The following is a 57,671-nucleotide window of genomic DNA, read 5'->3' on the forward strand; positions in this document are numbered from 1 at the left end:
CTTTGCTTACTTTCTTTGCAGCAGCAAAGAAAGTGAGTGCCGCCCCGCACAGGGGCAACGCTAATAGACCGACGCGAATACGGGATCCGGCGACCAACGCAAAACAAAAAACCAAAAACCAAAAACCAAATCAAACCGCAACGCCAACAGTCTCCGTCAACACATCTTCAAGAATACCGAGCGCCTCATCAAAAACCGCATCCTGAATGGTGAGCGGAAACAGGAACCGAACCACGTTCGAATAAACGCCACAAACCAACAGCAGCAACCCGCGCTCCAGCGCCCGCGTCTGCACGAGCTTTGCAAAAGCAGCATCCGCATCATGCGAACCGGGCTCGCAGAACTCGACCGCGATCATCCCCCCCGGCCCGCGCACGTCGGCGATCTGCGGCACATCGCCCTTCAGCGCTTCGAGTTTCGCCTTCAGCTTGTCGCCGAGCACAACCGCGCGCTCGCAGAGCTCTTCATCGTCGATGATGTCGAGCACCGCATGCGCCGCCGCCACCGCCAGCGGATTGCCCGCATACGTGCCGCCGAGCCCGCCCGGCGCCGCCGCATCCATGATCTCCGCGCGCCCGACGACGCCCGACAGCGGCATCCCGCCCGCCAGCGACTTCGCGATCGTCATCAGATCCGGCACGACGCCGTGATGCTCCATCGCGAACAGCTTGCCGGTGCGCGCAAAGCCCGTCTGCACTTCATCGGCGATCAGCAGAATGCCGTGGTCATCGCAAATCTTGCGCAGGCCGCGCACGAATTCCGTCGGCGCCGGAACGAAACCGCCTTCGCCCTGCACCGGCTCGAAGATGATCGCGGCAACACGCGTCGCTTCGATATCCGCCTTGAAAAGATGCTCGATCGCGCGCAGCGAATCCTCGACGGACACGCCATGCAGCGAATTCGGGAACGGCGCATGGAACACGTCCGACGGGAACGGCCCGAAGCCGATCTTGTACGGCGCGACTTTGCCCGTGAGCGCCATGCCCATCAGCGTGCGGCCGTGAAAGCCGCCCGTGAACGCGATCACGCCCGGCCTGCCCGTCGCGGCGCGCGCGATCTTCACCGCGTTCTCGACAGCCTCCGCGCCCGTCGTGAAAAACGCCGTCTTCTTCGCGTGCGAGCCCGGCGCGCGGGCGCTGATCTTCTCGGCGAGCGACACATACGACTCGTACGGCACGATCTGATACGCCGTGTGCGTGAAGCAGTCGAGCTGCGCGCGAATCGCCTCGACGATCTTCGGATGGCGATGCCCCGTATTGCACACCGCGATGCCCGCCGCGAAGTCGATGAAGCGGCGGCCCTCGACATCCCACAGTTCCGCGTTCTCGGCGCGCGCCGCGTAGAAATCGCACATCACGCCGACACCGCGCGGCGTCGCAGCGTTCTTGCGGGCGTGCAGATCGGCGTTCTTGAGGTTGGTGCTCACGGAAATCTCCTGGATCGTTGGTGGCCGCATCGGCCGACTGAATATAGAGACGACTATAGTAAGATTTGGCCCTCAAGTTCAGAGCCATTTCAATAAATCTATAGGAGCCAATTCGATGTCGACGCGCGCAAGCGTGCTGTCCGACTGGCTGGCGCAGCGCATCGATCGCACGAACGGCCAGCCGATCTACCGGCAATTGCATCGGCTGCTACAGCAGGCCATCCTCACGCGCGAGCTCGCGGCGGGCGCGAAAGTGCCGTCGTCGCGCTTGCTTGCCGCCGAGCTCGGCGTCGGGCGCAACACGGTGACGCAGGTCTACGAGCAACTCGCGCTCGAGGGCTACGTGTCGTCGGCGACGGGGCGCGGCACCTTCGTCGCGGACAGCACGCCCGACGACATCGTGTTCGACGACGCGCCGCCCGCGGCGATCGCGCCATCCGATGCACAATCGACGCTCTCCACGCGCGGCGCGCGGCTGATTTCGGGCGCGGGCGTGTCGAAGCGTCAGGGCGGCGCGTTCATGCCGGGCGTGCCGGACGTATCGCGGTTTCCGTCGCGCGTGTGGAACCGGCTGCACGCGAAATACTGGCGCAAGCCGCTGCCCGATCTGCTTACCTACGCGCCGGGCGGCGGCCACGCGGGACTGCGCCACGCGCTCGCGCACTATCTGCGCACGTCGCGCTCGGTGCGTTGCACGCCGGAGCAGATCGTCGTGACGACGGGCATCCATCAATCCATCGATCTCGCCGCGCGCCTGCTCGCCGATCCGGGCGACACGATCTGGACGGAGGATCCGTGCTACTGGGGCGTGCGCAGCGTTCTGCAGGTTTCGGGGCTCGATCTGAAGGCGATTCCCGTCGACGCGGAAGGCATCGCGCCGACATCCGCCGATCTCGCGTCGCCGCCGAAGCTGATGCTCGTCACGCCGTCGCATCAATATCCGCTCGGCATGGTGATGAGCCTCGCGCGCCGCCGCATGCTGCTCGAATATGCGCGCCAGCACCGCTGCTGGATCATCGAGGACGATTACGACAGCGAATTCCGCTACGGCAGCCGGCCGCTCGCGTCGCTGCAGGGCATGGACACGGCGGGGCAGGTGATTTACGTCGGCAGTTTCGGCAAGACGCTGTTTCCGGGGCTGCGCATCGGTTATGTGGTCGTGCCGGAAGCGCTCGCGGAGAGCTTCGCGATGGCGAGCGCCGAGCTGTATCGCGAAGGGCAGTTGCTGCAGCAGGCCGTGCTCGCGGAATTCATCGAGCAGGGGCATTTCACGTCTCATATCCGGCGGATGCGCGCGCTCTACGGCCAGCGCCGCGACGCGATGCTCGCGACCATCGCCGCGCGCTACGGCGACACGCTTTCGATCGCCGGGGGCGATGCCGGGCTGCATCTCGTGCTGAAACTGCCGCGCCACGTCGATGATCGCGCGCTCGCCGCCGCCGCGCTCGCGCAGAACATCGTCGTGCGGCCGCTGTCGGGGTATTACGCGCATCGGCCGGACGCGGAATCCGGCTTGCTGATCGGATATGCATGCGTGCCGGACGACGACATCGCGCCGGCTTTCGCCACGCTCGCCGACGTGATCGACCGGTTTCTGCGCTAAAAGCGGTCGAAATTTCACGATTCGCTTACGGTCAGCGAAAAAAACGCGCGCGGAACTGGCAAGCGCGGCGCATGTGGAGGATCATGTGCGCCGTTTTCCGATCAACCGCAAGGGCTTCTCCATGACGATCTCGTCCGACCACCACTTCACCGTCATCGCCGATCTCTCCGACGACGCGCCTTCGCTGCGCGAAATTCGCCACGATATCCATCGTCATCCGGAGTTGTCGTATGAGGAGACGCGCACTGCGGCGCTCGTCGCGGAGCGGCTCGAAGAGTGGGGCTGGACGGTGACGCGCGGCGTCGGCGGGACGGGCGTCGTCGGCACGTTGAAGGCGGGCGACGGCACGAAGAGCATCGGACTGCGCGCGGACATGGACGCGCTGCCGATCATCGAGCAGAGCGGCAAGCCCTGGGCGAGCGAGACGCACGGCAAGATGCACGCGTGCGGCCACGACGGCCACACGACGATGCTTCTCGGCGCGGCGCGCCATCTCGCGCGCACGCGCAATTTCAACGGCACGGTGCATCTGTATTTTCAGCCGGCGGAAGAGCACGGCGTGCCGAGCGGCGCGCAGAAGATGATCGAGGAAGGTCTTTTCGAGCGCTTTCATTGCGACGCCGTGTTCGGCGTGCACAACCATCCCGGCGCGCAGCCCGGCACGTTCCTGTTCCGCAAGGGGCCGTTCATGGCGGCGGGCGATCAGGTGTCGATCGTGGTCGAAGGCGTCGGCGGGCACGCGGCGCGGCCGCATCTGTCGGTCGATCCGGTCGTCGTGACGGCGAGCATCGTCATGGCGCTGCAGACGATCGTCGCGCGCAACGTCGATCCGGCGCAGCCGGCCGTCGTCACTGTCGGCTCGATGCACGCCGGGACGGTCAACAACGTCATCCCGAATCGCGCGACGCTCGAACTGTCCGTGCGCTCCTTCGACCCGCAAGTGCGCGAACTGCTCAGGCGCCGCATCAAGGAACTGGTGGAATCGCAGGCGGCGAGCTACGGCGCGAGCGCGACGGTGAAGTATCTGGAAGGCTATCCGGTCGTCGTGAATTCGGACGCGGAAACGGAGTTCGCTATGGAGGTCGCGCGCGAACTGGTCGGCGCAGAGAACGTTGTCGCGCACGCCGATCTGCTGATGGGCAGCGAGGACTTCGCGTTCATGCTGCAGCAGCGGCCGGGCTCGTTCCTGCGCCTCGGCAACGGTGCGGGCGAGGACGGCTGCATGGTCCACAACCCGCACTACGATTTCAACGACAAGAATCTGCCGGTCGGCGCGGCTTACTGGGCGCGCCTCGTCGAACGATTCCTGGCGTGACCGAAATCACGCCGGCAGCCTGAAACTTCCGATCGCCTCGCGCAGCACATCGACCTGATCCTTCAGCGAATGCGCGGCGGCGGCGGCTTCCTCGACGAGCGCGGCGTTCTGCTGCGTCACCTGATCCATCTCGACGACCGCGCGGTTCACCTGCTCGATGCCCGCGCTCTGCTCGCGCGACGCGTGGCTGATCTCGTCGAGAATCTCGTTCACGCGGCGCACCGATTGCACGATTTCCGTCATCGTCGCGCCCGCGTTCGTCACGAGCGACGCGCCTTGCTCGACCGTCTGCGTCGACGTTTCGATGAGCGCCTTGATTTCCTTCGCCGCCGTCGCCGAGCGCTGCGCGAGACTGCGCACTTCCGCCGCCACGACCGCGAAGCCGCGTCCCTGTTCGCCCGCGCGCGCCGCTTCGACCGCCGCATTCAGCGCGAGGATGTTCGTCTGGAACGCGATGCCGTCGATCACGCCGATGATGTCGCCGATCTGCTGCGAGCTCGCGGTGATGCGCGTCATCGTGTCGATGACGTCGTCGACCACGCCGCTGCCGCGCGTCGCCACGTCCGCCGCCTGCTCCGCGAGACGCGCCGCCTGCGCGGCGCTCTCCGCGTTGTTCTTCACGTTCGCGGTCATCTGGTCCATGCTCGACGCGGTCTGCACGAGCGCCGCGGCCTGTTCCTCGGTGCGCTGCGACAGATCGGTGTTGCCCGCCGCGATCTCCGACGCGCCCACGTTGATGTTGTCCGTGCCGCTGCGCACGCGCGACACGGTATCGACGAGACCGCTCTGCATCACGCTGAGCGCGTGCAACAGACTTGACGTGTCGTTCGGACGGACGTCGACGCTGCTCGTCAGATCGCCACGCGCGATGCGATGCGCCGCGTCGACCGCCAGTTCGAGCTCGCCGCCGAGATTGCGTTTGATGCTGCGCAGAACGATGAGCATCGCGGCCGTCGCGAAGCCGCCGAGCACGGCCGTGATCGCGAGCCAGCGCAGCGCGCTTGCCCAGAACGCGCTCTGCACGTCGTCCATGTACATGCCGGTGACGATGTACCAGTCCCACTGCCCGAAGCGCTGCGAGTAGGAGAGCTTGCCGACTGGCTTGTCGCTGCCGGGCTTCGGCCACAGATAGCTGATGAAGCCGCCGCCGGGCTGATCGCCCGCCTTGACGATATCGACGAACAGGCGAGTGCCCGCCGGATCGGCATAACTCGACAGATCCTGCCCGTTCATCGCGGACTTGATCGGGTGCATCACCATCCTCGGATGCGAGTCGTTGATCGAGAGATAGCCGTCCGTGCCGTAGCGGATCGCGCCGACCACTTCCAGCGCCCGCTTTTTCGCTTCGTCTTCGGTGAGCGTCTTGTTCGCGGCGAGCGCCGCGTAGTGCGCGGTGATCGAGTGCGCCTCGTTGACGAGCGTCTTCAACTGCTCCTTGCGGTCGTCGATCATCGACGTCCGGTTTTGCCATGCCCCGATGATCCCGATCGCGATCAAGCCGATCCACAGCACGGCGATCAACGAGCCGAGCTTCTTGTTCAACGTCATTCTGTTCATGTTGCGCCCGTCGCCTGTTTGCGTTGTATTCGCGTTGTCGTTTGCGATGGCGCACGCCGCCGCATGCCCGCTTTACGGCAGGCATGGGCGGCGAGTGTAGGGCGGGAATTCCCGTAGGGAAGCGTCGGATCAGAGACGCCGGATCGGATCCTTGTCGGGCGGCGCGTCGGGATGCTGCGGCTCCTCCGGCCGATGACCGGGCGAAGGCGGCGTGAGCGGATCGGCTTCCGGATCGCGGTTCGGGTCCGCGACGGGATCCGGAACGGGATTGGTCTGCATGTCGAATTTCATGATGTCCCCCGAAAGGTGGCTCTTCGTCTATGCCGATTCGTGCGCCGCCGGCATGTGCAGCGTGAACGGCTCGCCCGGATGCGCGCCGCCGGTGTGCGAGAGCGCGTCGCGGGCGTGTGCGGCGATCGCGTCGCTGCCGGTGTCGCGCGGATGTTCGTCGAGCACGATATGCGGCGTGCCGAGCGCGCGGGCGGCGGCGACGGGCGAGGACGCTTCGGCGTCGTCGGACAGGAGCAGCCGCGCATTGGCGATCAGGCGCGGCAGCGTCGCCGGCGCGACGGCGCCCGCGAGAAAGAGCGCGGCCGTCTGCATCGCGCCGAGCACGCCGGCGGTGCGCTCGGGATCGGGCGAATCGCCGACGATCGCGATCTGCCAGCCATCGGCGGCGAGCTGGTCGGCGACATCGGCATATCGTTCGGCGGGCCAGGCGGGCGCGGCGTGATGGCTGCCCGGATGGATCAGCACCAGGCGCTCGCGCTCGATGCCGTGGAACGCGGCGAGCGTGTCGTAATCGTCGCTCCCGTCACGCGCGGCGGCGGGCGGGGCGCTCGGCGCGTCGGGGACGAGCGTTGTCGTGAGGTCGTCGCTCAACGTGGAAAGGGGATTGGCTCGCATCTTGGCTCCTGCAAGTGGCGTGGCCTCGCTCGATTCGGCGCAACTCGCGGGGCCGCGCGCTTGGCAAGCACCCGCCATGCCCGGCGCGTTTGCGGCACGTTCCGCCTGAAAATGCCCGCGTTGGACACAGATTGCGTTCCGAAGCGTGACAGTTTGAGCGTCGATTGCGGCATCTGTCACGTATTGAAGGAGGCGCGGCGGCGCTCGTCAAGGCGCGAAGTTTTCAGCGTCGATGTAAAAAAGCCGCCACCTCGCGATGGCGAGGCGGCGGCTTGGATGCGGCGTCGAGCGGCGCTCAGGTTTCCGTGTTGCCGTCGGCGGCGGGCAGCGTCTTCGGCGTGAACGCTTCGGCGCGGCGGCGGATGCCGTCGACTTCGCCAGTCACGAACGTGCGCTTGTCCGCGGCGAGCGCTTCCTGATACGACACGCCTTCCGGCACGCGATGCAGCAGCGCGCGCAATTCGCCTTGCGTCGTCTGCTCGACGGGCTCGTAGTCGTAAAGACCGAGCTCCAGTTCGGCGCGCTCGTGCAGGATGAACAGGCACGACGCGAACACCGCGACGCCGAGCACTTCCTGCACGCCGAAGCGGAATGCGTGCGGCACAGGCGAGAACGGCAGCCACGCGATGAGCGCGACGCCCGCGAGCGCCACCGCGATGGTCACGTTGAGCAGCAATTGCAGACGCGCGACGATGCGCTCGCGTTCGGTCTTCAGTTGCCCGGCCGATTTTGGCACGAGCGCGCGTGTGTGCAAGCCCTGCGATTGTTGACGGCGGAGTTCTTCGAGCGGGAGAGCGGCCATTTGGGTGTGATGTGGACCATCGGTGAGCGCCAGTCGGCGCGACACCGGTATAACGCGCGGCTTACAGGAACGTTGACGACGCTTTCGTCTTGTTGCGTCCTGTTTCGTCCTGTTTCGTCCTGTTGCATCTGCGGCTCGTTCAGCGCGTCGGGTCCTTCACCGGCGTGCGGATGGTCGCGGTGCCGTCGGCGATCTGCTGCGCGAAAACGAGCGCCTCGACGATCGTCCCGAAGACTTCCGCGCGCACTTTGTCGTCGGCGAGGCGCATCAGATACGACGGGTGATACGTCGGCACGATGATGTGCCCCTTATGCTCGATGGTCTTGCCGAGATACTCGGACAACGCCGTGCGATGCCCCGTGAGCGCCTTGAGCGCCGTCGCCCCGAGCGCGACGACGACTTTCGGCCCGATGCGCTTCAGTTCTTCGTCGAGCCAGTAGCGGCAGGCTTCGCGTTCGCGCTGCGCGGGCGCGAGATGCGCGCGCTCCTCGCCTTGCGCTTCCCATTTGAAATGCTTCACCGCGTTGGTCAGATAGAGCGATTCGCGCGCGATCTGCGCCTCGGCGAGCGCTTCGTCGAGCAGCTTGCCCGCCTGACCGACGAACGGCTTGCCCTCGCGGTCTTCTTGATCGCCCGGCTGCTCGCCGACCAGCATCACGCGGGCGTCGCCGGGACCGACGCCCGGCACCGCCTGCGTCGCGTTGCGCCACAGCGCGCAGCGCCTGCATGCATCGAGCGACGGCGGCTCGATCAGCATCGTGCCCTTGATCGGCTCCAGATCCGTGTTGATGGCGACTTCCATGTCGGGCGGCACATTACGCGGATGACGGTCGCGCCGCGAATAGGGATCGGCGCGGGAGATCAGCGCGGGATCGGTGCGCGCGTTCTCCGGGCTTTTCCAGTAGCGCACCGGCATATGCGACGCCATTTCGGCGGCGTTTTCCTGCGCCGGCGCGAACGTGCTCTCGTAATACGCGAGCCAGAGCGCCTCGATGGCGTCGCCGCTGATGGCTTCGCCGCTCATCGCGGTGTCGCCGAAATCCATCGGCTTTTCTTCCGGCTCGCTCGTGCGGTCCACGCGCAGGAGCGCGCCGTCCCAGAACGCGGCGCCGTGCGGCGTGGCGATCATCCACGTGGCGCTGCCCATGCGCGTGGCGAAGTGCATCGCGGCGTGCTCCAGCACATCGTGCACCGGCTCGAACCAGCTGATGAACTCGGGCGGCCCGAGCGACGAATCGCGATGCCGGAAACGCAGCACTCTGCGCATTTCGCTTTCTTCGGCCTCGACCGATTCGATCATGCGCCGCAGCCGATGCCCGTCCGGATCTTCCGGCGAGGCGATCGCGCGGTCGCCCTGCGTCCAGCGCCACAGCGCCTTGTAGAGAAACCGCCAGCGGTCGGGCGCGCGAAAGCACGCCGCCGTTTCGAGCATGGCGAGGAATTCGCGCGCGATCTTGACCGGCTTCTTCGCATTCGGATCCGACGGGCCGCGCGACGCAACGATGGAGCCGAACACCGTTGCCGATGCATCGGTTTCGAGCCATTCCACGTCTTCCGGGCGCGCGTCTTCCATGAGGAGATTGCGCGCCTCGGTACGCCAGGCAGCGAACGACGGATCGATGGTGACGCTTTTCATCGGCGAACGGAATCATAAAAGCACTGTATATCCATACAGTAATTCTAGCGATTCCCGCCGCTTTTCAGCAACTATTTAGAGACGATCGCGCCCTTATACGGCGGAGCGGCCCGCCATTCACGGGAACGGCCATTGCTGCAATTCATCCATCGCGCCGTCCGATTGCCAACGGAAAAAAACTCACACACGGAGCCGCCAATGCTTGCCATCGTCATTCCTGCTCACAACGAAGCCGCGCATATCGGCGCGTGCGTCGCGGCTGCACGTCGCGCGGCGGATCATCATCAACTGCTTGGCGAGGCGGCGCGCGTGATCGTCGTCGCCGACAGTTGCAGCGATGACACCGCCGCCATCGCGCGGGCGCTGGGCGCGGAAGTGACGTGCACCGAAGCGTGCAATGTCGGCGTCGCGCGCGCGCATGGCGCACAGCGGGCGCTGGCGCTGGGCGCGCGCTGGCTCGCGTTCACCGATGCCGATACGACCGTCGCCGCAGACTGGCTCGTGCGCCAGCTCGACTGCTGCGCGGACGCGGTGTGCGGCGTGATCGGCGTGCACGACTGGTCGCCGCATATCGGCGCGGTGCGCGAGCACTTCGGGCGCACTTATACCGATGCGGACGGGCATCGGCATATTCACGGCGCGAACATGGGCGTGTCGGCGAGCGCGTACGTGAAGGCGGGCGGATTTGCGCCGCTGGAGACGAGCGAGGACGTGGCGCTCGTCGAAGCGCTGATGGCGACCGGCGCACGGATCGAGTGGAGTGCGTCGCCGCGCGTGGTGACGAGCGCGCGGACGGATTTCCGGGCGAAGAAGGGATTCGGCGCGACGCTGCTCGACGTCAGCCGGCGCTATCTGCCGATCGGCGCCGACGCCGAAGATTCCGCGGAAACGGCGGCGATCGCGGCTTAAGTCGCGCTCAAGTCTGCCCGAGGTCGCTCGGCAAATCCACGTCGCGCAGCACGTTCGCATCGTCCACTTCGACGATGAACGGCTTGTGCGTCGTGAAGATGGCGCGTGCGCCCGCGTCGCCGTCGAGCGTGGCGAGCATCTCGCGATGCGCGATGCCGAAGCCCACCGGATGCCCGCGCTTGCCACGATGGAACGGCGCGACGAGCGCTTCGCCGCCGTCGAGCGCACGCGCGACCGCTTCATACGACGACGCTTCGATCCACGGCATGTCGCCGAGCGCGACGAGCCAGCCATCGGCTTCGGACGTCGCGCGCACGGCCGCGGCGAGCGTCGCGCCCATGCCGCGCTCGGCGTCGACGCTGAAGATGACGTTGCAGCCTGCTTCGTTGAGCACGTCGGCGAGCTTTTCGGCGCCGGGACGCACGACCGCGATCACTTCGGCGCACACGGCGAGCAGCCTGCGCGCCGACTGGAACACGATGGGCGTTCCGTCGGGCAGGGTGGCGAGCAGCTTGTTGTGGAGTCCGGACGGGTCGAAACGGGTGCCGAGACCCGCCGCCAGCAGAATGCCGGTCGCGTTCGACGAATAGGTCATCGCGGGTGCTCGTGTGGGGATGAATCGCGATTGTGCGGCGCATCGAACGGCGTCGCAAGCATAAAAAAACACACGGCGGCCGGGCGGACCGCCGTGTGCGTCGTTTCACTTCACGCCATCGTCGGCGGCAGGATTTTGTCGAGCGTAATCGGCAGATCGCGCACACGCACCCCCGTCGCGTGATACACCGCGTTGCCCAGCGCGCCTGCCACGCCCGTAATGCCGATCTCGCCGATGCCCCGCGCGCCGTGCGGATTGATATGCGGGTCCGGCTCGCCGACGAACGCGATATCCAGCATGCCGATATCCGCGTTCACCGGGACGTGATATTCCGCGAGATTCGCGTTCGTATAGCGCCCGTAGCGCGAATCCATCTCGCTCTTTTCCAGCAGCGCCGAGCCGACGCCCCACACGATGCCGCCCATCAACTGGCTATGCGCGGTCTTTTCGTTGAAGAGCGTGCCGACGTCGTACACGCCGACGATGCGCGGCACGCGGATGATCCCGAGGTCCGCATCGACATGGACTTCCGCGAACACCGCGCCGAACGAGTGAAACGAATACTGCTTTTTCTCGTCGCCGGGCCGGGTCGTGGCGATCGCCTCGATCGGCTTGCCGCCGTTGCGCGCGATGATCGCCGCCGCGGGATCGCGCTTGTCAGGATTCGACAGGCTCACGACCCAGCCGTTGGACACGGTCACGTCCTCGCGCGCGAGACCGGCGACGGGCGATCCGCGATCCGCGAGCGCCATCGCGATGAGTTGATCGCGCGCCTCCATCGACGCCGCCCGCACCGCCGGCGACACGCTCGCCGCCGATTGCGAGCCGCCCGAGACCGGCGCCTTCGGCAAGGACGAATCGCCGAGCGCGAAGCGCACGTAATCGAGCGGAAAGCCGAGCGCGTCGGCGGCGACCTGCGTCATGATCGTGTACGTGCCGGTGCCGAGATCCTGCGTGCCGGACGCGACCATCGCTGTGCCGTCGGGCAGGATGCGCGCCACTGCCGACGCCTCGCTGCGATTCGCCGGATACGTCGCCGTCGCCACGCCCCAGCCGATGAGCGTATTGCCTTCGCGCATCGACTTCGGCGCGTGGTTGCGCTTGGACCAGCCGAAGGTATCCGCGCCGCGCCGATAGCATTCGAGCAGCGCCTTCTCCGACCACGGCTTCTTCTCCTGCGGCTCCATGTTCGCGTGATTCTTGATGCGAAACGCGAGCGGATCCATGTTCAGTCGATACGCCATTTCGTCCATCGCCGATTCGAGCGCGAACGAGCCGCTCGTCTCGCCGGGCGCGCGCATGAAGGTCGGCGTGCCGATGTCGAGCTTGACCAGCTTGTGCGACGTCGACTGGTTCGGCACCGCGTACAGCATGCGCGTGACGATCGCGGAGCTTTCGGTCCAGTCCTCGAACGTCGATGTCGTCGAAACGACGTCGTGACGCATGCCGGTCATGATGCCGTCGTCGCGCGCGCTCACCTGAAAGCGCTGCTCGGTGAATGGCCGGTTGCCGACCATGCCGAACATCTGCGGCCGTTCGAGCACGAGCTTGACGGGGCGGCCGGTCTGCTTCGACGCCATCGCCGCCAGCACGACGTGCGACCACACCGACCCCTTGCAGCCGAAGCCGCCGCCGACGAACGGGCAGATCACGCGCACGTTCTCATCGGAGATGCCGAAGAACTTCGCGACCGCGCTTTTCGCGCCGGACACGCCTTGCGTCGCGTCGTAGAGCGTGAGATTCGGGCCGTCCCAGCGCGCGACGGTCGCGTGCGGCTCCATCGGATTGTGATGTTCGTACGGCGTCGTGTAGACGGCGTCGAGGCGCGTCGGGCCTTGTTTCAAACCGGCGTCGACGTCGCCGCGTTTCGTCGTGATCGCGCGGCCCATCATCTTTTCCGGCTGATACGCCGAGGCCTTCGCGCGCGTGAAATCCGCGTTGGGCATCGCGGCTTCGTAGCGCACGTCGACGTAACGCGCCGCGCCTTGCGCGTGCTCCAGCGAGTCCGCGACGACGACCGCGACCGGCTCGTTGCTGTAGCGCACCTCGTTGGTCTGCAAGAGCGTCAGCTTGCGCACGGCGGGCGGCTGCGCGTCAGGGACGCCGTTGTTCGGCAGGCGCATCGCGTTCCGATACGTCATCACAAGAAGCACGCCAGGCATCGATTGCGCGCGGCTCGTGTCGATCGACGCGATACGGCCGTGCGCGACCGTGCTCGTGACGATGACCGCGTGCGCGAGCTTGGCGTCGGTGTTGTCGGCGGAATAGCGTGCCTGGCCGGTGACTTTCAGCACGCCGTCGGTGCGATCGAGCGGTTTTCCGATGACAGTCATGCGACACCTCCGGCCTGTTGAACCGCGCGCACGATCGCGCGCTGCGCGAGCACGATCTTGAACGCGTTGTCGCGCTGCGGCTGGGCGCCCTGTACGGCGAGCGCGGCGGCGTTCTGCAGCGTGGCTTTATCGAGCGATTGGCCGACGAGCGCGCGTTCGGTCGCGTTCGCGCGCCACGGCTTGTGGGCGACGCCGCCGAGCGCGATGCGCGCGCTCTTCACCGTGTTGCCGTCCATCTGCAACGCGGCCGCGACCGATACCAGCGCGAACGCATAACTCGCGCGGTCGCGCACTTTCAGATACTTCGAGTGCGCGGCGAAGAGCGGCGGCGGCAGATCGACCGACGTGATGAGCTCGCCTGCGTGCAAGGTCGTGTCGAGCTCGGGCCTGTCGCCCGGCAGCCGATGAAACTCCGCGAACGGAATCGTCCGCTCGCCGTTCGGGCCCGCGACGCGCACGACGGCATCGAGCGCCGCGAGCGCGACGCTCATGTCGGACGGATTCGTCGCGATGCACTGACGGCTCGCGCCGAGAATCGCGTGCATGCGATTGTTGCCGTCGATGGCCGCGCAGCCGCTGCCCGGCGAGCGCTTGTTGCATTGAGGAAAGCCGGTGTCGTAGAAGTACGCGCAACGCGTGCGCTGCATCAGATTGCCCCCGACGGTCGCCATGTTGCGCAGTTGCGCCGATGCGCCCGCGAGCAGCGCCTGCGACAGAAGCGGATAGCGTTCGCGCACCCACGCATGATTGGCGGCGTCGCTGTTGCGCACGAGCGCGCCCAGGCGCAGACCGCCATCGGGCAGGGCGATGATGCCATTCAGGCCGTCGATGTGCGTGATGTCGACGAGCCTCATCGGCCGCATGACGCCGCCTTTCATCAGGTCGAGCAGATTCGTGCCGCCGCCGATGAACATCGTGCCCGGCTGGCTCGCGGCCGCGAGCGCCGCGCCAATATCCGGCGCGCGCTGATAGGAGATCGCGTCCATGTGCGTCTCCTTATGCGTTGCCCGACGCGACGGCTTTTACCGCCGCGACGATGTTCGGATACGCGCCGCATCGACAGATGTTGCCGCTCATGCGCTCGCGAATTTCGTCGTCGGAGAGTTGCGCGGGGCGAAAGCGCACGTCGGCCGTGACCGCGCTCGCGTCGCCGTTGCGATATTCGGCGATGAGCGCCGTCGCCGAGCACAATTGCCCCGGCGTGCAGTAGCCGCACTGAAAGGCGTCCTTCTCGATGAACGCGCGCTGGATCGGCGCGAGCGTGTCGCCGTCGGGCGCGAGGCCTTCGACGGTCGTGACGGATTCGCCGTCGTGCATCACCGCGAGCGTCAGGCACGAGTTGATGCGCCGGCCCGACACGATCACCGTACACGCGCCGCACTGGCCGCGGTCGCAGCCTTTCTTCGTGCCGGTGAGGTTGGCGTATTCGCGCAGCGCGTCGAGGAGCGTCGTGCGCGCCTCGACCTGCAGTTCATACGGATGGCCGTTGATGGTGAGCTTCACGGGCAACATCGGCGTGGCGGCGGGCGGCGGCGCCAAGGCAGGCGTCGCAGCCGGTTGCTGCGCGTGCGCGTGCGGCGCGGCGGTCACTGCTGCGGCCGCGGCGGCGGATTGCAGGAAACGACGGCGCGACGGCTTTTGCGCCGCGTCGCTGGCGTCGTCGTGAGGATGGGTATCGGCTGGGGACATGGCGATCGGTTGCTCCTCGCTCGTTCGGAAGGGCGTCGACGGGCTCAAGTCTTCACGGGGATTCGCTCGCAGCCGATTGCGACGGATCGGGCGGAGCGCCGATGCTCGAGTCCTCGGGGCGGCGCAAGAGGCGCGGTTCGCGATCGTTCGGCAACTGTAAGGGAACCGAACGTTCGTCGAGCCGCAATCGCAGACTATAGCAAGTGGGGTGCCATGCGCTCGGGACGGACGCTGGCTGGCTTATGAGCGGGCCGTGCGGGTAAATGCTGCATGCGCGCGTAAAACTAACGGTCTGGTTCGAAACCCACGTCACTTGATAAGCGCAAGCACGTCCCGAAAGCGCGGATGCCGGCAACTGCCCATCCATCCGAAGATCGTCGTTTCGACCGTCGTGAGCCGCGCGCCGTCCTGCCGCGCCCGTTCGATCGCGACGGCGCGATCCGCGGCTCGCCGCGACGCGACCGCGTCCGCCACGAATTCCACGCGATAGCCGAGCCGCAACACTCCGAGCACCGTCAGCAGCACGCACACATGCGCCTCCGCGCCGGCGACCCACAGCGTCGCGGGCGCGGGCGGCAGCGCATCGACGAACGCGGGTTCGAGCGTCGCATCGAATGTGTGCTTTTCGACGACTTTCGCCGACCGGAGATCGACGGGCAGGCTTTCGACCGTCCCGCCGAGCCCGCGCGGATTCTGCTCCGTAAAAAGCACCGGCACGTCGAGCAGGTTCGCCGCGCGCAAGAGCGTGCCGGCGCGCTCCGTCAGACGTTGCGCGCCATCCAGATGCGGCAGGAGCCGCGCCTGCATGTCGACGATGACGAGCATCGCGTCAGGCCTCGCTCTCCATGATCCGGTCGATGAGCCGCGCGTTCTCGCCCGCGGAGCCGATGCCCGCATGCTTGGCCATCGGCACGAAGAAGTGCGTGGCGATCGGCAGCTTCGAGCGTTCGAGCCAGTTGGTCAGATGCGCGGCGAGGCGCTTCGCCGGCGTCTTCAGTTCCTCGCGCAGCACGCCGGGCAGCTTCTCGAAGTGCCGCATGTCGGTCTGATACGGCTCGGGCGCGACGCACAGCGCGTTCGGCCGGCCATCGACATCGACGGGAAGGCGTTCCAGCGCCTGATGCAGCAGCGCGACGCCGAGGCCCTCGCCGCGCCACGGCTTTCTCACTTCCCACAGGCTGATGTAAATCACGCGATGCGCGTTGTAGACCTCGCACAGCTTCTCCGGACCGAGCGCTTCCGTCGATGCGAGCGCGAGCGAGAGCATTTCGCCCGAGTAAGTGTCGAGCGTGTAGACGAGATCGGCGCTGCTCGTGAGCGGCGGCACCTTGACGAGTTTCAGCCGCACCGCCGCCGCGACGATATCGCTGCCCGCCTCGTGGAAGACGGCGAACGCGGTGCCGAGCCGCTCGTCGTCGACCTGCGGGTATTCGTGGCGATAGGTCATCGTGAAGAGAAACGGCCCGATCTTCTCGCGATACGCGAGCGGCCTGTCGACGTCGTAATCGTCGACGCCGTCGAGACCGTACGGATCGTAATCGCGCTTTTCTCGCCGCTCGCCGTTTTGCGCGGCGGCGAGCGCCGCGAGCGGACGGCGCGATTCCGGCACGAGATCCTCCGGCAAACCTTCCCAGCTCAGACGCAAAAACTCCCGTCCGCCGCGATAGTGCGTCTCGAAGAGCGAAAGAACCGGCTCGCCCGCGACCGGATCGAGAATGCGCTGGGCGCACTCGTAGGCGCGGTCGAGCAGCTGATCGGCTTCGGCGGGATCGGGCGCGAGATGCGGCTCGCTGCCTTGCGGCTCGGCGGGCAAGCCTTTTGCAACGCGTTCCTTGTGCGCGAGCTCGAGCCATTCGTCGGCCGCGCGTTCGGCGATGAAACCCGCCGCGATGCGATAGCCCGTCAGCACGATCGACTGGCCGGTGCGGCCGAGCGGGAACACGTACTCGTCGTTCATGACGTCGTCGACGGTGACGCCGCGGAACGTTTCGCGCGGCGCGTTCGCATTCGCGACCGCATCGAAGCGATCATGCGACAGCACGTGGGCGACGAGGTCGGATGCGGCCGGACCGAACTCCGATCCGGCGCCGGGAAGCAGCTTCAGCAGGGACAAGGTACTCGCGGTATACGTGGTGCCGGTCGTGCTTGGTGTGCTCATGAGTGCCATCTCCGATCGTGAAGGGTTATCGTAACAAACCATCGTATTTACGGGAGAGATCGATGAGCGTTGAAAAGGACGAAACGCGGGCGGCTACGGTTCATGAAGGCGGATGCGCGTGCGGCGCGTTCCGCTTTCGCGCGACGGGCAAGCCCATTCGCGTCTGCATCTGCCACTGCACGACGTGCCGGCAAGTGCATGGCTCCGCCTTCGGAGCTTATGCGATTTACGCGCGCGGCAACGTGATGATGAGCGGCAGCCTTTCGACGTGGAAGAGTTCCGACGATGGCCGGCGGCACTTCTGCCCGGCGTGCGGCTCGGTCGCGTACATGGAATTCACGACGCGCGACGAAGTCGATCTGCCCATCGGCGCATTCGACGAAACCGGCGTCTTCGAGCCGACTTACGAGCTCTGGTGCAAGCATCGCGAGCCGTGGCTGCCGCAGGGCGCGCGGGCGGAATACGACGAAGGCCGTCCGCACTAGGCGCGCGATGACCGGGCGCATCCGCATCGGCATTTCGGGCTGGCGCTATGCCGGCTGGCGCGGCGTGTTCTATCCGAAAAAGCTCGCGCAGGCCCGCGAGCTCGATTTCGCGTCGCGCGCGGTCCAGACGGTCGAGATCAACGGATCGCATTATTCGCTGCAAAGCGTGACGAGCTATCGCGCGTGGCGCGACGCGACGCCCGATGGCTTCGTCTTCAGCGTGAAGGGGCCGCGCTATCTGACGCACATGCTGCGTTTTCGCGACGAAACGGCGATTCCGGCGATCTCGAACTTCTTCGCGTCCGGCGTGCTCGCGCTCGGCGACAAGCTCGGTCCGTTCCTCTGGCAGTTTCCGCCGAACTTTTCCTTCCGTCCCGAAGCCTTCGAACGCTTTCTCGAATTGCTGCCGAAGGATACGGTCGCCGCCGCGCGGCTCGCACAGGACCACGACACGCGCGTGAAAGACCCGTGGTTCGAGCCCGGAAGAAAGCGCGCGCTGCGGCACGCGATCGAGATCCGTCATCCGAGTTTCTGCACCGATGAATTCGTGCGGCTGCTGCGCAAACACGGCGCGGCGCTGGTCGTGTCGGATTCGGTGGCCGGCTGGCCCTATGCCGAAGATCTCACGTCCGACTTCACTTATTTGCGGCTTCACGGCAGCGAAACGCTTTATGGCGGCAGCTATAAGGACGAGGCGCTCGACGAATGGGCGCGCCGCATCGAATGCTGGGCGTCGGGCGGACAGATCGCCGACGCGCGGCTGATTTCATCGGCGAAAGCGCGGCCGCGCGCGGGCCGCGACGTCTTCTGCTACTTCGACAACGATCAGAAAGTGCGCGCCCCGTTCGACGCGCGACGCCTGATGGAGCGCCTCGGCATCGCGCTCCCCGCCGAGCCGCACATCGAGACGAAACGTTGAAGACCGGGACAGCTTTTGTCTCGCTGGAACTGCATGCTCTCGTCAACGGTCCGAGCAATTGCATTCGCGCCCGGAAAATAAGACGATAAGCGCGGGCAGCGGCAGGATCGAGAAACTTTGATTTTCATGGCCAACGAGGAGCATCGATACCATGACGAAGCAACCGGTCAGCGGCAGCGACAAGATTCATCCCGAAGGCGCGCAATGCATCGGCGACTGCGATCCGTCCGAACAGATCGAAGTCATCGTGATGCTGCGGCGCAAGGACGAGGCGGGCTTCAAGCAGATGATGGCGCGCATCGATTCCGGCGAAGCGCCCGCGCAAGCCGTATCGCGCGAGGAATTCGACAAACGTTTCACCGCCTCGGACGACGACATCGCCAAAGTGAAGGCGTTCGCGCAGCAGTACGGCCTGACGGTCGTGCGCGCGGAAACCGAAACGCGCAGCGTCGTGCTGAAAGGGACCATCGAACAATTCCAGAAGGCTTTCGACGTCAAGCTCGAACGCTTTCAACATCACAACATCGGCGAATATCGCGGACGCTCGGGGCCGGTGAAGGTGCCCGACGAAGTGCACGACGCCGTCACCGCCGTTCTCGGCCTCGACAGCAAGCCGCAGGCGCGTCCGCACTTTCGTTTCCGTCCGCCGTTCAAGCCGGCGCGCGGCGCGGCGAGCGCGTCGTTCACGCCGGTCGATCTCGCGCGTCTCTACGATTTCCCCGATGGCGACGGCGCGGGCCAATGCATCGCCATCATCGAGCTGGGCGGCGGCTATCGCGATGCCGATCTTTCCGCGTACTTCTCGAAGCTCGGCGTGAAGTCGCCGCAAGTCGTGTCGGTCGGCGTCGATGGCGGCAAGAACGCGCCCACGGGCAATCCGAACGGCCCGGACGGCGAGGTGACGCTCGATATCGAGGTCGCGGGCGCGGTGGCACCGGGCGCGCGCATCGCCGTGTACTTCGCGCCGAACAGCGACGCCGGTTTCGTCGATGCCGTCAATCGCGCGCTGCACGATTCCACCAACAAGCCTTCGGTCATATCCATCAGTTGGGGCGGGCCGGAGGCGAACTGGTCGTCGCAATCGATCGGCGCGTTCAACGACGTGCTGCAAAGCGCGGCCGCGCTCGGCGTGACGGTGTGCGCGGCATCGGGCGACAGCGGCTCGTCCGACGGCGCGGGCGACGGCGCGGATCACGTCGACTTTCCGGCGTCGAGCCCGTATGTGCTCGGCTGCGGCGGCACGAGCCTGAAGGCGTCGGCGACGGGCATCGCGAAGGAAGTCGTCTGGAACGACGGCGATCAGGGCGGCTCGGGCGGCGGCGGCGTGTCCGGCGTGTTCGCGCTGCCGGCGTGGCAGAAGGGTTTGTCGGTGATGCGTAACGGCAAGCAGACGGTGCTCGCGAAGCGCGGCGTGCCGGACGTTGCGGGCGACGCATCGCCGCTGACCGGCTATGAGGTGCTGATCGACGGCGAGGATACGGTCGTCGGCGGCACGAGCGCGGTCGCGCCGTTGTGGGCGGCGCTGATCGCGCGCATCAACGCGATCAACGGTTCGCCATCGGGCTTCGTCAATCCGAAGCTCTACACGGCGAAGACGGCGTTTCGCGACATCACGGAAGGCAACAACGGAAGTTTTTCCGCGGCGGCCGGCTGGGACGCGTGCACCGGCATGGGCAGTCCCGACGGCGCGAAGATCGCGGCCGCGTTGAAACCCGCGAAGTCTTTGAGCAAGGCGTAAGACAGTGAACAACAACCACGACGACGATTCTGGAGCGATCACGATGAACTCCGATCCACTGGCAGCGAGCGACAAACCTGCGAACGCGGAAGAACCGGCCTTGACCGCCGCCGCGAAGAAAGCGCCGAAGAAGACCACGACGGCGAAGAAGGATCAGCCGTATTTCGATCCGGTCGCGTACGGCAACGGTCCCGACGACGCCATCGCGGCGACCGAGGCCGACGAGAACGCGGCGATCACGCATCACAGCGTGACGATCGGCGGCGCGAAGATCGCTTATACGGCGACGGTCGGCCATCTCGTCACGGTCGATCCGAGCAGTTCGAAGCCGAGCGCGAAGATGTTCTACGTCGCGTTCACGAAAGACGGCGCGAAGGAAGAGGCGCGTCCGCTGACGTTCTTCTATAACGGCGGGCCGGGGTCGTCGTCGGTGTTCGTGTTGCTCGGCTCGTTCGCGCCGCGCCGCATCAAGACGGCGATGCCGGGCTTCACGCCGCCCGCGCCGTATCAGATGGAAGACAACCCGGACAGCCTGCTCGACCGCAGCGATCTCATCTTCATCAATCCGGTCGGCACGGGCTATTCGGCGGCGATCGCGCCGAACAAGAATCGCGATTTCTGGGGCGTCGATCAGGATGCGGGGTCGATCGCGCAGTTCATCAAGCGTTATCTGACGAAGAACAATCGCTGGAATTCGCCGAAGTTTCTGTTCGGCGAGTCGTACGGCACGGCGCGCAGTTGCGTGCTCGCGTACAAGCTGCATGAGGACGGCATCGATTTGAACGGCGTCACGCTGCAATCGTCGATTCTCGATTACGCGCAGGCGGGCAATCCTGTCGGCGCGTTGCCGACCGCCGCCGCCGACGCGTGGTATCACAAGAAACTCGGCGTGCATCCGACGCCGACCAACTTGCTGACGTTCGTGGAGGAAGTCGCGGAGTTCTCGCGCACGGATTATCTGAACGCGCTGCGCAAATTTCCGCAGACGGACGATGAAGTGGTCGAGAAGCTCTCCGAATACACGGGCATCGACCGCGCGACGTTGCTGGCGTGGAGTCTCGATATCGCGGCTTACGACAGCCGGGGGAATTCGCTTTTTCTCACGACGCTCTTGAAGTCGAAGGGCGAATCGCTCGGCTCCTACGATGGCCGCGTGACGGCGATATCGACGGGCATCGCGGGCAAGATCGATCCGAATTCGGGCGGCAACGATCCGACGATGACCGCGGTGAGCGGCGTCTACACGACGATGTGGAACAGCTATCTGAACGAGCAGTTGAAGTTCACGTCGACGTCGTCGTTCACGGACCTGAACGATCAGGCGTTCCTCAACTGGGACTTCAAGCATACGGACCCGACGGGCGAACAGAAGGGCCTGGATTCGAAGGGCAACATCATTCTCTACACGGCGGGCGATCTCGCCGCGGTGATGGCGCTGAACGTCGATCTGAAGGTGCTGGCCGCCAACGGGATGTACGACTTCGTGACGCCGTTCTATCAGACGATCATCGACTTGCAGCAGATGCCGCTGATCGACAAGACGGTGCGGCAGAATCTTTCGGCGACGTTTTATCCTTCCGGACACATGGTCTATCTCGATGGCGGATCGAGGACGCAGCTCAAGGCGGATCTCGCGAAGATGTACGACGAAGCGACCACGAATCATGCGGCTATGAGCCGGATCATTACGTTGCAGAAGACTACGGCGGATAAGTTGGGGGCGTTGTCGCCGGTGGGGTGATGGTTTGCTTTTACCGCGAGGCGGTGGGGTTCGGGGGTTTTTTGTTTTGTTGTCGCCGGATCCCGTATTCGTGTCGGCTCCGGTTTTTCGCCGGATCCCGTATTCGTGTCGGCTCCGGTTTTTCGCCGGATCCCGTTTTCTTAGTGGTCTATTAGCACTGCCCCTGTGCGGGGCGGCACTTACTTTCTTTGCTGCTGCAAAGAAAGTAAGCAAAGAAAGCAGCTTCCGATACGCCCGCGGTCACACGCAATTTGGGTAGTCCTCTCGTCGTTCGTGGGCTGCCTAAAGAGTGCCCTCATAGGCCCCATCGGGCTTGGCTCGCGCACGGTCTGCCACATCGCACCACACAACAAACTGGTTCAGCACCAAATAGCTCCAGCCCGCTTCGCGGCGGACCGGTCAATCGGGAATGCGCGTGCTTCGCTACTAACATCTTTATCGCACTGCGCGCGCAAACCGATGGTTTCCCTTGCACACCCCGCGGCAGCGCGTAGCGCTGTGCCGATGCTGTTTCGTGCTGAACCAGCGCCCTCGAAGTTATTGGTTGGCAGACCGTGTGCGAGCCAAGCCCGATTAGGTGTTTGAGGGCACTCTTTAGGCGAGTGCCGCCTGGGACGAGAGGACTACCCAAATTGCGTGTGACCGCGGGCCTGAAAAGCTGCTTTCTTTGCTTACTTTCTTTGCAGCAGCAAAGAAAGTGAGTGCCGCCCCGCACAGGGGCAGTGCTAATAGACCGCTAAGAAAACGGGATCCGGCGACTACAGCAAGGAAAGTGACTGCCGCCCCGCACAGGGGCAATGCTAATAGACCACAAAGAAAACGGGATCCGGCGAAAACAACCACGGCGAAAAGCACCCCCGCCCGGGAACATCAATTGCGATAGAGGACCGCAAGTCCTCACCCAAACCCCGGAGTCCGCAAAAAAATGGCAATGGAGAAGCAACCGCCCGAAGGCGGCGTAGCCCGCACCCCCTCGCAGAGCAACACCAACAAAAAAGTCGAATCCCTCGAAACGTTCCGCTCCGACGCGACCAACCAGGCCCTGACGACAAACCAGGGCGTCAAGATCGCCGATAACCAGAACACCCTGCGCGCCGGCGAACGCGGCCCTTCGTTGCTCGAAGACTTCATCATGCGTGAAAAAATCACGCACTTCGACCACGAGCGCATTCCGGAACGCATCGTCCACGCCCGAGGCTCGGCCGCTCACGGCGTCTTCAAGGTGTACGAATCGCAGGCCGAACTGACGAAGGCCGCCTTCCTGCAAGACCCGTCGAAGGAAACGCCCGTCTACGTGCGCTTCTCGACCGTGCAAGGCTCGCGCGGCTCAGCCGATACCGTTCGCGACGTGCGCGGCTTCGCCGTCAAGTTCTACACCGAAGAAGGCAATTTCGATCTCGTCGGCAACAACATGCCGGTATTCTTCATTCAGGACGCGATCAAGTTCCCCGACTTCGTCCACGCGGTCAAACCCGAGCCGCACAACGAAATGCCGCAAGGCGCATCCGCGCACGACACCTTCTGGGACTTCGTCTCGCTCGTGCCCGAATCGGCGCACATGGTGCTCTGGACCATGTCCGATCGCGCGATTCCCCGCAGCCTGCGCACGATGGAAGGCTTCGGCATCCACACCTTCCGCTTCATCAACGCGCAAGGCAAAGGACGCTTCGTCAAGTTCCACTGGCGGCCGACGATCGGCTCCGCATCGTTGCTCTGGGACGAAGCGCAGAAACTCGCGGGCAAGGATTCGGACTTCCATCGGCGGGATCTGTGGGAAGCGATCGACAACGGCGACTATCCCGAATGGGAACTTGGCGTGCAGATCGTCGAAGAAGAGGATGAACACAAGTTCGACTTCGATCTGCTCGATCCGACCAAGATCATTCCCGAAGAGCTCGTGCCGCTCAAGATGATCGGCAAGCTCACGCTGAATCGCAATCCCGACAACTTCTTCGCCGAAACCGAGCAGGTCGCGTTCTGCCCCGGGCACATCGTGCCGGGCATCGATTTCACCAACGATCCGCTGCTGCAAGGGCGTCTGTTCTCCTACACCGACACGCAGATCAGCCGGCTCGGCGGCCCGAACTTCCACGAAATTCCGATCAACCGGCCACTCGCGCCACTCGCCAACGGTCAGCGCGACGCGATGCATCGCCAGACGATCGACAAGGGACAGGCGTCCTACGAGCCGAATTCCATCGACGGCGGATGGCCGAAGGAAACCCCGCCCGCCGCATCGGGCGGCGGCTTCGAAAGCTACACGGAGCGCGTCGAAGGCTCGAAGATCCGCGTGCGCAGCCCGTCGTTCAAGGACCATTATTCGCAAGCCACGCTCTTCTGGAACAGCATGACCGATCCGGAAAAGGATCACATCGTCGGCGCGTATTCGTTCGAGTTGTCGAAGGTCGAGCGCAAGCACATCCGCGAGCGCCAGCTCGGCATTCTCGCGAACATCGATGAGACGCTCGCCGCGCGCGTCGCCGAGAATCTCGGCTTGCCCGCGCCGAAGAAGAACGCGAATGCCGACGAGCTCGGCAAGTCTTCGGTGACGGAATCGCCGGCGCTGTCGATCGTCGCGAAAACGAAGCCGTCAATCAAGACGCGCAAAGTCGCCATTCTCGCCGCGCCTGGCGCCGATGCCGCGAGCATCAAGGCCGTCCAGGACGCGCTGAAAGCCGAGGGCGCGCACGCAAAGGTCATCTCGCCGACGCTCGGCTCGCCCGCGCAAGGCATCGAGGCCGATGCGACCATCCTCGGCATGCCGTCGATCATGTTCGACGGCGTGATCGTCGCGGGCGGCAAGGACAGCGCGAAGACGCTGTCGGAATCCGGCGACGCGCGTCACTTCGTGCTCGAAGCGTTCAAGCATCTGAAGGCCATCGGCGCGATCGGCGACGGCGAGGACCTGCTCGCGGCCGCGCATCTGCCGGGCGGCGAGGAAGGCGTCGCCGTGGGCAGCGACGCGAATGCCGTGCTGAAGAGCTTCATCGAAGCGATGAGCAAGCATCGCGTGTGGTCGCGCGCGCAAAAGGCGGAGTCGGTGCCCGCCTGACGCGCGTTTCGCGCCGCGCAACGAAGCGCGGCTTCATGCGTCACGCCGTCGATATACGCGCCCGGGTGTTTTTGAGACACTAGCCGCACTCGGGTCCATCGGGGCGTGACGTGTTCAATCTAGCGCAGCATCGCGCCGGCGCCGGGCAGGGCGCGTGCGCTGTTCTCGCGTGTGTGCTCTGCATCGCGTGCGGGTTTGCGCATGCGAAGGAGTCCATCGTGATCGGCGCGGTGCCGGGCATGGCGCCGCCGCTCGACATGGCCGATTCGGTGAATCATTGTTCGGCGCGGCCGGGCTTGCCGCGCGGCATCTCGGCCGATTTTGCGAACGCCGTCGCGAGTGCGCTCGGAATCGATCCGGACTGGCGCTTCTTTCCCGACAGGCCGGCGATGATCGCGGCGCTCAGGCTCGGCGACATCGACATGGCGACGGGCGCGACAGGCGAAGACGCCGGCGAACCGCTCGCGTTCAGCCGCCCGTATCTGCCGACGAAGCTGATCTACGTCGAGCCGCTCCATTCCCATCCGCCGACGCATCGGCTTGCTTACGTGGCCGCGCAGACGTCGCCGGCGCGTCTGCGCGCGGCGTATCCATCGCTCGAACCCGTGGCTTATCCCGATCTGACCGGCGCGCTGCTCGCGGTGTCGCTCGGCGACGCGGACGCCTTCGTCGGCGACATGACCGTGGCCTCGTACACGATCGATCATTTCGATTTGCCGAACCTGACGATCACCGGTTTCGCGACCTTCGACGAAGGCGGCTACAGTTTCGCGTTCGCGCCCGGACGCGCCGACGCCGATGCGCTGCGCAAGCGCGTCGACGATGCGCTCGCCGCATTGCCGCCGAGCTTCGCGCTCGTGACGCACGAGCGCTGGCAGCCGGCGGCGTCCGCGATCACGCGCAACACGCCGATCCCGCTCACGCGCGAGGAAGCAGCGTGGATCGCGGCGCATCCCGTCGTGCATTATTCGATGCTCGCGCAGGCCGCGCCGCTGATGTTCCGCGATCAGCGCGGCAACGCGGCGGGCATCGCCGTCGATATCCTCGACGCGATCGCGCGCGTGACCGGCTTGCGCTTCGAGCCGCGCATACGCACGTCGATGGCGCAGTTGCGCGCCGATCTGAAGAGCGGCGCGTCCGCGATCGTGCCGTTCAGTCTCGGCGCGTTGTCGCCGTTGCCCGGCGGCGAGGCGACCACGCCGACGGGCGAAAGCATTTTTGCGATCGTGACCGCCGTGGGCCGTCCGCCCTTGCGCGACGCCGCCGCGCTCGCCGGCAAGCGCATCGCGATTCCGCACGATTGGCCGATCCTGAGCTTCGTGCGCGAGGATGCGCCGCAAGCGCGCATCGTCGATTCGAAACCGTTCGACGGTCCGTTTCGCGCCGTGGCCAACGGCGACGCCGATGCGGCCGTCGCCGATCTGCCTTTCGCCAATTACGCCGTGGGCAATCCGTTTCGCGGCACGCTCACGATCAGCGGCGTGCTGTCGACGAAGCCGATTCCGCACGGACTCATCGTCAGTGCGGGCGAGCCGGTGCTGCTCGGCATCCTGAATCGCGCGATCGCGAGCCTGCCGCCGCCGGAACTCGAATCGATCCGCACGCGCTGGAAGCTCGCCGAGCATCCCGAAATGATGTGGGAGCGCCGCCGTCCGCAAGTCGAGCTGGGCGCGCTGCTCGGCATTGCGCTTTTGCTCGCGCTCGCGGGCTGGGCGTTGACGCTGCGCGTGCAGATCGCGCGACGGATCGCCGCCGAACGCGCCATGCGCGCCGCGAAGGAAGAGGCGGAAACGGCGAATCGCGCGAAATCGACGTTCCTCGCGACGATGAGCCACGAAATCCGCACGCCGATGAACGCCGTGCTCGGCCTGCTGGAAATGGAGCTGCGTGCGCCCGGCGAGCGCGCCGCGACCAAGCGCGCGCTGTCGACCGCGCATCACGCCGCGCGCGATCTGCTCGGCATGATCGACGATCTGCTCGACGTCGCGAAGATCGAGGCCGAGCGCCTCGTGCTCGCGCCCGCGCCGCTCGAGCTCGAATCGTGGATCGCGGGCGTCGCGGCGATCTACGAGCCGGCCGCCCGCGCTAAGGGCATCGCGCTCGTCGTGAAGCGGCTTTCCGGCGACGGTCCCGTCTGGATTCTTGCCGATGGTCAGCGTTTACGGCAGATCGTCGGCAATCTGCTCTCGAATGCGATCAAGTTCACCGATACCGGCGCGGTCACGCTCGAACACGACGTCGCGCCGGCGCTGGACGGCAGGCGCGCGGTGACGCTCGCGGTGTCCGATACGGGCATCGGCATCGCGCCCGGGAAGCAGGCGCTGCTGTTCACGCCGTTCGTGCAGACGCACGATGGCCGTGCGCGCAGCGTCGGTGGCACCGGCCTCGGCCTCACGATCAGCAAGCGGCTCGTCGAGATGATGGGCGGCGCGATCGAGCTGGCGAGCGAGCCGGGGCGCGGCACGCGCTTCACCGTGCGGCTCGATTTGCCCGAGGCGGATGCCGTCGCGTGCGCCGCCGATGCGCCGGCCGTGGAGACGGGCGTATCGGCGGTATCGCTTGCGGGCTTGCGCGTGCTCGTCGTCGACGATCATCCGGCGAACCGCATCGTGCTCGACGGACAAATCCGGCTGCTCGGCGGCGTCGCGCAACTGGCCGTAGACGGCAAGAGCGCGCTCGCACGCTGGCGCGCCGCGCCGCACGCCGTCGACGTGATTCTGACCGACTGCTCGATGCCCGAAATGAGCGGCGAGGAACTGGCCCGCACGATTCGCGAGGACGAAGCGAAGCATCCGGCGACGCGCGCCGTGCCGATCATCGGCCTGACAGCGAACGCGCAGCCCGAGGCGGCATTGCGCGCGGTCGCATCGGGCATGAACGCGTGCCTCGTGAAGCCGCTCGGCCTCGACGCGCTGCGCGAGGCCTTGCTCGCCGCGACGCGCGACGGCCGCGTGCCGGTTGCAGCGCCGGTCGCATCGGCGACGCGCGAATCCGGCGAGCCGGTTCTGAATGCGGCGTTGCTCGCCGGTTTCGGCGAGCAGGCCGGGACGCTCGTCGATACGCTGAAATCCGCGAACGCGAGCGATCTCGCCGGTGCGCACGCCGCGTTCGCCGACAACGACCACGCCTTGCTGCGCGACATCGCCCATCGCATGAAGGGCGCGGCGGCGGTGATCGGCGCGGCGTCGTTCATGCGCGCGTGCGTCACGTTGCAGCGCGACTGCGAACTGGCGGTCGACGACGATCGCAACGGCGAGGACGATGCGCGCATCGCGGCATCGTTCGCGGCGTTCGTCGCGGCGGCCGAGGCGCTCGATGCGGCGCTCGACGCGGCGTCGGCATCGGTTTGTCCGGCGTCCGGCGCGTCGACGTGACGCGGCTTCGCGGATCGCGAGCAACTCTTCGCGTGCGGCGCGCGTTTCGTGTGCTTTAATTGAACCTCCGATCATCTTGAAAACAAGCGGCGGACCGAGGCCGCGATCGATGGCGCACGAAACGCATGAGTCGAAGGGATACCGGGTTCACCGAGGAACCGAAACCGGGCGCGCGCCGCGCCCGCCGGGCCGCGCGCGCGGCGCTCGCGTGCTGCTGCGCGATGCTCGCATGCGTGCCCGGCACGCCGCGCGCCCAGCGCGCCGAATGGCTCGATGCGCGCGTCACGCAGGCGACCATCGTCGATACGATCTGCATTCCGGGTTACGTCGACCGCGTGCTGCCGTCGTTTGAAATCCAGATGCGTCAGAAGGAGCGGCTGCTCAAGCAGCGCAGCATCGATCCGTCGTTCGCGTCGGAATACGCGCTCGATCATCGTATGCCGGTGCTGCTCGGCGGCTCGCCCAACTCGCCCGCGAATCTCGATCTGCGCCGCTGGGAAGGGCGCGAGGGCCAGCGCCGAAAGGAACGGCTCGCGGTGTACCTGAAGCGCTGCGTCTGCACCGGCGACATGACGCTGAAAGAAGCGCAAACCGCAATGGCGGGCGACTGGCCGAATCGGTATCCGAATCTTTCCAGCATGACCTGTACGGGCCTGTAACGATGCGTTCGGCTTATCCGTCCGATTTAGAACATTTATTGAAATAGGCGGAATGTCGCATCACACGCGCCATTAACGGGATTAGTATGGAGCTATCTCGAAATTAGTCCTGGAGTCGCCATGATGCTCGCGTATGTGTCCCTCTTCGTTGTCGGTACGCTCGCGGCGCGGATGATCGCGAGGCAGAGCCGGCGGCCTGTTTTCGCACGCGCAAGAAGGTGACGGCGATGAACCTGCTCGTCTGGAATCTTCCTCAACGCTGCGCCGCGCGCGACGTGCGGCGATTTCTCGAGCACGAACTCGGGCAGTATGCGAGCGACATCGAAGTTCACGGCGCGGGCACCGCTCACGCCTACGCGACCGCCAGGCTCGCGACCGATGTGCCTTACATCGGCGAGGCGATCGCCCAGAAGCTGTGCCATCAGCGCTTTCACGACGAACCTTTGCGTGCCCGGGCTTCCGCGTCCGGCGACGCCTCCATCCGTCTGCATTGATGTTTCCGCTGCGCCGCGCATCGTCGCGCGTGCGGTCGGAACGAACTTTGCTGCGCTTCCGTTGACGAACCTCAAGTAGCGGCGAAGCCGGCGCGTCGTGCGCGCCGGCTTTTTTGTCGATGCGCGCAGTCTCGCGCATGGGCCGCTCGAACCGGGCGATCCGGTGGATCGTCCGTTGGCGAATGGCAGAGCGGATCAATCAAATCAATGCATCAGGCAGGAAAGAGCAGGACGAACAAGACGCCGATCGGCGCAAGGTTTCTCGTGTGCGCGGCGGCGGGCGCGCTTCTTTCGATCTCGACGGCGGCTCGCGCGCAGCCTCAGGCGGCCTCGGGCGCATCGGGAGCGGTCGCGCAGGGACGCGTGACGGCGTTGCCCGTCGCGCCCGTGGCCCGCTCTATCCCGGTGCCGCCGATGCCGCAGGGCGCAAGCATTCCGCAAGCCGCGAGCGCGCCCGAGCGCGCGCTTCCCGCCATGCCCGTGCCGATGCCCGCGCAACCGGCTCCGGAGGCGTCGGCTGCATCGGCTGCATCGGCGGCGAGCGCAGCCAGCGCGGCATCGGCGGCGAGCGCGGCATCGGAAGCGGCCGTGCCCGAAGTGCCCTTGCCGCCGGAAACACCCGAGCCGAATCTCGCCCAGCGCAGCGGCATGCAGCCGGCCGGCGCGTATGCGATGCGGCAGACCTTCGCGAAGGAAGTCGATCGGCGGCTCAATGTGCCCGTCGCGGATCAGCAGGGCTACGGCCGTCTGCTGCAACGTACGCTGGAAGAAGACGGTCACGGCGGCCTCGTCAACGAATTCGTCGTGATGGTCGATCGCAGCGCGAACGTGCAGGCGATCTTCGTCTATTTCCGCGCGAAGGCCGACGATGCGTGGTCGATGATCGGCGCATCGCCGGTATCGACGGGGCGTCCCGGCAGTTACGATCACTTCCTCACGCCGCTCGGCGTCTTCCAGCATGTGCCGGGCAACATGGACTTTCGCGCCGAGGGCACGCTCAACGAGTTCAAGATTCGCGGCTACGGCGCGCGCGACATGCGTATCTACGATTTCGGCTGGGCCGAAGGCGAGCGCGGCTGGGGCCACGGCGGCAAGTCGCCGATGCGCTTCCAGATGCACGCCACCGATCCCGAGAAACTGGAGCCGCTGCTCGGCATGCGGCATTCGAAGGGCTGCGTGCGGATTCCGTCGACGCTCAACACGTTCTTCGATCATCACGGCATTCTCGATGCGCAATACGAGGCGCGCGTATCCGAAGGCCAGTCGATGTGGGTGCTGAAGGCCACGCGCAAGACGACGCCCTGGGCGGGGCATTATCTCGTCGTCGTCGATACCGGAAGGAAGACGCGGCCCGCGTGGGCGCCGGGTCCGGGCAAGGCGGTGCGCGAGCACATCCCGGCGGGCGCGGACACGGTCGATTGAGGCGTGCCGGGCGTGCTATTTCGAGCGCGCGAGCAGCACGCCCGCGAGCGCGACGCCGAAGCCCGCGAGCTGCATCGCGTCGAGCGTCTCGCCGAATGCGAGATAGCTTTCGAGCGCGGCGAGCGGCGGCGCGAGAAAGAGCAGGGCGGTCGCGCGCGATGCGTCGCCGCGACGGACCATCCATACGAGCAGCGTCGTCGCGACGCCCGAGAGCATCACGATGCCCCACGCGAGCGCGAGCCACGTCGTCGTGGAGACGATGAAGCGATGCTCGCCTAGCGCGATCACGAGCACGAGCGCGACGATCGTCGCGCCCGCGTTCTGCAACGCGCTGGCGCTGCGGATATCGGCGCGCGCGAGCGAAGTCTTCTGATACAGCGTGCCCGCGGTGATCGCGACGACGGCGAGCACGGCGATCGTCGCGACGAGCCATTGCGGCGCGTGTCCGGACGATGCGTGCGTGACGGGCGCGCCGCTCGCCGCGATCTTCGGCGCGAGCACGAGCGCGACGCCGAAGAGGCCGAGCACGAGCCCGCTCCATGCGCGCGGCGAGAGCCGTTCACCGAAGAGCCGCGCGGCGACGGCGGCGGTCAGAAGCGGTTGCAGCGCGCCGAGCAGCGCCATGATGCCCGCACCCATGCCTTGCGCGACGGCCCAGTAGCCCGCGCCGAGATAGACGCCTTGCAGCAGCGCGCCGGCGAACAGATGCCGGCCGATGTCCCCGCCTTTCGGCCATGGCGCGCGCGTGACGACGGCGATTGCGAGAAACAGCAGCGTCGTGCCGCCGAAGCGCGCGAGCAAATAGAGATTCGGATCGACGTAGGGCGTGATCGCCCTTGCGACGATGAAACCCGTCGACCAGAGAAACACGAAGACGGGCGCGGCGAGAATCGAGACCATGTGAGGCAAGCGGCGAAACGAAATGCCGCAGTATCGGCCGGAACGCTTGCGCGCGTCTTGTCTAACCGTGCACTTCGGCGCGGCGCGTCATTCGATGGTGAACGTATCGAGCGGCTGATTGGCGCGCGCTTCGCCCTCGAAACGCCGCGATAGTTGCGCATGCAAGCGCTTTGCCTCGTCGAGTGTGAGGTCGATCCAGTAGGGATCGCCAGCCGCGTCGTTCAGACGTTCGGGAGGGAACTGGATTTCGATCACCACGCCTTTCTTGTACATCGTGTTGCCTCGTTCAAAGCTCGTGCATAAGGCACTAAGTCTAGCGGAGGCGTGCTTGTCGATTGCGTACCCGGGGGAAAGAATTCATTGCGCGTCGTGGCTTGACGAATCGCGCTTGCCAGAGAAATGCCACATAGGGCCGCTAAGCTCCGCACGCCGCCTTGCCTTTCTTCATCGAACGATGCTCGCCGAACAACGTCACCAGTACATCCTCTCCGAATTGGACAAGCATGGCGCGCTCGCGGTGGCGGATCTCGTGCGTGCGTTGTCGGTGTCGCGCGAGACGGTGCGGCGCGATCTTAACGCGCTCGCCGGACGCGGGCTCGTGACGACGACGCATGGCGGCGCGTTATCGGTCGACCGGCGCGAGCCGCACGTCGATGTGCGCGAAGCCGAGAACGCGGCGGCGAAACATGCGATCGGCGTGCGCGCGGCGGCGTTCGTGCCGGACGGGGCGTCGCTCGTCATCGATTCGGGAAGCACGACGCAGGCGGTGGCGCGTGCGTTGGGGCAGCGGCATCGGCTGACGGTGTATACGAACGACTGGCGTATCGCGATGTTGCTGGCGCGGCGCAATGGCAATCGCGTGACTTTGCTGGGTGGCGAGATCGCCGATCTCGAAGATGCGACGTTCGGGCTCGATACCATTCAGCAGCTTGCGCAGTATCACGCGGATTTTGCTTTCGTCGGGGCGGGGGGGATTACGAATGACGCGCATCTGACGGATTATTCGCGGCTCGCCGCTGAGGTGCGCGGGAGCATGATCGCGTCTGCTGCGTGTCCGGTCGTGGTTGCTGATTGCTCGAAGTTCGGCCTGGTTTTGCCAGTTAGGATCGCCGGGTTCGAGGCGGTTCGGTTTCTGGTGTGTGAAGCTCTGCCTGAGCGGGGGGTCCGAAGGGCGCTGGCCGCGCGGGGGCTTGAGGTCGTTGTTGCTTGATTTTTGTTGTTCGCTTTCGCTGGGTCTCGTTTTCGTGTCGGCTCCGGTTTTTCGCCGGATCCCGTTTTCTTAGTGGTCTATTAGCGTTGCCCCTGTGCGGGGCGGCACTTACTTTCTTTGCTGCTGCAAAGAAAGTAAGCAAAGAAAGCAGCTTCTGATACGCCCGCGGTCACACGCAATTTGGGTAGTCCTCTCGTCGATCGTGGGCTGCCTAAAGAGTGCCCTCAAACACCTAATCGGGCTTGGCTCGCGCACGGTCTGTGTCATCGCACCACACAACAAACGGGTTCAGCACCAAATAGCTCCGGCCCGCTTCGCGGCCGACCGGTCAAGCGGGGATGCATGTGCTTCTCTACTAACGTCTCCATCTCACGGCACTCGCCGCTCGCCGGTTTCCCTTGCGGACCCGGCGGCAGCGCGTAGCGCTGTGCCGAAGCTATTTCGTGCTGAACCAGCGCGCTTAACGTTTTCGGGCGGCAGACCGTGCGCGAGCCAAGCCCGACTGGGTGTTTGAGGGCACTCGTTAGGCGAGTGCCGCCTGTGACGAGAGAACTACCCAAATTGCGTGTGACCGCGGGCCGTGACGAGCTGCTTTCTTTGCTTACTTTCTTTGCAGCAGCAAAGAAAGTGAGTGCCGCCCCGCACAGGGGCAGTGCTAATAGACCGACACCATAACGGGATCCGGCAAAAAGCACAGAGCTAAAAGCAGAGAGCTAAAAGCAGAGAGCTAAAAGCAGAGAGCTAAAAGCAGAGAGCTAAAAACAAACCACAAGCCCCTTGGCGAAATATGCAAATACGTGGCAACCCGTGGCGCCTTCACGTCGATGTCACACATCTCTGCAATATTCCGGGTCGAAGGTCGCCCCCGACCTTCATCGATCCCCGACACGAGAGACCACCATGACCCGCGATTCCCGCTTCGCGCGCACTGTGCTGCCGGCGTTCGCCGCCGCGTTTGCTCTGCTTGCCGCGATGCCCGCTCACGCCGCCGACGCCGTCGTCCTCTACACCGCCGATGGCCTCGAGAATCTCTACAAGGACGTGCTTCCCGCATTCGAAAAGAAGGAAGGCGTGAAGGTCAACATCGTCACGGCGGGCAGCGGCGAAGTGGTGAACCGCGCGACCGTCGAAAAGGATTCGCCGAAAGCAGACGTCCTCGTCACGCTGCCGCCGTTCATCCAGCAAGCGCAACAAGGCGGCCTGCTGCAGCCGTATCAGAGCGTGAACTACAAGAACGTGCCCGCCATCGCGAAGGAAAAAGACGGCGCATGGGCCACCTTCGTGAACAACTATTTCTCGTTCGCGATCAATCCCGAAGTCACGAAAACCGCGCCCAAGACCTTCGCCGATCTCCTGCATCCGAACTACTCCGGCAAGATCGCATACTCGAATCCAGCCACGGCAGGCGACGGCATGGCCGTCATCATCCTGACGTCCGCGCTGATGGGCGAAGACCAGGCTTTCAATTACCTGAAGGATCTCGAACAACACGCGAAGTTCCATACGAAGGGCACGGGCTATCTCGACGTGCTGCTCTCGCGTAACGAGATCGCATTCGCGAACGGCGATCTGCAAATGGACCTCGACGATGCCGCGAACGGCGGTCTCTCCATCAAGCCGCTCTTCCTGTCGCACAAGGCAGGCGAAGCGCCGAGCACATTCCAGCTTCCGTATGCAATCGGCCTCATCAAGAGCGGACCGAATCAGGCGGCGGGCAAGAAGCTCATCGACTATCTGATGTCGTCGGATGTGCAGTCGAAAGTGCCCGATATCTACGGCATCCCCGGCCGCACCGACGTGCCGCTCGCCGGCAAGAACGGCGAAGCCGTCAAGCAGGCGATCTCCGGCGTGAAGCTCATTCCCGTCGACTGGAACGAAGTCATGCAGAAGAAGGCGGGCTGGACCGAGCGCTGGAAGACCGAAGTGATCGGCAACACCGGCAAGCAGACCGACGTCGTCAAGCCGAAGTCCTGATGCGCGCCGTCCCCAAGGAAGCGTTCGGCGTCGATCAAACGCCGGGCGTGCACATCGATCGTCTGACGGTGCGCTTCGGCACGCGTACCGTGCTCGACGATCTCTCGCTTCGGATCGAACGCGGCGAATTCCTCACCGTGCTCGGCCGAAGCGGATGCGGCAAGACCACGCTGCTGCGCTTCATCGCCGGCTTCGTGAAGGCCGATGCGCTCGCGGGCACGCTCGCCGTCGCGGGCCGCGATCTCACGCACGTGCCGCCGCATCAGCGCAATCTCGGGCTGCTGTTCCAAAGCTATGCGCTGTTCCCGCATTTCTCGGTGTTCGACAACGTCGCGTTCGGCTTGCGCGCACGCAAGCTGAAGACGGGCGAGATCGCGCGACGCGTCGCCGATGCGCTCAAGCTCGTGCAGCTTTCCGATGCCGGTCACGTCATGCCCGCGCAGCTTTCCGGCGGCATGCAGCAGCGCGTGGCGCTGGCGCGCGCGCTCGTCATCGAGCCGGACGTGCTGCTGCTCGACGAGCCGCTCTCGGCGCTCGATGCGAATCTGCGCGCTTCGGTGCGCAGCGAGCTGAAGGCGTTGCATGAGCGCTTGCCGAATCTGACGATCGTCTGCGTGACGCACGATCAGGACGATGCGCTCGTGCTCTCCGACCGCACGCTGCTGATGCGCGATGGCCGCATCGCGCAACTCGGTGCGCCGCGCGAGCTGTACGACGCGCCCAACGATGCGTTCGTCGCGCGCTATCTCGGTGCCGCGAATTTGCTGCCGCCGCGCGTGGTGTATCCCGTCGGCGATGCGCGGCACGACGAGCGCGAACGTCTCGCGTGCATTCGTCCCGAACGATTCGCGATCGCGCCGTTGGGAGAAGGCCATCTGCATGGCACGATCGCGTCCGTCGAATGGTATGGCGCGGCGCTTTCCATTTCCGTCGCGCTCGATGCGTTGCCCGGCGAGCCCGTGCTCGTGACGACGCAGCGCGGCCATTCGCGCATGCCGGACAAAGGCGCGCGCGTTTCCCTTCGCTTCGAGGCTGACGATGTCGTCCTTGTTCGTCCCTGACAGCGTCGCGCGCGACGAACGCGGCATCTGCGACGCCTATCTCTCCGCGCAATTCGCAGCGCACGCCAAAGAAGCGCAACGCCGCGAGCGCAAGGCGCAGTGGCATCTGCTCTTCATTCTCGTCGTCGTGCTCGGGCCGCTCGTGGTGTATCCGCTCGCGCGCCTCGTCATGTCGAGTGTGACCGGGCCGCACGGTTTCTCGCTGCACGCGTACAGCGCGTTCTTCAGCAACCCCGAAACGCGCGGGATGATCGGCACGACGCTCGGTATTCTCTTCGCGAGCGCGAGCATCGCTTCGTTGCTCGGCGTCGCGCTCGCATCGATGCTGTTCTTCAGGCCGTTCGCGCTCGCGCGCCTGCTCACGCGTTTTCTGGAATTGTTCGTCGCGTTTCCGTCGTTTCTGGTCGCGTTCACGCTGATCTTTCTATACGGCTCGCAAGGTTCGGTGAGCATCGGTCTGCAGCGGATCTTTTCGCTCGATGCGCCGCCGCTCGATTTCCTTTTCGGCATCGGCGGCGTGATTCTCGCGGAGGTCGTGTTCTATGCGCCGTTCGTCGTGCGTCCGACGCTCGCATCGTATGCGACGCTCGACATGCGGCTCGTCGAAGCCGCAAAGAGCCTCGGCGCCGATGGCTGGATGGTCGCGACGAAAGTCGTCTTGCCGCTCGCGTGGCCGGGCATCGCGGCAGGCACGATCCTCTGCTTTCTGCTGACGTTGAACGAGTTCGGCATTCTGCTCGTGCTCGGCAGCGCACATCTGATCACCTTGCCGATCGCGATCTACAGCGCCGCGACCGTCGACCTCGATCTGGCCACCGCGGCCGCGGGTTCGGTCGTGATGCTGTTGATGTCGCTATCGCTCTATGCGTTGTATCGACGCGTGAATCGGCAAACGAGTCGCCGTTCGGGAGAGCGCTGACATGCAACTCATCGCTGCTGCGTTCAGACCTCGCGCGCTCCTGCGTCATGCGTTCACGGGCCTCTTCGCGTTGCTGTGCTTCTGGCTCTTCGTGCTGCCGGTGATCGTCGTCGCGTTGTCGAGCGTCGCGTCGCACTGGTCCGGCACGATCCTGCCCGATGGTTTTTCCACGCGCTGGTTCGCGCGTCTTTCATCGAGCGATCTCGATGCGGTCGCGACGAGTCTCGAAGTCGGCCTGGGCGTCGCGTTTCTCGGCACCGCGCTGGGACTCTGGCTCGCGCTCGCGCTGGAAGGACGCGACCGGCGCGGTCTCGGCGCACTCGTCGATGCCGTCGCGATGATGGGCAGCGGCGTGCCGAGCGTCGTCCTCGGGCTCGCCGTGTTGATCGCGTATCACAAGCGTCCGCTCGATCTGTCGGGATCGGCCGCAATCGTCGTGCTCGTGCAACTCGCGCTCGTGTTGCCGTTCTGTTATCGATGCGCCGCCGCGGCGCTGCGCCCCGAGCTCACGACGCTGCGCGAAGCCGCCGCGAGTCTCGGCGCGCCGCCGCGCATGGTGCTCGCGCGCGTGGTATTGCCGCAACTCGTGCCCGCGATCCGCGCGAGCCTCGCGCTCGGTTTCGCGCTCTCGCTCGGCGAACTTGGCGCGACGCTCACCGTGTATCCGCCCGGATTCGCGACGGTGCCGATCGTCGTCGTCGGGCAGGTGAATCGCGGTTACTATCTGCCTGCGTCCGCGCTCTCGCTGATTCTGCTGGGCGTATCGCTCGCGGCGCTTCTGCTGATCGCCGCACGCGCGCCACGCCGCTCCATCGCATGACAAACATACGGAATCCGAACTAAATATCGATGCCATCATCTGTCCGCAAGCTCTTCGTTAGCAATTTGCGGGCCGCTCTCCGTTTCCGCCTTGTCATACCAAAAAAAATAAAACTGGCGTAACCTGCACGTTCAGGCACGTCCGCACCCGCCAGACCGGGGCAGGGCGCCAATTCGGTGCGTCCGGATTGAACTCCCGTCAGGCTTTCGCGGTCGTTGCATATGTTGCAAACACCGGAGGTTTCGATGACATCCGTCGATCTGGAATTCGACCAGCTCAACAGTACCGTCGATGCGCTCAGGCGCTCCATCTCGAACCGCCTGATGTACGGCGTCGGCAAGGATGCAGTCACCGCGCAGCCGCGGGACTGGCTTCACGCCGCTGAACTGGCCGTGCGGGATCGTCTCGTCGCGCGCTGGATGCGCACCACGCGGCTCCAATACGAACAGGACGTGAAACGCGTCTACTATCTGTCGATGGAATTTCTCATCGGCAGAACTTTCAGCAATGCGCTGCTCGCGCTAGGCATCTACGACGAAGTGCGCGATGCGCTCGCCGGCTTGGGCGTCGATCTCGCGGCGCTCGAGGAACTCGAGCCGGACGCCGCGCTCGGCAATGGCGGCCTCGGACGCCTTGCGGCCTGTTTCCTCGATTCGATGGCGACGGTCGGCGTGCCGGGCTTCGGCTATGGCATCCGTTACGAATACGGGATGTTCCGTCAGACGATCGTCGACGGCAATCAGGTCGAGATGCCCGATTACTGGCTGCGCGCGGGCAATCCGTGGGAGTTTCCGCGGCCCGAAGTCGTGTACACCGTGCATTTCGGCGGGCGCACGGTGCAACATGACGATCGCACCGACTGGATCGACACCGAGCACGTCAACGCGATGGCCTACGACACGGTCATTCCCGGCTTCGCGACAACGGCCACCAACACGCTGCGCCTGTGGTCCGCGCGCGCAACCGACGAGTTCGATCTCTCCGCGTTCAATCAGGGCGACTATCGGCGCGCGGTGGAGGCGAAGAACACATCGGAACATGTGTCGCGTCTCTTGTATCCCGACGACTCGACTCAGGCCGGACGCGAGTTGCGTCTGCGTCAGGAATACTTCTTCGTCTCCGCGACGATGCAGGATCTGATACGCCGCTATCAGCGCACGCATACGCACTTCGGTCGGCTCGCGGAAAAGGTCGCCGTGCATCTGAACGACACGCATCCGGTGCTCGCGATTCCGGAGCTGATGCGCCTGCTCGTCGATCGGCATCATCTGCCGTGGGACAAGGCGTGGAAGCTCGTGCAGCAGATGTTCTCCTACACGAATCACACGCTGATGCCCGAAGCGCTCGAAACATGGGACGTCGAGATGCTCGCACGCTTGCTGCCGCGGCATCTGGAGATCATCTTCGAGATCAACGCGCAGTTCCTGAAGCAAGTCACCGAGAAGTTCGGGCGCGATGTCGAACTGATTCGGCGCATCTCGCTCGTCGATGAATTCGGCCAGCGGCGCGTGCGCATGGCGCATCTCGCGATCGTCGCGAGTCACAAGGTGAACGGCGTATCGAAGCTGCACTCGCAACTGATGGTGCAGAACATCTTCTCCGACTTCGCGCGCATGTATCCGGAGCGCTTCACGAACGTGACGAACGGCATCACGCCGCGCCGATGGCTCGCGCAGGCGAGTCCGTCGCTGTCATCGCTGATCGACAAGCGGCTCGGGCCGCGCTGGCGCACCGATCTCTTCGAGCTTGGCAGGCTGCGCGAATGGCGTGACGATCCGGAGTTCTGCAAGGCCTTTCACGATGCGAAGTTCGCCAACAAGCTGCGGCTCGTGGAACGCGCGAAACGGGACGCCAACGCGATCATCAATCCGGAAGCGCTGTTCGATCTGCAGGTGAAGCGCATCCACGAATACAAGCGGCAATTGCTCAACATCCTGTATGTGATCGTGCGCTATAACCGCATCCGCGAAAATCCGGAGCAGGACTGGACGCCGCGCGTCGTGATGTTCGCGGGCAAGGCGGCGTCCGCGTACAAGATGGCGAAGAACATCATCAAGCTCATCAACGATGTGTCCCGCAAGATCAACACGGACCCGCTCATCGGCGATCGGCTGAAGGTCGGCTTTATTCCGAACTACGGCGTTTCCGTGGCCGAGCTCATCATTCCGGCGGCGGATCTGTCGGAGCAGATTTCGATGGCGGGCACCGAAGCATCGGGCACCGGCAACATGAAGCTTGCGTTGAACGGCGCACTGACAATCGGCACGCTCGATGGCGCGAACATCGAGATCTGCGATGCCGTGGGGCGCGAGAATATTTTCATCTTCGGCAACACGACCGACGAGATCGAATCGTTGCGCGCGGCGGGTTATCGGCCACGGCAGATTTACGAGGAAAACGCGGAGCTGAAAGTCGCGCTCGACCAGATTCGACTCGGGCACTTCTCGCCGGAAGAGCCGCACCGTTTCTACGACATCTTCCATACGCTCGTGGACTGGGGCGATCACTACATGGTGCTCGCCGATTTCGACAGCTTCGACAAGACGCAGACCGAAGTCGATCTCAAGTACCGCGACAAGGATGCGTGGACGCGGAGCGCGATCGAGAACGTCGCGGGCATGGGCATTTTTTCGTCGGACCGCACGATCGCGGAGTATGCGCGCGACATCTGGCACGTCGAGCCGTTGCAGATCACCTGACGACGCGTTCAGCGCCGTGTGATGCGCGTAATGCGCGTCACGCGGCCGAGCGTTGCGTTGGGAAAATGCGCGGTGAGCGTGCCGATGACATCGTCGATGTCATCGCGATCGGTCTCGACATGGAGCGTGGTGCAATCGCGGAGGCGGCTCGTCTCCACGATATAAGCCTGCGTGCCCGCGCCGAACGCATACGCGAGCATGTCGCGTGCGGCCGACGAATTTAGTCCCGGAACGGTGAGATCGAACGCGACGCAGTGGCGTGCTTCGCGGCGGCGCGGCGAGCCGCCGTTGACCACGCGCGAAAGAGCGATCGAGTCGAATGTGCGGATATCCATCGATGGAAGCCGTCCGGCGACGGCTCGTTGTGGCGATGCCCGCACTCTAGCGCCGCGCGCCTAAAGGCCGGGCTAAAGAAGCGCGCCGCCGTGTAAACGGCGCATCAAGATCAGGCTTGCGATGACTTCGCGCCTGCGCTCGCCGCATGTTTCGCGACCGCCTCGCCGACGAGCGCCGCGACCTTGTCCGCGAATTCCTGATCCTTCGTGATGAGCACTTCGCGCTCGCCGTCGGGCGTCGCGACCATCAACTGATAGATCACGTCCTGCGTGATCCAGGTGAGATAACCCACGACGACGATCATCACGCCGAGCACGAGCGCCGCGCCCGAGCCGGTGAAGATGCCCGCGCCGAGCACGATCAGCCCGATCAGCGCGATGATGATCGGCAAAGGCTTCTGGCGCGGGATCATCACGACGCGCGCCGCGCGCAGATCGCGCAGCGGAATCATCTGACCGGACGCCGAGAGTCCGGCGCGCGAAAGCGTCACGCCACGTTCATTGAAAGGAGTATCCATAAGGGTTGTGCAGTCTTCTTGCAGCCGATGAAACCGGGGAGCGTACCAGACGGCGCGGCGCGGCGGCATGTCGCACATCGACGCATTCGGCGGGGTTTGCATATCGTAAATTTACGATATATACTTCGCAGCAAGACGATTCGGAACAGGCTGCACGTTCCGTCCGTCAGACGCACGAGCAACGAAATGGACATCGACGCAATTCACAAGGCCCTCGCCAACCCCCTTCGCCGCGAGATTCTGGAATGGCTGAAGGAACCCGAGCTGCATTTCCCTGATCAGGAATTGCCGCACGTGCACGGCGTTTGCGCGGGTCAGATCGATGGGCGCTGCGGCATGTCGCAGTCCACCGTTTCGGCGCATCTCGCGACCTTGCACAAAGCCGGACTCGTCACCACGAAGCGCGTTGGACAGTGGGTGTTCTTCAAGCGCGACGAAGCGGTCATTCAAGCGTTTCGCGATTCCATCGGGAATCTCTGAGCTTGCTTGCCATTCGGTGAAAGTCTGCTTTCAATTTCATTAGGAATCCAATTCATGTCGACTCTTTTCGATCCGCTTAAAGTTGGCGCACTCACGTTGAAGAACCGCATCATCATGGCGCCGCTCACGCGTCAGCGCGCGGGCGTCGAACGCGTGCCGAACGCGTTGATGGCGCAGTACTACGCAGACCGCGCATCGGCGGGGCTGATTCTGAGCGAAGCGACGTCGGTGACGCCGCAAGGCGTCGGCTATGCCGACACGCCGGGCATCTGGTCCGACGAGCAAGTGGAAGGCTGGAAGCTCGTCACGAAGGCCGTGCACGAAGCGGGCGGCAAGATCTTCCTGCAACTGTGGCACGTCGGCCGCATTTCCGATCCGATCTTTTTGAATGGCGAACTGCCGGTCGCGCCGAGCGCGATCGCGGCGGGAGGACACGTGAGCCTCGTGCGTCCGCAGCGTCCGTACGTGACGCCGCGCGCGCTCGAACTGGATGAAATCGCCGGTGTCGTCGCGGCGTACCGCAAGGGCGCGGAAAACGCGAAGCGCGCGGGCTTCGACGGCGTCGAAGTGCACGGCGCGAACGGCTATCTGCTCGACCAGTTCCTGCAGGACAGCACGAACAAGCGTACCGACGCCTACGGCGGCCCGATCGAAAATCGTGCGCGCCTGCTGCTCGAAGTCGTCGATCAGGCTATCGAAGTTTGGGGCGCGGATCGCGTCGGCGTGCATCTTGCACCGCGCGCGGATTCGCACACGATGGGCGACAGCGATCGCGCCGCGACCTTCGGTTACGTCGCGCGTGAACTGGGCCGCCGCAAGATCGCGTTCATCGCGGCACGCGAGCATGAAGCCGCCGACAGCCTCGGGCCGCAATTGAAGAAGGCGTTCGGCGGCGTGTATATCGCCAACGAAGGCTTCACGAAGGCCAGCGCCGAAGCGATCATCGCCCGCGGCGACGCCGATGCCGTCGCGTGGGGCAAGCCCTTCATCGCGAATGCGGATCTGGTGCGCCGCTTCGAAGTCGATGCCGATCTCAACAACTGGGACACGTCGACGTTCTATGCGCCGGGCGCGAAGGGCTATACGGATTACCCGTTGCTCGAAACGGCGGAATAAGACGCGTCGAAGTTAGCGTCTCGATGAAAACAGCGGCTCCGGCCGCTGTTTTCATTGATGGTTTCAAAGCTGCACCAAATAGTGTATTGCTGGCGTTCGGATCATTCATTCCCTTCATCGCTGATGTGCGAGCGGCTCATACCGCAAAGGAGTGCCTATGTCCTGGCTTACGGCAACACTGCGCAGTTATCCTGAAATCGCCATCTTTCTGTCGCTCGGCGTCGGCTATTGGGTCGGCGGAAAAAGCTTTCGCGGCTTCAGCCTCGGCGCCGTGACGGCGACCTTGCTCGCGGCCATCGCCATCGGGCAACTAGGCATCACCATTTCGTCGAACGTCAAATCGGTCTTCTTTCTGATGTTCCTGTTCGCCGTCGGTTACGGCGTCGGTCCGCAGTTCGTGCGCGGCATCGCGAAAGACGGCTTGCCGCAGGCGATCTTCTCCGTCATCCAGTGCGTGCTGTGCCTCGCGGCGCCTTACGCGGCGGCGAAGATCGCGGGTTATGACGTCGGCTCGGCGGCGGGCCTGTTCGCGGGCTCGCAGACGATTTCCGCTTCGATGGGCCTTGCCACCGACGCCATCAACCGGCTCGGCCTGCCGCCGGATCAGGCGAAGGCGCTGCTCGACGCGATGCCGACCGCCTACGCCGTGACCTATATCTTCGGGACGATCGGCTCCGCGCTGATTCTCGCGATGCTCGGGCCGAAGCTGCTCAACATCGACCTCGTCGCGGCCTGCAAGGAATACGAGGCGACGCTCGGCGGCGGCGGCGATCTCGGCGGCGCGGGGCAGGCGTGGCACAAGTTCGAACTGCGCGCGTATCGCGTGGCCGAGCACGGGCGCGCGGCGGGCATGTCGGTCGCGCAGGCCGAAGCGCTGGAGCCGGAAGGCGCGCGGCTCTTCATCGAGCGGATACGGCGGGGCGGAACCATTCAGGAAGCGAAGATCGACGACGTGCTGCAACCGGGCGATGTCGTCGCGGTCTCCGGGCGGCGCGAGCTGCTCGTCGATCTGCTCGGCGGCGTCGCGACCGAAGTGGACGACGCCGAACTGCTCGCCGTGCCGATCGAAGGCGTCGATATCTACGTGACGAGCAAGGCCGTCGACGGCAAGACGCTGCAGGAGCTCGCGCATATGCCCGCGTCGCGCGGCGTGTTTCTGCGCAAGATCAAGCGCGGCGCGACCGAAACGCAGATACCGATTCTGCCGAGCACGAAGCTGCATCGGGGCGACACGATCACGCTCGTCGGCCGCACGCAGGACACGTCGGCGGCGGCGAAGGCGATCGGCGTGCTCGACCGTCCGACCGACGCCGCCGACATGGCGTTCGTCGGCCTCGCGATCACGCTCGGCGCGTTGATCGGCGCGCTCGTGCTGCATGTCGGCGCGATTCCGCTCACGCTGTCGACGGCGGGCGGCGCGCTCATCGCGGGCATCGTGTTCGGCTGGCTGCGCGCGATCCATCCGACGTTCGGCCGCATTCCGTCGCCGACGATCTGGTTCATGAACTCAGTCGGCCTGAACGTCTTTATCGCGGTCGTGGGGATTTCGGCGGGGCCGGGCTTCGTCGCGGGCTTGCAGAAGCTCGGCGTGAGTCTCTTTCTGTGGGGCATTTTTGCGTCGGCGGTGCCGCTCATCATCGGTATGTACATCGCGAAGTACGTGTTCAAGTTTCATCCCGCGATCCTGCTCGGCATCTGCGCCGGCGCGCGCACGACCACCGCCGCGCTCGGCATGATCTGCGACGCCGCGAAGAGCCAGGTGCCGGGCCTCGGCTACACGGTGACGTACGCGGTCGGCAATACGCTGCTCACGATCTGGGGCATGGTCATCGTGATGCTGCTGACGTGACGCGGTCTTCCTGCCGCATTGTTTCCATCATCAATTCTGGAGGTGTTGGATGGCAAAGTCCGATAAATCGGGTTCCAACGACCGCGCCGGCATGGCGGCGCTCAGCCCGTTCGAGCTGAAGGACGAGCTCATCAAGGCGGCGGGCGGCGGGGCGGTCGAGCGTCCGGCCAATCTCGCGATGCTCAATGCGGGGCGCGGCAATCCGAACTTTCTCGCGACGATACCGCGTCATGGTTTCTGGCAACTCGGCCTCTTCGCGATGCGCGAGTCCGAGCGCTCGTTCGCGTACATGCCGGAAGGCGTCGGCGGTTTTCCGAAGCGCGAAGGGCTCGAAGAGCGCTTCGAGATTTTCGCGCGCGAGAACAAGGGCGTGCCGGGCATCGCGTTTCTTGCGGGCGCGGTGTCGTACGTGCGCGATCAGCTCGGCCTGAACGCGGGCGACTTTCTCTATGAGATGTGCGAAGGCATCCTCGGATCGAACTATCCCGTGCCGGACCGCATGCTGAAGCTGTCGGAGCAGATCGTCGCGCAATATCTGAGGCGCGAGATGATCGGCAAGCATCCGTTCGTCGGCGAATTCGATGTCTTCGCGGTCGAAGGCGGCACCGCCGCGATGACCTACATCTTCAACACGATGCGCGAGAACTTCCTGATCGCGCCCGGCGACACGATCGCGCTCGGCACCCCGATCTTCACGCCGTACATCGAGATTCCGCGCCTGAACGATTACAAGCTGAAGGTCGTCAATCTGGAGGCGGACGTCGCCCGCGGCTGGCAATACTCGAAGGCCGAGCTCGACAAGCTGCGCGATCCGAAAGTGAAGGCGTTTTTCCTCGTGAATCCGAGCAATCCGCCATCGGTGAAGATGGACGACGAAAGCCTCGAATACATCGCGGAGATCGTGAAGGAGCGGCCCGATCTGATCCTTCTGACCGACGACGTCTACGGCACCTTCGCCGACGATTTCGTGTCGCTCTTCGCGTTGTGCCCGAAGAACACGATCCTCGTTTATTCGTATTCCAAGTATTTCGGCGCGACCGGCTGGCGTCTCGGCGCGATCGCGACGCATCGCGACAACGTGCTCGACAAGCAGCTCGCCGCGCTGCCGAAGGACAAACGGGCGGAGCTTCACGAACGCTACGAATCGATCACGACGGAGCCCGACAAGCTCAAGTTCATCGACCGGCTGGTTGCGGACAGCCGTACCGTCGCGCTGAATCACACGGCGGGATTGTCGACGCCGCAGCAGGTGCAGATGGTGCTGTTCTCGCTCTTCTCGCTGATGGACACGCCCGACGCGTACAAGAACGCGTTGAAGCGCCTGATCCGCAGCCGCAAGCAGGCGCTGTATCGCGAGATCGGCATCGCGCTCGAAGAAGAGGACAAGAACGAGGTCGATTACTACACGATCCTCGATATCGAATATCTCGGCGAGCGCAGGCACGGCCGCGAACTGGTCGACTGGGTCATCAAGAACACGGAGCCTTCGGAGATGCTCTTCAGGCTCGCGAAAGAAGCGCGTGTCGTGCTGCTGCCGGGGCGCGGCTTCGGCACGCAGCATCCGTCGGGGCGCGTGTCGCTCGCGAATCTGAACGAGAGCGACTACATGCAGATCGGCCGCGCGATCCGCAAGCTGATGGACGAGTACATCGAGCGCTATAACAAGGCCGTCGGCAAGAAGTCCGACAAGAGGTAAACAAATCGGGCCGCCCGATACGTCTGGCGGCCCGATCTCATGTCAACTCAGCAAGCAAGCTCAGAACTTGTGGCGGATGCCGATGCGGAACGCAAGCTGATCGTCTTCGCCCAGACCCGACGTGCCGAAGTAGCTCGACGACGACGAACCGATCGACGCCTGATTCTCGACGCCGCGGTTCGAACCCGAAGCCTTCTGATAGATGCCGAGCACGTACACATCGGTGCGCTTGGAAAGCGCGTAGTCGACGCTCGCGTCGACCTGGTTCCAGTGGCCGCTCGAGTTGCCCGTCATGTTCAGGTACGAGTAGCCGAGGCCGGCCGACAGCGCCGACGTGAAGCTGTACTTGCCGCCGATATCGAACGCGTTGAGCTTGGAGCTCGCGCCGTTGATCGGCTCGAACAGCGTGTTGGTCCACAGGCCGAACACGGTCGCCGCGCCGAACGCGTAGTTCGCGCCGACGCCGAACGTGCGCAGATCCTTGCCGGCGTTCGCGGTGCCCATCGTCTGGATGTTCGCGACGGCCGTGCTGAACGCGGGCGTCGATGCCGCCGGATAGCGGATGTCGGTGTACGCCGCGCCGATGCCGAACGGACCCGCCTTGTAGTTCAGGCCGAAGCTGTACGCGCGCGACGAACCCGCCGTCGTGGTCGTGCCGACGGTCGTGTTGGGCGTGCCCGCGAACGCGCCTGCCTGGTTCGAGAAGCCGTACATCGCGCCGAACGTCACGCCGTAGAAGCTCGCGCTGCTGAACTTGACCGCGTTGTTGATGCGGCTCGACGTCAGCTGGTCGACGTCGTTCATGTGATACGCGTAGTTGCCCGCGAGCGTCTGGCCGCCGATCGAATAGTTGCTGCCGAGGTAATCGGTCGAGAACGAATATTGACGGCCGAAGGTCAGCGAGCCGACGTCGTTCTTCGCGAGACCGACGTATGCCTGACGGCCGAACAGCGCGCCGCCCTGGCCGAGCGTGCCGGTGCCGCTATTGAAGCCGTTCTCCAACGTGAAGATCGCCTTCAGGCCGCCACCCAGGTCTTCCGAACCCTTCAGGCCCCAACGGCTGCCTTGCGCGACGCCGTCGTCGTACTTGAAGAGCTTATCGCCCGCGCGCGTCGCGGTTTGCGTGCTGTTGTTCACGTAGCTGATGCCGGCGTCGATGATGCCGTAGAGCGTTACGCTGCTTTGCGCTTGCGCGGACGTGGCGGCGAGGGCGGCAAAGGTGGCGAGCGCGGCGGTCGCCAAGAGATTCTTCTTCAAAACAAGCTCCGTATGATGGTTCGCGGTGTGGTTGTTGACGGTGTCTGCAGTGCGTCGCGCTCTGATGGCGCGTGGCGTTCGACGGGCGCAAATGTAGCGGGCGCTAAAGAAAGAAATGTGACAGTGCTTTCAGCCGCCTTGCGGTGTGTCGCGTGTGCAACAGGGATGGCGAAATATCGGCGCTTGTGTATTCGGCGCGTCCGATGCGATGCTCTCGGTTCCGTCACCGCGAGCGAAAACATGGACGAGCAAGGAATCCGCGAACTGGAGGAGCGCCTGAAGAAGGCGATGCTGGCATCGGACGTGGACGCACTCGATGCGCTATTGGCCGACGACCTCAGTTTCGTCGATGCGACCGGCAAGGTCTGGACGAAGTCCGACGATCTCAACGGACATCGTTACGGCATGCAGCGCATCGAGAAACTGGACGTCGAGGATCAGAGCGTGCGCGTGTACGGCGCGTTTGCCGTGACGGTCACGCGCGTGACGCTTTCGGGAACGTTCGCGGGCGCGCCGTTCGCGGGCAGCTTGCGCTACACGCGAACGTGGGGCGACATTGGCGGCGCGTGGAAGATCGTCGCGGCGCAATGCTGTCTCGCGCCGTTCTGATCCGCCGCGAAACGCTTACGCCGACAGCAGCGAGCCCGTGCGATAGGCCTTCGCGCCCGCAATGCGCGCCACTTCCAGCCCGGCCGTCGCGAAGCGCGTGATATGCCGTGCGTACATCACGCCGGAGGTCGTGCACTTGAGCGTGGTGACGACATCGGTGAGCGGATCGACGATATCGGCGATCGGCTCGCCCGCTTCGATGAACGCGCCCACTTGCGCGCGAAACACGAGCACGCCCGACGCCGGCGCGACGATCGGCTCCGCGCCCGCGAGCGGCGTCGCCGGATACGCGAGCGGCGGCTGCTCGGGCACGGGCGCGTCGATCACGCCGCGGTGGATCAGATAGTTGACGATGGCCTGCGCGTCTTTATCCGCGAGTTCGTAGGACACGTCGTGCTGGCTGCGCAGTTCGACCGTCACCGAAATGCCGCCATTCGGAATCGGGAAGCGCTCGCCGTAACGCTGGCGCAAATCCGACCAGCAGAAGCTGTGGATTTCGTCGAACGGATTGCCGACCGAATTCAGCGCGAGCAGCGACGCCCTTGCATCGAGATAGCGCGCGAGCGGCTCGACTTCGTCCCAGATGTCCGGATTGGTGTAGAGATGCAGCGCGGCGTCGAGATCGCAGTGCAGATCGAGCACGACATCGGCGTCGAAGGAAAGCTTTTGCAGCGCGAGGCGTTGCGATTCGAGCTCGGTGTGCGGCGTCTGCTCGTCGAGCGCTTCTTTCATCGCGGCGCGCACGGCGAGCTTGTTCGCGCCGGCGTCCTTGCCGAGGCGCGCTTCGATGCGCGGCGCGATCAGCGCGGCGAGATCGTGGAAATTGCGGTTGAAGTTGTGACCGCTGTTGGTCTCGAAGCGGCCCATCAGCGTGCCGTGCAGATGTTGCGACAGGCCGATCGGATTCGGCACCGGCACGATGACGACTTCGCCGCGCAGCTTGCCCGCCGCTTCGAATTCGGCGAGCTGGCGGCGCAGACGCCATGCGACGAGCATGCCGGGCAGTTCGTCCGCGTGCAGCGACGACTGGACGTAGATTTTCTGGCCGCCGCCGGGGCCGTAGTGAAAACTCGTGATGTTGCGGGAAGTGCCGAGCGTCGGCGAGATCAGGGAATGAGTTCTGGTTTGCATGTTGGTCGCGCGCAGGCGAGTGCGCGGTCTTGCCTCGGAAAAGTGCTCCGCGCCGCGGCGTCTCCTTCCGTCGGCGCTGTCTCGAACGTTCGATCTTAGCGGAAATCGGCCGCCAAAACCGCTGTCCGAAAAGCAAACGGGCTCCGCGCCCTTGAGCGCGGAGCCCGTTCGTCAGCCGGTGTGGCTTGTGGCGAGCGGCTTAGCTGCCGTACACGTCGAAGTCGAAGTACTTCTTTTCGAGCTTCTTGTAGGTGCCGTCCTTGATGATGTCGGCGATAGCCTTGTCGATCTTCGCCTTCAGATCGGTGTCTTCCTTGCGCAGACCGATGCCCGCGCCGTTGCCGAGCGTCTTCGGATCGTCGATGTTTTGACCGGCGAAGTCGTAGCCCGCGCCGCGCGGCGTCTTCAGGAAGCCGATTTCAGCCTGCACCGCGTCTTGCAGCGCGGCGTCCAGGCGGCCCGAGATCAGATCGGCATAGACCTGGTCCTGGTTCTGGTACGGCGTGACCGTCACGCCCTTCGGCGCCCAGTAGGTCTTGGCGTAGGTTTCCTGGATCGTGCCCTGTTCGACGCCCACGTTCTTGCCCTTCAGGCTTTCGGCCGTCGGCAGGATGTTGCTGCCCTTTTTCGCGACGAGGCGCGTCGGCGTGTTGAAGAGCTTGCTCGAGAAGGCGATCTGCTCGGCGCGTTGCGGCGTCATCGACATCGAGGAAAGCACGCCGTCGAACTTCTTCGCCTTGAGCGCGGGAATCATGCCGTCGAAGTCGTTTTCCACCCACACGCACTTTGCCTTCAGGCGCGCGCAGATCTCATTGCCGAGATCGATGTCGAAACCGACCAGCTTGCCGTCGGAACCCTTCGACTCGAACGGGGGATAGCTTGCGTCGACGCCGAAACGGATCGTCGAATAGTCCTTCGCAAGCGCCGGCGTGACGGCGGTGAGCGACGTGGCGGCGAGAAGGGACATCGTCAGTGCCGCGAGCAGTTTCTTCACTGTTTTAACTCCAGAAGGTGGTCAGTTCAGCCCGGAAGGTCTCGTACCGGACGTCCGGCGCGTCGTTGGGCGCCAGAGCATGATATTCCGCGGATCGTGTCCGTTCAGAATCGGCAGAAGGTTACCAAGCCAAAATAGTTCGGGAGCTAGTAAAAGCCCGGATAGCGGGGCTTTAGAGCTTTTCTTCGTATCGGGGGCTGAGCGGATGGTTCTTCCGGAACCCCGGCAGTCCGATGGCGATCGGTGTGACGCACGAGGCGACGGGATTCAGCTTCCAGCTCATGTTACCCACCCGGTTAAAATTCGTCCCTCGTCCGACCGCGCCGCGCCAGCGATGCCGCGCGGCGCACCCCGCCTCATGAGGAGACACCCCGATGGCCACACCCCGCAGCGCACACGCAGAGGCGCTTCCCGTCACCGCCGGCAGCATTTCCGCCCGGCTCGATCGCCTGCCCGCCACGCGCTCCGTCTGGACGCTCATCGTCCTTTTGAGCCTCGGTTTCTTCTTCGAGCTCTACGATCTGCTGTATTCCGGATACGTCGCACCGGGTCTCGTCAAAAGCGGCATTCTCACGCCGACGACCAGCGGACTTTTCGGCATGACGGGCGTCGCGAGCTTTATCGCGTCGCTGTTCACGGGACTTTTCATCGGCACGATCGCCTGCGGATTTCTCGCCGACCGCTTCGGACGGCGCGCGATCTTCACGTATTCGCTGCTCTGGTACACCGGCGCCAACCTCGTCATGGCGTTCCAGGACACGGCGACCGGCCTGAACATCTGGCGCTTCGTCGCGGGCGCGGGCATCGGGGTGGAACTGGTGACGATCGGCACGTATATCTCCGAACTCGCGCCGAAACACATCCGCGGGCGCGCGTTCGCGTGCGAGCAGGCGGTCGGTTTCATGGCGGTGCCGGTGGTCGCGTTTCTCGCCTATCTGCTCGTGCCGCGCGCGCCCTTCGGCATCGACGGCTGGCGCTGGGTCGTCATCATCGGCGCGCACGGGGCGCTCTTCGTCTGGTGGATTCGCCGCACGCTGCCCGAAAGCCCGCGCTGGCTCGCGCAGAAAGGACGCCTCGACGAAGCCGATCGCGTGATGCGCGCGCTCGAAGAGAAAGTCGCGCGCGAATACGGCAAGCCGCTGCCGCCGCCCGAACCCGCCGTCGAGACAGCGGAGCGGCGCGGCGCGTTCGCCGACATGTGGAAGCCGCCCTACGGCAAGCGCGCCGCGATGATGATCATCTTCAACATATTCCAGACGGTCGGTTTTTACGGCTTCGCCAACTGGGTGCCGACGCTGCTGGTCAAGCAGGGCATCACGGTGACGTCGAGCCTGATGTATTCGAGCATCATTGCGATCGCCGCGCCGGTCGGACCGATCATCGGGCTCGCCATTGCCGACAGGATCGAGCGCAATACCGCGATCGTCGCGATGGCCGCGCTCAACATCGTCTGCGGGCTGGCCTTCAGCCAGTCGGGCAACCCGGCGTTTCTGATCGCGATGGGCGTCGGCCTCACGCTCTCCGCGAACATCATGTCGTACAGCTATCACGCGTATCAGACCGAACTCTTTCCGACGAGCATCCGCGCGCGCGCCGTCGGTTTCGTGTATTCGTGGAGCCGTTTCTCCGCGATTTTCACGTCGTTCATCATCGCGGGCGTGCTGAAGGGTTTCGGGACGACGGGCGTGTTCGTGTTCATCGCGTCGGCGATGCTGATCGTGATGGCCGCGATCGGTTTCATGGGCCCGCGAACGCGCGATCTCGCGCTGGAGAAAATCTCGCGATAGGCGAAAATGCGCGCATGATGCTGCGAGTCAGCGCCCTGTATGCCAAAATCCGCAGGACCTACCCATTCGGCGGCCAATATTCGAATATGTCCGACACGCTCAACCCGGTGGAAGCAGATCATGCGATGCGCAACTGGACGTACCGGTCGACGGGGAAGATTCCGATCGGTTCGGACCTGCACAAGCGCATGTTCTGCGAGATGTTGCTGACGACGCACAATCCGTACAAGCCGGCCGTCATCGACTGGCCGAAGCTCGATCCCGCGGCGTTGAAGCGCGTGACGTCGCTGCCGATCTGGGATATCGCGGTGCAGACGGAAGGGCGCGCGTCGATCCGCGTCGCGACCTACGCGGGCACCGTCGGCGATCCGCAATTGCGCGAAGCCTTGCGCATGAACGGCGGCGAGGAAGCGCGGCACAAGCTGGTGCTGTCGAAGCTCGTCGAGGCATATGGCATCGAGCTCGCGCCCGAACCGCCGTATCCCGCTCCCGACGATGCATTGCGCGCGTGGATGCTCACGGGTTACAGCGAGTGCATCGACAGTTTTTTCGCGTTCGGCCTATTCGAGGCGGCGCGACAATCGGGTTACTTTCCCGAGGAACTCGTCGAAACCTTCGAGCCGGTGATTCAGGAAGAGGCGCGGCACATCCTGTTTTTCGCGAACTGGGTCGCGTGGTATCGGCGGAGTCTGCCTTGGTATCGCAAGCCGTGGTTCCTGATCAAGACCGCGAGCGTGTGGATTTCGCTGATTCGCGACCGCATCTCGCTCGCGCGCGGCTTCGACAAGAGCGGCGCGGCGCAGGATGCGAACTTTCCGGCGAATGTCGGCGATTCGGTCGCGGGCGATGTATCGGTTCGCTCGCTGATCGAACTGTGTCTCGCCGAAAATGATCGCCGCATGGGCGGTTACGACGCGCGCCTGCTGCGGCCGACGACCGTGCCGAAACTCGCGCGGCTCGCGCTGCGCTTCGTCAAGAAGTAGGTTTCTCGCGCGCGGCGCTCGCTTCGAAGCGCCGCGACGCTTCCTCGACGTCCTGCCGGAACTGCGCGAGCGCCGCCAGTTGCGCGTTCGGCGGCTGCAGCGCCGCCCACAATACTTCCACCAATTCGTTCGCCGTCGTCTCGATCTGAGTCTGACTCAGGCGGCGCTTCGCGAGCGTCGCGTCCCACAGGACGTGCTCCATCGGCCCGAAAACGAGCGAGCGCAACAGACGCAACGGCATGTCGGCGCGCACGTGGCCGAGCGCCTGGCCGCGCGCGAGCACGTCCATCAGCGGCGCGGTGTAGCGGCGCTGCAGTTCGGTCAGCGTGTCGGAGAGATCGTGCTGCTTCGTGCGGCCTTCGGACAGCACGAGCGCGCACAACCCGGTGCCGTTCATCAGCATCAGCCGCATGTGCGTTCTGACGATGAACGCGAACTGCTGCCGCACGGAGCCGTCGCGCGGGAGGCCGCTCTCGAACGCATCGATGATTTCGTCGTACCAATCCGCGATGACGCGCGCGCACAACTCGCGCTTGCCGCTGAAATAGCTGAACACCGTCGCTTCCGAAATGCCCGCGCGCTGCGCGATCTCGGCGCTCGTCGCGGCGTCGTAGCCTTTCTCGGCGAAGACGTCGCGCCCCGCCTGCAGGATGTCCTTCACGCGCTGCTGCGATTTGACGCCGGCGGGCGCGCGGCGGCCGGTGGCGGTGGTTTGCGTCGACATTGGCGGGAAACGTGGGGAAATAAATGTGAGCGTAGCTCAAAAATCTATTGACGGCTAGGCGATTTGAGCGTGAAATTGCCCCATTCCGTGGTTTGTGGTCCTGTGTGAGTGAGGCTCATATTTCAGGACGCACCGAAAACATCGCATCTGGAGGAGACGACCCATGAGCAACGTACCCGGCCTGAATTTCGCGTTGGGCGAAGACATCGACATGTTGCGCGACTCGCTCGCCAATTTCGCAGCGAAGGAAATCGCACCGCGCGCGGGCGAGATCGATCACAGCGATCAGTTCCCGATGGACCTCTGGAAGAAATTCGGCGATCTCGGCGTGCTCGGCATGACGGTCTCCGAGGAATACGGCGGCGCGAACATGGGCTATACGGCGCACATGGTCGCGATGGAAGAGATTTCGCGGGCGTCGGCGTCGGTCGGGTTGTCGTACGGCGCGCATTCGAATCTGTGCGTGAACCAGATTCATCGCAATGGCACCGAGGCGCAAAAGCGCAAGTATCTGCCGAAGCTCGTGTCCGGCGAGCATATCGGCGCACTTGCGATGAGCGAGCCGAACGCCGGTTCCGACGTCGTCAGCATGAAGCTGCGCGCCGAGGAAAAGGGCGATCACTACGTGCTCAACGGCACCAAGATGTGGATCACCAACGGGCCGGATTGCGACACGCTCGTCGTGTACGCGAAGACGGACATCGAAGCCGGTCCGCGCGGCATCACGGCGTTCATCGTCGAGAAGGGCATGAAAGGCTTTTCGGTTGCGCAGAAGCTCGACAAGCTCGGCATGCGCGGCTCGCATACCGGCGAACTCGTGTTCGAGAACGTCGAAGTGCCGAAGGAGAACATTCTCGGTCAACTGAACGGCGGCACGAAAGTGCTGATGAGCGGCCTCGACTACGAGCGCGCGGTGCTCGCGGGCGGGCCGACCGGCATCATGCTCGCGTGCATGGACGCGGTCGTGCCGTATATCCACGATCGCAAGCAGTTCGGTCAGGCGATCGGCGAATTCCAGCTCATTCAGGGGAAGGTCGCGGACATGTACTCGACGCTGCAAGCGTGCCGCGCGTATCTTTACGCCGTCGGCCGTCAGCTCGATACGCTCGGCTCGGACCATGTGCGGCAAGTGCGCAAGGACTGCGCGGGCGTCATTCTCTACACCGCCGAAAAAGCGACGTGGATGGCGGGCGAAGCGATTCAGGTGCTCGGGGGCAACGGCTACATCAACGAATATTCGGTCGGCCGTCTGTGGCGCGATGCGAAGCTCTATGAAATCGGCGCGGGCACGAGCGAAATCCGCCGCATGCTGATCGGCCGCGAACTGTTCGCCGAGACGGCTTGAGGCGCGCGTCATGACGATCATCGAATCGAAACTGAATCCGCGCGGCGAGGAATTCCGCGCGAACGCGGCGGCGCTCGAAGCGCTCGTCGCGGACCTCAAAGAGAAGATCGCCAAGATCGCGGAAGGCGGCGGCGCGGCCGCGCGCGACAAGCACGTATCGCGCAACAAGCTGCTGCCGCGCGATCGCATCGCGCAACTGCTCGATCCGGGCACGCCGTTTCTCGAACTGTCGCAGCTCGCGGCGTACGGTATGTACAACGATGACGCGCCCGGCGCGGGCATCATCACCGGCATCGGGCGCATTGCGGGGCAGGAGTGCGTCGTCGTGTGCAACGACGCGACGGTCAAGGGCGGCACGTACTATCCCGTCACCGTGAAGAAGCATTTGCGCGCGCAGGAAATAGCGGAGCAGAACCGCCTGCCGTGCGTGTATCTCGTCGATTCGGGCGGCGCGAATCTGCCGAATCAGGACGACGTGTTTCCCGATCGCGATCACTTCGGCCGCATCTTCTACAACCAGGCGAACATGTCGGCGCAAGGCATCGCGCAGATCGCCGTGGTGATGGGCTCGTGCACGGCGGGCGGCGCGTACGTGCCCGCGATGAGCGATGAATCGATCATCGTCAAGAATCAAGGCACGATCTTTCTCGGCGGTCCGCCGTTGGTGAAAGCCGCGACGGGCGAAGAAGTCAGCGCCGAAGATCTCGGCGGCGGCGATGTCCATACGCGTCTGTCCGGCGTCGCCGATCATCTCGCGCAGAACGACGCGCATGCGCTCGGCATCGCGCGCAGCATCGTCGGCAATCTGAATCGCGTGAAGACGCCGACGCTCGCATTGAAAGAACCGCTGCCGCCGCGCTATGACCCGCAAAGCGTCTACGGCGTGATTCCCGTCGATACGCGCAAGCCTTTCGACGTGCGTGAAGTGATCGCGCGCATCGTCGACGATTCCGCTTTCGACGAATTCAAGGCGCGCTACGGCACGACGCTCGTCTGCGGTTTCGCGCATATCTGGGGGCATCCGGTCGGCATCGTCGCGAACAATGGCATTCTCTTCAGCGAATCCGCCTTGAAGGGCGCGCATTTCATCGAACTGTGCGCGCAACGCAAGATTCCGCTCGTGTTCCTGCAGAACATCACGGGCTTCATGGTCGGCCGCAAGTACGAGAACGAAGGCATCGCGCGCAACGGCGCCAAGATGGTGACGGCGGTCGCGACCGCCAAGGTGCCGAAGTTCACGGTGATCATCGGCGGCTCGTTCGGCGCGGGCAATTACGGCATGTGCGGCCGCGCGTATTCGCCGCGCTTTCTGTGGATGTGGCCGAACGCGCGCATCTCGGTGATGGGCGGCGAGCAGGCCGCGTCCGTGCTCGCGACGGTGCGGCGCGACGGCATCGAGAAGAAGGGCGGCACGTGGTCGAAGGAGGACGAGGAAGCGTTCAAGGCGCCGATCCGCGATCAATACGAAGTGCAAGGGCATCCGTATTACGCGAGCGCGCGTCTGTGGGACGACGGCGTGATCGATCCCGCGCAGACCCGCGACGTTCTGGGCCTCGGATTGGCCGCGACGATGAACGCACCTATCGAAGAAACACGCTTCGGCGTGTTCCGCATGTGACCTCGGGATGTAACGCCATGTTCAACAAAATACTCATAGCGAACCGCGGCGAGATCGCATGCCGCGTCGCGGCGACGGCGAAGCGCCTGAACGTCGACAGCGTCGCGGTGTATTCGGACGCCGATGCCAAAGCGAAACACGTCGATGTCTGCGATGAAGCGGTGCATGTCGGCGGATCGGCGGCGTCGGAGAGTTATCTGCGCATCGAGCGCATCGTCGATGCAGCGAAGAAAACCGGCGCGCAAGCAATTCATCCGGGCTACGGATTTCTTTCGGAAAACGAAGCATTCGCGAACGCGTGCGAAAAAGCCGGACTCGTGTTCATCGGACCGCCCGTCGAGGCGATCAGCGCGATGGGTTCGAAAGCCGCCGCGAAAGCGCTGATGCAATCCGCATCGGTGCCGCTCGTGCCCGGCTATCACGGCGACGATCAGGATCCGTCGCTGCTTCAGCGCGAAGCGGATCGCATCGGTTATCCGGTGCTGCTGAAAGCGAGCGCGGGCGGCGGCGGCAAGGGCATGCGCGTCGTCGAGAGAAGCGAGGATTTCGCGGCGGCGCTCGCGTCGTGCAAGCGCGAGGCGGCGTCGAGCTTCGGCAACGATCGCGTGTTGATCGAGAAGTATCTGCTGCGTCCCCGTCACGTCGAAGTGCAGGTTTTCGCGGACAAGCACGGCAACGCGGTCTATCTATTCGATCGCGATTGCTCCGTGCAGCGGCGCCATCAGAAAGTATTGGAAGAAGCGCCCGCGCCCGGCCTCAACGACGAAACCCGTCGCGCGATGGGCGAAGCTGCGGTCGCGGCGGCGCGCGCCGTGAATTACGTCGGCGCGGGC

Annotated in this window: 48 protein-coding genes (1 of these 48 running past the window's edge); 28 read left to right on the forward strand and 20 right to left on the reverse strand. The window is 64.7% G+C overall.

What is annotated here, in order from left to right:
* Positions 1–130 precede the first annotated feature (130 nt).
* A complete protein-coding gene (gabT, locus tag NCS02_RS15540) occupies positions 131–1,426 on the reverse strand; it encodes a 4-aminobutyrate--2-oxoglutarate transaminase (protein WP_350029932.1) in 1,296 nt (431 codons plus the stop codon).
* A gap of 115 nt (positions 1,427–1,541) precedes the next feature.
* Between gabT and pdxR the strand changes: the two genes are divergently transcribed.
* On the forward strand, positions 1,542–3,029 hold the full coding sequence (gene pdxR, locus NCS02_RS15545; protein ID WP_175979121.1) for a MocR-like pyridoxine biosynthesis transcription factor PdxR: 1,488 nt from the start codon (positions 1,542–1,544) through the stop codon (positions 3,027–3,029).
* Positions 3,030–3,150: 121 nt separating this feature from the next.
* Positions 3,151–4,344: a M20 aminoacylase family protein gene (locus NCS02_RS15550; protein ID WP_175979559.1), complete on the forward strand. Its 1,194-nt coding sequence runs from the start codon at positions 3,151–3,153 to the stop codon at positions 4,342–4,344.
* A 6-nt stretch (positions 4,345–4,350) separates the two neighbouring features.
* Here the strand turns inward: NCS02_RS15550 and NCS02_RS15555 are convergent, their stop codons facing one another.
* The 5 genes from NCS02_RS15555 to NCS02_RS15575 form a co-directional block, all read right to left on the reverse strand.
* Positions 4,351–5,892 carry a methyl-accepting chemotaxis protein gene (locus NCS02_RS15555; RefSeq protein WP_250502877.1) on the reverse strand — a complete coding sequence of 514 codons (1,542 nt, stop codon included), beginning with the start codon at positions 5,890–5,892 and terminating at the stop codon, positions 4,351–4,353.
* A gap of 138 nt (positions 5,893–6,030) precedes the next feature.
* The gene (locus NCS02_RS15560; protein WP_008353824.1) at positions 6,031–6,192 is read right to left on the reverse strand and encodes a hypothetical protein; all 162 of its coding nucleotides are present in this window, start codon (positions 6,190–6,192) and stop codon (positions 6,031–6,033) included.
* 27 nt (positions 6,193–6,219) lie between these two features.
* On the reverse strand, positions 6,220–6,807 hold the full coding sequence (locus tag NCS02_RS15565; protein WP_008353823.1) for a glycosyltransferase family 9 protein: 588 nt from the start codon (positions 6,805–6,807) through the stop codon (positions 6,220–6,222).
* 295 nt (positions 6,808–7,102) lie between these two features.
* The gene (locus NCS02_RS15570; RefSeq protein ID WP_250502776.1) at positions 7,103–7,543 is read right to left on the reverse strand and encodes a hypothetical protein; all 441 of its coding nucleotides are present in this window, start codon (positions 7,541–7,543) and stop codon (positions 7,103–7,105) included.
* A 205-nt stretch (positions 7,544–7,748) separates the two neighbouring features.
* Positions 7,749–9,245 (reverse strand): UdgX family uracil-DNA binding protein, encoded by a 1,497-nt coding sequence (locus tag NCS02_RS15575; RefSeq protein WP_008353815.1) that lies wholly within the window; start codon positions 9,243–9,245, stop codon positions 7,749–7,751.
* Positions 9,246–9,443: 198 nt separating this feature from the next.
* Here NCS02_RS15575 and NCS02_RS15580 point away from each other — a divergent pair, with 198 nt between their 5' ends.
* A complete protein-coding gene (locus tag NCS02_RS15580; protein ID WP_250502777.1) occupies positions 9,444–10,154 on the forward strand; it encodes a glycosyltransferase family 2 protein in 711 nt (236 codons plus the stop codon).
* Positions 10,155–10,161: 7 nt separating this feature from the next.
* Here NCS02_RS15580 and NCS02_RS15585 read toward each other — a convergent pair whose 3' ends face one another.
* From NCS02_RS15585 to NCS02_RS15610, 6 genes are all read right to left on the reverse strand, one after another.
* The gene (locus NCS02_RS15585) at positions 10,162–10,749 is read right to left on the reverse strand and encodes a nucleotidyltransferase family protein (RefSeq protein ID WP_008353813.1); all 588 of its coding nucleotides are present in this window, start codon (positions 10,747–10,749) and stop codon (positions 10,162–10,164) included.
* Between the two features lie 110 nt (positions 10,750–10,859).
* A complete protein-coding gene (locus NCS02_RS15590) occupies positions 10,860–13,082 on the reverse strand; it encodes a xanthine dehydrogenase family protein molybdopterin-binding subunit (RefSeq protein WP_008353812.1) in 2,223 nt (740 codons plus the stop codon).
* Positions 13,079–14,068 (reverse strand): FAD binding domain-containing protein, encoded by a 990-nt coding sequence (locus NCS02_RS15595; RefSeq protein ID WP_250519875.1) that lies wholly within the window; start codon positions 14,066–14,068, stop codon positions 13,079–13,081. The genes NCS02_RS15590 and NCS02_RS15595 overlap by 4 nt, the downstream gene beginning before the upstream one ends.
* Before the next feature lie 10 nt (positions 14,069–14,078).
* Positions 14,079–14,771, reverse strand: a complete 693-nt coding sequence (locus NCS02_RS15600) for a (2Fe-2S)-binding protein (protein ID WP_250435556.1) — start codon at positions 14,769–14,771, stop codon at positions 14,079–14,081.
* A 309-nt stretch (positions 14,772–15,080) separates the two neighbouring features.
* The gene (locus NCS02_RS15605) at positions 15,081–15,596 is read right to left on the reverse strand and encodes an isochorismatase family protein (RefSeq protein ID WP_008353809.1); all 516 of its coding nucleotides are present in this window, start codon (positions 15,594–15,596) and stop codon (positions 15,081–15,083) included.
* Positions 15,597–15,600: 4 nt separating this feature from the next.
* Positions 15,601–16,929: a hypothetical protein gene (locus tag NCS02_RS15610; protein ID WP_008353808.1), complete on the reverse strand. Its 1,329-nt coding sequence runs from the start codon at positions 16,927–16,929 to the stop codon at positions 15,601–15,603.
* A gap of 62 nt (positions 16,930–16,991) precedes the next feature.
* On the opposite strand from NCS02_RS15610, the gene NCS02_RS15615 reads away from it, so the two are divergent.
* From NCS02_RS15615 to NCS02_RS15655, 9 genes are all read left to right on the forward strand, one after another.
* Complete coding sequence (locus tag NCS02_RS15615) at positions 16,992–17,414, forward strand: GFA family protein (RefSeq protein ID WP_008353807.1); 423 nt, start codon at positions 16,992–16,994, stop codon at positions 17,412–17,414.
* A gap of 7 nt (positions 17,415–17,421) precedes the next feature.
* Complete coding sequence (locus tag NCS02_RS15620; RefSeq protein WP_250502779.1) at positions 17,422–18,333, forward strand: DUF72 domain-containing protein; 912 nt, start codon at positions 17,422–17,424, stop codon at positions 18,331–18,333.
* Positions 18,334–18,484: 151 nt separating this feature from the next.
* Entirely contained in the window at positions 18,485–20,071 is a 1,587-nt protein-coding gene (locus NCS02_RS15625) for a S53 family peptidase (RefSeq protein WP_250435557.1), read from the forward strand.
* Positions 20,072–20,114: 43 nt separating this feature from the next.
* Entirely contained in the window at positions 20,115–21,812 is a 1,698-nt protein-coding gene (locus NCS02_RS15630) for a S10 family peptidase (RefSeq protein ID WP_175979130.1), read from the forward strand.
* A gap of 931 nt (positions 21,813–22,743) precedes the next feature.
* Positions 22,744–24,864, forward strand: coding sequence for a catalase HPII (katE, locus tag NCS02_RS15635; protein ID WP_250502780.1), 2,121 nt, complete (start codon positions 22,744–22,746; stop codon positions 24,862–24,864).
* A gap of 110 nt (positions 24,865–24,974) precedes the next feature.
* A complete protein-coding gene (locus tag NCS02_RS15640) occupies positions 24,975–28,238 on the forward strand; it encodes an ATP-binding protein (RefSeq protein ID WP_250502781.1) in 3,264 nt (1,087 codons plus the stop codon).
* A gap of 125 nt (positions 28,239–28,363) precedes the next feature.
* On the forward strand, positions 28,364–28,897 hold the full coding sequence (locus NCS02_RS15645; RefSeq protein WP_008353800.1) for a hypothetical protein: 534 nt from the start codon (positions 28,364–28,366) through the stop codon (positions 28,895–28,897).
* Positions 28,898–29,124: 227 nt separating this feature from the next.
* Entirely contained in the window at positions 29,125–29,391 is a 267-nt protein-coding gene (locus NCS02_RS15650; RefSeq protein WP_008353799.1) for a hypothetical protein, read from the forward strand.
* Positions 29,392–29,598: 207 nt separating this feature from the next.
* A complete protein-coding gene (locus NCS02_RS15655; RefSeq protein ID WP_250502782.1) occupies positions 29,599–30,813 on the forward strand; it encodes a L,D-transpeptidase in 1,215 nt (404 codons plus the stop codon).
* Positions 30,814–30,828: 15 nt separating this feature from the next.
* Here NCS02_RS15655 and NCS02_RS15660 read toward each other — a convergent pair whose 3' ends face one another.
* Together NCS02_RS15660 and NCS02_RS15665 are read right to left on the reverse strand one after the other, a co-directional pair.
* Complete coding sequence (locus NCS02_RS15660; RefSeq protein ID WP_175979134.1) at positions 30,829–31,713, reverse strand: DMT family transporter; 885 nt, start codon at positions 31,711–31,713, stop codon at positions 30,829–30,831.
* An 87-nt stretch (positions 31,714–31,800) separates the two neighbouring features.
* On the reverse strand, positions 31,801–31,986 hold the full coding sequence (locus tag NCS02_RS15665; RefSeq protein WP_008353795.1) for a hypothetical protein: 186 nt from the start codon (positions 31,984–31,986) through the stop codon (positions 31,801–31,803).
* Between the two features lie 181 nt (positions 31,987–32,167).
* Here NCS02_RS15665 and NCS02_RS15670 point away from each other — a divergent pair, with 181 nt between their 5' ends.
* The 6 genes from NCS02_RS15670 to NCS02_RS15695 all read left to right on the forward strand — a co-directional run bounded on the left by NCS02_RS15670 (position 32,168) and on the right by NCS02_RS15695 (position 40,396).
* Positions 32,168–32,923, forward strand: coding sequence for a DeoR/GlpR family DNA-binding transcription regulator (locus NCS02_RS15670; protein WP_250458928.1), 756 nt, complete (start codon positions 32,168–32,170; stop codon positions 32,921–32,923).
* A 900-nt stretch (positions 32,924–33,823) separates the two neighbouring features.
* On the forward strand, positions 33,824–34,897 hold the full coding sequence (gene phnS, locus NCS02_RS15675) for a 2-aminoethylphosphonate ABC transporter substrate-binding protein (RefSeq protein WP_250435564.1): 1,074 nt from the start codon (positions 33,824–33,826) through the stop codon (positions 34,895–34,897).
* The gene (gene phnT / locus NCS02_RS15680) at positions 34,897–35,958 is read left to right on the forward strand and encodes a 2-aminoethylphosphonate ABC transport system ATP-binding subunit PhnT (protein WP_250502784.1); all 1,062 of its coding nucleotides are present in this window, start codon (positions 34,897–34,899) and stop codon (positions 35,956–35,958) included. The genes phnS and phnT overlap by 1 nt, the downstream gene beginning before the upstream one ends.
* The gene (locus tag NCS02_RS15685; protein WP_175979136.1) at positions 35,936–36,877 is read left to right on the forward strand and encodes a 2-aminoethylphosphonate ABC transporter permease subunit; all 942 of its coding nucleotides are present in this window, start codon (positions 35,936–35,938) and stop codon (positions 36,875–36,877) included. The genes phnT and NCS02_RS15685 overlap by 23 nt, the downstream gene beginning before the upstream one ends.
* 1 nt (position 36,878) lies before the next feature.
* The gene (gene phnV, locus NCS02_RS15690; protein ID WP_175979137.1) at positions 36,879–37,697 is read left to right on the forward strand and encodes a 2-aminoethylphosphonate ABC transport system, membrane component PhnV; all 819 of its coding nucleotides are present in this window, start codon (positions 36,879–36,881) and stop codon (positions 37,695–37,697) included.
* Between the two features lie 245 nt (positions 37,698–37,942).
* Positions 37,943–40,396 (forward strand): glycogen/starch/alpha-glucan phosphorylase, encoded by a 2,454-nt coding sequence (locus NCS02_RS15695; RefSeq protein ID WP_008353789.1) that lies wholly within the window; start codon positions 37,943–37,945, stop codon positions 40,394–40,396.
* 8 nt (positions 40,397–40,404) lie between these two features.
* On the opposite strand, the gene NCS02_RS15700 is transcribed toward NCS02_RS15695, so the two are convergent.
* Together NCS02_RS15700 and NCS02_RS15705 are read right to left on the reverse strand one after the other, a co-directional pair.
* Complete coding sequence (locus tag NCS02_RS15700; RefSeq protein WP_250523226.1) at positions 40,405–40,731, reverse strand: hypothetical protein; 327 nt, start codon at positions 40,729–40,731, stop codon at positions 40,405–40,407.
* A gap of 110 nt (positions 40,732–40,841) precedes the next feature.
* Positions 40,842–41,249, reverse strand: a complete 408-nt coding sequence (locus NCS02_RS15705; protein ID WP_008353787.1) for a DUF6232 family protein — start codon at positions 41,247–41,249, stop codon at positions 40,842–40,844.
* Between the two features lie 186 nt (positions 41,250–41,435).
* Between NCS02_RS15705 and NCS02_RS15710 the strand changes: the two genes are divergently transcribed.
* The 4 genes from NCS02_RS15710 (at position 41,436) to NCS02_RS15725 (ending at position 46,390) form a co-directional block, all read left to right on the forward strand.
* Complete coding sequence (locus NCS02_RS15710) at positions 41,436–41,729, forward strand: ArsR/SmtB family transcription factor (protein WP_008353786.1); 294 nt, start codon at positions 41,436–41,438, stop codon at positions 41,727–41,729.
* A 54-nt stretch (positions 41,730–41,783) separates the two neighbouring features.
* Positions 41,784–42,845: an alkene reductase gene (locus tag NCS02_RS15715; protein WP_008353785.1), complete on the forward strand. Its 1,062-nt coding sequence runs from the start codon at positions 41,784–41,786 to the stop codon at positions 42,843–42,845.
* Between the two features lie 157 nt (positions 42,846–43,002).
* Entirely contained in the window at positions 43,003–44,694 is a 1,692-nt protein-coding gene (gene aspT, locus NCS02_RS15720; protein WP_008353783.1) for an aspartate-alanine antiporter, read from the forward strand.
* A 49-nt stretch (positions 44,695–44,743) separates the two neighbouring features.
* The gene (locus tag NCS02_RS15725; protein ID WP_008353781.1) at positions 44,744–46,390 is read left to right on the forward strand and encodes a bifunctional aspartate transaminase/aspartate 4-decarboxylase; all 1,647 of its coding nucleotides are present in this window, start codon (positions 44,744–44,746) and stop codon (positions 46,388–46,390) included.
* Positions 46,391–46,450: 60 nt separating this feature from the next.
* Here the strand turns inward: NCS02_RS15725 and NCS02_RS15730 are convergent, their stop codons facing one another.
* Complete coding sequence (locus NCS02_RS15730; RefSeq protein ID WP_250435571.1) at positions 46,451–47,647, reverse strand: porin; 1,197 nt, start codon at positions 47,645–47,647, stop codon at positions 46,451–46,453.
* A 240-nt stretch (positions 47,648–47,887) separates the two neighbouring features.
* Between NCS02_RS15730 and NCS02_RS15735 the strand changes: the two genes are divergently transcribed.
* A complete protein-coding gene (locus NCS02_RS15735) occupies positions 47,888–48,256 on the forward strand; it encodes a nuclear transport factor 2 family protein (protein ID WP_250502858.1) in 369 nt (122 codons plus the stop codon).
* 15 nt (positions 48,257–48,271) lie between these two features.
* On the opposite strand, the gene NCS02_RS15740 is transcribed toward NCS02_RS15735, so the two are convergent.
* Positions 48,272–49,387: a succinylglutamate desuccinylase/aspartoacylase family protein gene (locus NCS02_RS15740; protein ID WP_175979142.1), complete on the reverse strand. Its 1,116-nt coding sequence runs from the start codon at positions 49,385–49,387 to the stop codon at positions 48,272–48,274.
* 199 nt (positions 49,388–49,586) lie between these two features.
* Positions 49,587–50,381 (reverse strand): ABC transporter substrate-binding protein, encoded by a 795-nt coding sequence (locus NCS02_RS15745; protein ID WP_008353777.1) that lies wholly within the window; start codon positions 50,379–50,381, stop codon positions 49,587–49,589.
* A 374-nt stretch (positions 50,382–50,755) separates the two neighbouring features.
* Here NCS02_RS15745 and NCS02_RS15750 point away from each other — a divergent pair, with 374 nt between their 5' ends.
* Both NCS02_RS15750 and NCS02_RS15755 read left to right on the forward strand, forming a co-directional pair.
* Complete coding sequence (locus tag NCS02_RS15750; RefSeq protein ID WP_250502859.1) at positions 50,756–52,168, forward strand: MFS transporter; 1,413 nt, start codon at positions 50,756–50,758, stop codon at positions 52,166–52,168.
* 86 nt (positions 52,169–52,254) lie between these two features.
* Positions 52,255–53,151, forward strand: a complete 897-nt coding sequence (locus NCS02_RS15755; protein WP_008353775.1) for a ferritin-like domain-containing protein — start codon at positions 52,255–52,257, stop codon at positions 53,149–53,151.
* Here the strand turns inward: NCS02_RS15755 and NCS02_RS15760 are convergent.
* Positions 53,141–53,875, reverse strand: a complete 735-nt coding sequence (locus tag NCS02_RS15760) for a TetR/AcrR family transcriptional regulator (protein ID WP_008353774.1) — start codon at positions 53,873–53,875, stop codon at positions 53,141–53,143. The two genes, NCS02_RS15755 and NCS02_RS15760, sit on opposite strands and share 11 nt — an antisense overlap.
* 163 nt (positions 53,876–54,038) lie before the next feature.
* Here NCS02_RS15760 and NCS02_RS15765 point away from each other — a divergent pair, with 163 nt between their 5' ends.
* The 3 genes in view from NCS02_RS15765 to NCS02_RS15775 are tightly spaced (at most 17 nt apart) and all read left to right on the forward strand, a layout consistent with a single transcriptional unit that may run on beyond the window.
* Positions 54,039–55,220, forward strand: coding sequence for an isovaleryl-CoA dehydrogenase (locus NCS02_RS15765; protein ID WP_250502860.1), 1,182 nt, complete (start codon positions 54,039–54,041; stop codon positions 55,218–55,220).
* Positions 55,221–55,230: 10 nt separating this feature from the next.
* The gene (locus NCS02_RS15770; RefSeq protein WP_250502861.1) at positions 55,231–56,838 is read left to right on the forward strand and encodes a carboxyl transferase domain-containing protein; all 1,608 of its coding nucleotides are present in this window, start codon (positions 55,231–55,233) and stop codon (positions 56,836–56,838) included.
* 17 nt (positions 56,839–56,855) lie between these two features.
* Positions 56,856–57,671 carry the beginning of an acetyl/propionyl/methylcrotonyl-CoA carboxylase subunit alpha gene (locus NCS02_RS15775; RefSeq protein WP_250519883.1) on the forward strand. The gene runs 1,188 nt beyond the window's last position, so only the first 816 of its 2,004 coding nucleotides appear in the window; the start codon lies at positions 56,856–56,858; the stop codon falls past the right edge of the window.

Origin of the sequence: Caballeronia sp. NCF2, from assembly GCF_023631205.1 — a bacterium.
GTDB classification, from domain to species: domain Bacteria; phylum Pseudomonadota; class Gammaproteobacteria; order Burkholderiales; family Burkholderiaceae; genus Caballeronia; species Caballeronia zhejiangensis.

Excerpts from the sequence above, each read along its gene's own strand:
- pdxR (WP_175979121.1), top strand. The coding sequence starts at position 1,542 with ATGTCGACGCGCGCAAGCGTGCTGTCCGACTGGCTGGCGCAGCGCATC.
- NCS02_RS15550 (WP_175979559.1), top strand. The coding sequence starts at position 3,151 with ATGACGATCTCGTCCGACCACCACTTCACCGTCATCGCCGATCTCTCC.
- NCS02_RS15555 (WP_250502877.1), bottom strand. The coding sequence starts at position 5,892 with ATGACGTTGAACAAGAAGCTCGGCTCGTTGATCGCCGTGCTGTGGATC.
- NCS02_RS15560 (WP_008353824.1), bottom strand. The coding sequence starts at position 6,192 with ATGAAATTCGACATGCAGACCAATCCCGTTCCGGATCCCGTCGCGGAC.
- NCS02_RS15565 (WP_008353823.1), bottom strand. The coding sequence starts at position 6,807 with ATGCGAGCCAATCCCCTTTCCACGTTGAGCGACGACCTCACGACAACG.
- NCS02_RS15575 (WP_008353815.1), bottom strand. The coding sequence starts at position 9,245 with ATGAAAAGCGTCACCATCGATCCGTCGTTCGCTGCCTGGCGTACCGAG.
- NCS02_RS15580 (WP_250502777.1), top strand. The coding sequence starts at position 9,444 with ATGCTTGCCATCGTCATTCCTGCTCACAACGAAGCCGCGCATATCGGC.
- NCS02_RS15585 (WP_008353813.1), bottom strand. The coding sequence starts at position 10,749 with ATGACCTATTCGTCGAACGCGACCGGCATTCTGCTGGCGGCGGGTCTC.
- NCS02_RS15590 (WP_008353812.1), bottom strand. The coding sequence starts at position 13,082 with ATGACTGTCATCGGAAAACCGCTCGATCGCACCGACGGCGTGCTGAAA.
- NCS02_RS15595 (WP_250519875.1), bottom strand. The coding sequence starts at position 14,068 with ATGGACGCGATCTCCTATCAGCGCGCGCCGGATATTGGCGCGGCGCTC.
- NCS02_RS15600 (WP_250435556.1), bottom strand. The coding sequence starts at position 14,771 with ATGTCCCCAGCCGATACCCATCCTCACGACGACGCCAGCGACGCGGCG.
- NCS02_RS15605 (WP_008353809.1), bottom strand. The coding sequence starts at position 15,596 with ATGCTCGTCATCGTCGACATGCAGGCGCGGCTCCTGCCGCATCTGGAT.
- NCS02_RS15610 (WP_008353808.1), bottom strand. The coding sequence starts at position 16,929 with ATGAGCACACCAAGCACGACCGGCACCACGTATACCGCGAGTACCTTG.
- NCS02_RS15615 (WP_008353807.1), top strand. The coding sequence starts at position 16,992 with ATGAGCGTTGAAAAGGACGAAACGCGGGCGGCTACGGTTCATGAAGGC.
- NCS02_RS15620 (WP_250502779.1), top strand. The coding sequence starts at position 17,422 with ATGACCGGGCGCATCCGCATCGGCATTTCGGGCTGGCGCTATGCCGGC.
- NCS02_RS15625 (WP_250435557.1), top strand. The coding sequence starts at position 18,485 with ATGACGAAGCAACCGGTCAGCGGCAGCGACAAGATTCATCCCGAAGGC.
- NCS02_RS15630 (WP_175979130.1), top strand. The coding sequence starts at position 20,115 with ATGAACTCCGATCCACTGGCAGCGAGCGACAAACCTGCGAACGCGGAA.
- katE (WP_250502780.1), top strand. The coding sequence starts at position 22,744 with ATGGAGAAGCAACCGCCCGAAGGCGGCGTAGCCCGCACCCCCTCGCAG.
- NCS02_RS15645 (WP_008353800.1), top strand. The coding sequence starts at position 28,364 with ATGAGTCGAAGGGATACCGGGTTCACCGAGGAACCGAAACCGGGCGCG.
- NCS02_RS15650 (WP_008353799.1), top strand. The coding sequence starts at position 29,125 with ATGAACCTGCTCGTCTGGAATCTTCCTCAACGCTGCGCCGCGCGCGAC.
- NCS02_RS15655 (WP_250502782.1), top strand. The coding sequence starts at position 29,599 with ATGCATCAGGCAGGAAAGAGCAGGACGAACAAGACGCCGATCGGCGCA.
- NCS02_RS15660 (WP_175979134.1), bottom strand. The coding sequence starts at position 31,713 with ATGGTCTCGATTCTCGCCGCGCCCGTCTTCGTGTTTCTCTGGTCGACG.
- NCS02_RS15665 (WP_008353795.1), bottom strand. The coding sequence starts at position 31,986 with ATGTACAAGAAAGGCGTGGTGATCGAAATCCAGTTCCCTCCCGAACGT.
- NCS02_RS15670 (WP_250458928.1), top strand. The coding sequence starts at position 32,168 with ATGCTCGCCGAACAACGTCACCAGTACATCCTCTCCGAATTGGACAAG.
- phnS (WP_250435564.1), top strand. The coding sequence starts at position 33,824 with ATGACCCGCGATTCCCGCTTCGCGCGCACTGTGCTGCCGGCGTTCGCC.
- phnT (WP_250502784.1), top strand. The coding sequence starts at position 34,897 with ATGCGCGCCGTCCCCAAGGAAGCGTTCGGCGTCGATCAAACGCCGGGC.
- NCS02_RS15685 (WP_175979136.1), top strand. The coding sequence starts at position 35,936 with ATGTCGTCCTTGTTCGTCCCTGACAGCGTCGCGCGCGACGAACGCGGC.
- phnV (WP_175979137.1), top strand. The coding sequence starts at position 36,879 with ATGCAACTCATCGCTGCTGCGTTCAGACCTCGCGCGCTCCTGCGTCAT.
- NCS02_RS15695 (WP_008353789.1), top strand. The coding sequence starts at position 37,943 with ATGACATCCGTCGATCTGGAATTCGACCAGCTCAACAGTACCGTCGAT.
- NCS02_RS15700 (WP_250523226.1), bottom strand. The coding sequence starts at position 40,731 with ATGGATATCCGCACATTCGACTCGATCGCTCTTTCGCGCGTGGTCAAC.
- NCS02_RS15705 (WP_008353787.1), bottom strand. The coding sequence starts at position 41,249 with ATGGATACTCCTTTCAATGAACGTGGCGTGACGCTTTCGCGCGCCGGA.
- NCS02_RS15710 (WP_008353786.1), top strand. The coding sequence starts at position 41,436 with ATGGACATCGACGCAATTCACAAGGCCCTCGCCAACCCCCTTCGCCGC.
- NCS02_RS15715 (WP_008353785.1), top strand. The coding sequence starts at position 41,784 with ATGTCGACTCTTTTCGATCCGCTTAAAGTTGGCGCACTCACGTTGAAG.
- aspT (WP_008353783.1), top strand. The coding sequence starts at position 43,003 with ATGTCCTGGCTTACGGCAACACTGCGCAGTTATCCTGAAATCGCCATC.
- NCS02_RS15725 (WP_008353781.1), top strand. The coding sequence starts at position 44,744 with ATGGCAAAGTCCGATAAATCGGGTTCCAACGACCGCGCCGGCATGGCG.
- NCS02_RS15735 (WP_250502858.1), top strand. The coding sequence starts at position 47,888 with ATGGACGAGCAAGGAATCCGCGAACTGGAGGAGCGCCTGAAGAAGGCG.
- NCS02_RS15740 (WP_175979142.1), bottom strand. The coding sequence starts at position 49,387 with ATGCAAACCAGAACTCATTCCCTGATCTCGCCGACGCTCGGCACTTCC.
- NCS02_RS15750 (WP_250502859.1), top strand. The coding sequence starts at position 50,756 with ATGGCCACACCCCGCAGCGCACACGCAGAGGCGCTTCCCGTCACCGCC.
- NCS02_RS15755 (WP_008353775.1), top strand. The coding sequence starts at position 52,255 with ATGTCCGACACGCTCAACCCGGTGGAAGCAGATCATGCGATGCGCAAC.
- NCS02_RS15760 (WP_008353774.1), bottom strand. The coding sequence starts at position 53,875 with ATGTCGACGCAAACCACCGCCACCGGCCGCCGCGCGCCCGCCGGCGTC.
- NCS02_RS15765 (WP_250502860.1), top strand. The coding sequence starts at position 54,039 with ATGAGCAACGTACCCGGCCTGAATTTCGCGTTGGGCGAAGACATCGAC.
- NCS02_RS15770 (WP_250502861.1), top strand. The coding sequence starts at position 55,231 with ATGACGATCATCGAATCGAAACTGAATCCGCGCGGCGAGGAATTCCGC.